We start from the raw sequence: 57,671 nt of genomic DNA, 5'->3' as shown, positions 1-57,671 counted from the left end.
AGGGTCTATTGCAACATTTGCATTATTTGCAAGTGGGCTTTGCCCTATGGTAACTCTTCGATTGTTACCAGACTCAACAATTGATTTAAGTTGAAAATCCGTCGGCAGTAAAATAGCGGAACCAATTGAAGGAAATGATTCTGAACCTCGTCGAAATTTGAAAGAATCAACACCTCTTGTTGACACTCGTTTGAGAGTACCTACTGGATTTAAACTTATTTTTTTCTGTGGGAAAGGTAGATTAACTAGCCCAAAATCATGGATATCCGTTTGTTTAGGATAAGGGGAACGCTCAACAGCAAGCCACTCAATTTGTCCAACCAAGTAACCATTATCACAAGAGACTAAAACATAACTGTTTACCCTTGGAAAATTTCTCGGGGTTCCAGCATTTAGGGCAACAGAATCAGGTGAATCAATATCAAGGACTGCTCTAATTTCATTTGGTGACACAAAATCTACAGTACCAACTCTTAATTGCTCTCCTTGCTCAATGGGTAACGAACTCATTCTTCACCACCAACTGTGCTTTGGATAGCTGCTGGATATAAGCCTCTTGATTTTAAAAGCTCAGCCATACGAATTGATGTACGATCTATTGCTGCTTTTGGAAGGTAGTAATCGACTAGTGTTTTGAGGTCTCCGAAATGGTCACCAAGTAATAAAGATATTTGAGCCTGACGCCCACTATCCGCTATAAAGCTCATGATTCTTCCAAGTGGATCACCATAAGCAATAATCACGATATGCGTTGAGGGTATAGTTAGCATATCTATGAGAACTCGATTTATATGCTCGTCACCAAAACTATACCCGTAGGTTACAAGTGTGCTATTCGGGCGGCATGTCGCTGACGCTAAATCTCTAAATAATTCGACATAGGGATATTCTGATGTTTCACGATCTTTAACAGAATTTGGATAAATCATTAATTGTTGATAATTGGTTGAACCAGCCCCTTCAACTTCTAAAAATGGCTCTACAGTAGCGGCACCAAAAGGGAGACCAAAACGCCTGATAGCTCCCTCATTTGCATACCAATCTAATGAACCATGTAATTTTGTGAAACGAGCCACCCCTTCCAAATATCTAGGCTCGCCACGAATACCAGGAGGATTATAATGATAATCAACCTCTAATCGGGATGACCGGAAGATTGGCGCAATACTGCCAACAAACCGATCGACTAATCTAAGACCGGCTAATTCAGCCCCTGTTTCTAAAATACGATCATAATTGGTTGTAAATATATGCAATCTATCGCGCGTCGCAGTTCGACTTGAAAAGCTCATCAAAAAATTAACTAAATAATTAAATGTTTCAGTTTTTAGCTTCGGCTCTGCATCACGGATTGATTTTTCGCCACTACTCACTGAGTCTGAAAACGATTTCAAACACCGTGATAGTTCATTATTTAGTTCAACCAATTCATTTTTAAAATTACGATATGGTAAGGAACCTGGAGGCGATGGTGGTACAGGTAAATTCTGTGCCGTTAAAATTTCTAATCCCTTAATCAACTCATTAATTGAACGAATCTGATCTTCAATGTTTCCATCCTTTCTTCCTGAAGCTTTCGCAGACGTAGCTACATAACAGTCAATTTCACCTTTACATACTTTTAGATCGGTAATCCATCCCATACCTTGTGGAAGTTGCCCTGTTGCAAACTGTTGAACAGCTGAACTAAGACCTGCACCAACAAGTAAATTGAGGTGCTCTGATTGGAAGAGTGCGGTTAACCAAGGTTCTATTCTCGAACGCAGAAAATCTGGAGTAATTTCATCCTCTGTTTTTGCCCAAGTGCAGTCGTTAACAACTTTAAAGGTACCATTATCACCATTTGAGTCCAATTGGACCGGAGATCGGTCATCGCCTAATTTTAAGTATTGAGTCAAGTTATATACATCCTTATTAAATGGCGACGCCTGAAGTAGGTACTAGCCTTGCTAAGTGGACAAAGAGGTTGGTTAAAATCACAAAATGATAACTAATTACGGGGGCAATTTTTGTTTATTTAATACTACTTACCTTGCATATCAAAACTAACTGAAAATTGATGTTCATACTTTGGTTTACAACACGTTTTGGGGCATGACAGAGTTAGAAATTTTAATCTAATATCGTCAGATAACTTAACGTATAGAAACTGCACTCATAAGATAATTTGCATAAAATGGGGAAGGCTTCCTTACTCTGAGCAACCGGCTCTGGAGCAGTTATAAACTTACAGCTTTAAGGCTGGGCTATACCCATTAAGTGACCCAAAATACTTCTATGGGCTTCTGAGGTCGAAATTATATGGATTTTTTGAGTTAACCACTTGATATTAATTAGCTCCTAATCTAATAGTTCATCTATATGGGTAATCAGAACTAATAGTTTACGGTTTTTTCCTTTACAAAAAACTCAATGTGTAGGAAGAATTCACCACCTACACCTACACCTACACTCATTTTGAGCTTAATTATTTTGTCTATTAAAAGTCACTATACTTATAACCATCAGTTGTCGCTTCGTAAAAGATACATTCAACACCAGCTTCTTCAAGCATAGTTATAGCAAGCCTTCCGATTTCTTCCCAATCTGTAGCATTAGGATCTTTCGGGGGCTCATATTCTCCGATATTCTGTGGTTTGGTTGCAAAAACCCTCTTAATTCCCGATTGAATTATTGGTCCTGCACACCTTGCACATATAGGCTTCCCAACAACATAAAGGTGGCCATCAGCAGCCCTTGAACCTGATGCGATAATAGCGTTAACCTCGGCATGTACAATGATGTTTAACTTCAATTTTTTTTCATCGTAGCGATCCTCATCGTCTTTAACACCAAAAGGAAATCCGTTATATCCTAAAGTAATATCCCCACCTTTTTTTGATACTAATACTGCGCCTACTTTAGATTTATCTCTTGACCACTCTGATACATGCTTGGCTAGCTCTATCATACGGTCGCGCCATTTGGTTTTTGATTCTATTTTATTTTGGTATAGCCCATTTATAACAAGCTCATAATGAGGATGTAACTCTTGATCAAGAATTGTATTATCGCCATTCGCCTCAATGATTTGCTTAATTACATCCAAAGTAACTTTCTCATCCAAACCCTGCTCACGCGCTTTCTCTATAACTAGGAAACTGTTGTCCAGTAACTCACCAAGTACATTTAAGTTCATACATTAACCTCCTCTATCATTATTTGCGTGCCATTAACAATTCAATGCGCAATAAGACGCGCATACTACATAGAAGCAAACACTCAAGTACTTGATGGTAATCACAAAAATAACATTTCCAGATAGAACCTCATCAATAGTCTACATTCAGGTTATATCGGCTTTCCCCTATCCAAACCTTTGATCATCCTCCAAGTTTAAGGAAATTATTTTTCTTTCGCCTCTATACCCAAAGCACATATGAGTTCGATAAAAATGTAATTATCAGTTATTTCGTGACGCTGTACCCACTAAACCATTAGAACAATAATTCAACGCAAATAATTGATATTAAATGACATTTAACACAATACGTTCCGAAGGAGGGCATCCCTCTAAACCAGAGTACATAATCATCACAGACAGCTAATTACACCAACAGAAAGATGTTGATGAATCATTTTCGATAAATTGTTGAAATTGACTGGTGAGCGAAACGAGCCCTTAAAACCTTGATGGATTGTTTAATATGGAGTTGGTGCTGTGATGATTGATTTTGTTGGTGTGTTTAAAGCTTGGATTGCATCTCCTGATAATAGGTTTTATCCAATACTCTTTGCGTTACTAATCGTCTTTGTTGTGTGGCGGTTTGCCTAATCGTAGGATTCATTATGAGCAGTGATTATCCATAACACCCGTTCGATACACCGCAACAAAAAGTCAGCCACTGGCAGGTTTTTTGTTGCACCTCACTAAGGTAGCAGAGACTAGAGAATGTATAACTAATCCCCAATGGGGAATTTATGAGTTACACGAGAACTTATAGCTCGACTCACATTGCAATAGAATCCACATTTTGTTGATTCTATGTCGCTCCATCAACCTTGATTTGATAGACATAAGATCGACAATGTGTCGATTCTACGTCGCTGTTCGATTGATAATGAAACCATATATTGGATATCTACCTTCTCAAATGTTAAATCAAAGCATGACGCGACTAATCCTTTACACGTTGAGGCTTGATTAAGTGCAGACAACTTTCAGAGATACGTTAAGATTAGAAATGATGATATAAATTAGGGAGGGATTTTGATGAATCAAAGGCTAATTACTGGGCTAAAATCCGCCAAGAAATTGTTACTCAAATGGGGAGTCACCCATGAGCAGATACAAATTATCCTACCAACCGAGGAGAATAATATTGAAGTTAGAATCAGCCATTTTTTAAATATCCATGCCGCTTTGAGAACAATATTTAGCAATGAAGACAATGTATATGGCTTCATGAGTCGTATAAACAACAACACCTTCTTCAATGGGCGAAGCCCAATTAGTATCATCGCTTCAGGACGCTTATCTGATTTAGAAGAAGTCAGAGATAAGATTGATAGCTTAGTATTACGCTGCGATAGCCATACTGAGTCATGACAAAGGATGTTCGACACTGATGCTCGACAGATTCATCACCCCATATATTGGGTTCTCCCATCGATTCCCTCGCCATAATACAGAAGAAACACACTCTAAATGTTTCAACTCTTCTAGTATGTCGTTTTGCGCTTCTACAGATAAATCACAGTCAACATTGACACTTAAGTAGACATGGCAAGCCAATTTGGCAGCCTTCATGACATCTGTAAAGACAACTCCAGAGCCCCCACCTTGAGTTAAAATAACGCTCGTAAATGATGACTTTCGTAGAGCCTGAGCTAGTTGATAGTTGCAGTGACGCTCACTCCAATTCCACATAAACGTGCCAGTCCATTCATCCGTATTTTCTAGTTCAGCCAATGAACCAAACTCAGTCCCATATTCGTCATCACGAACACCAAAAACTCTGACAACGAGAGGACGCTCTCCACACTTTATCAATTGTTCTTGCAGAACCCGTACAGTATGACGCTCACCGCTTCCTCCTTTCGATCGTAAAACGGAATAGACTTTTAATTCAGCACAACACTTTAGCCAGAAACCGACATCAATATCTTGCCGTGTAAAATCAGGAGTACTATTGAGGCCACCACCTAAACTGCGCGGTCTAACTTTTTTCTTCATAACAAACTCCTAAAGTTGTGTTGAGTCCCGTCCATCATTTAGAGCAACAAAAGTTGATGTAAGACTTTGGTTCGTTTTACGGAAGGTAATACCCTAGCTAAAGCAAAGGAGCTCTCTATGACCACAAACAATTCAACATCACACCCTATACTCACCGCTTTTAATTTGCCCGATGTACCATTTAAGGTCATTGATCCAAATGAGCTACCGGACATCTACAAAGTGGCTTTCGAACAGTTTTTAGCTGGCTCATCTGCACCACATCCTGTTTATGCCTATCAGCACGATTATGAGCGACTCCTTCTCTTGATAGAGCAAGGCTAAATTACAATCGAGAAATAACATAATGGGGGCTCCAGAAAGCCCCCATTAGACCATAGATTACAAGCACCTCGCCTTCAATAAGGCTTCAACCTCTTCCTGTTGGCCCATGCTTTCAAGCAAAGAGAAACCAACAAACGCAGCATCCGGACGAACAAATAACGCATAAAAACCATCAGCCCCTCCAGGTAAAGCGGAAGCATATCGTTTTTTATATTGCTCAATTTTCGCCATAATCGACTCATGCTCCGATGGGTATAACCTCAAGACTTCAAACTGAAACCATAACGGCACTCGTTTAGCATAGCGCGGGGAAAAACCCTCCACGACCGGTGGAAATCGCCCCACTTGTTTCAATTGATTCAATTCGGCGACGACTTTCTTCAGTTCATCTTCCGACCTCATACGCTCTTGCCAAGCCTCAAACTGTGCCCCTTGTGCCAAAGATAACTCTTCTTCCAAGTTTAGAATTTTACTTTCCAATTCATCGACTCGATTTGGCTTGATTGCATATTTTTTCGATTCAAAACAAAGCCCAAAATCATCGTTCCAATCCGTGATAGCAAACAGCACTTGTTCGTAGAGTTGAGGATATTTTTTAATAGAGGTTCGACTAATATCAAATGTATTGGTAAATAAGCGTAAGGACATCCATTGACGACGCCCTGCTAACACATCCTCTGGCGTTAACAGCTTCAGTGCTTGTAATGCCTCCTGCAATCGTTCATTAAGCCCCTCACTCGGCTGTTTCTGCTGACTCACGAACATCCTCCTTAAGCTGACAGACAAGCTCACGAACTTCATCAATTCCCTGCACAATGCCCTCTTTTTCGCACGCTTCCATAATACTGAGTTGATCTTCCCAAAAAGGTAACTGAGCTGGCGTGATTACACAGTTCTCACAGGAGATACATTGCACCCGATTCAGGCGGCAATTATTAGCGCACGCCCCTTTATCGACTGGACGAACAGAAACCGAGTGAGCATTGAGTTGAACTTCCATGCCAACCCCAATCTTTTTTCGTAAAGTTTTTAAATTCTTGGATGTTTGAAAGTCCCTGCTTGCAAATTCACCCGAGGATACTGCATCACCTAGCCCTCCATGCAAGCTATTATTATTATTAAGCTGTGTTTCAATCACGGCTTGTTGAAAAGAGCTCTGATCCTCTAAAATCCAATTCAAAATCTCTTCGTCACCACCTTGAGTATAATATTCGGTGACATCACCAGTACGGTGAGCAAACTGATCTCGCAAAGCTTCAACACTACCAAGTGGTGAAAGCGCAATGAATCGTGCAAATGTACGCCGGAACATATGCGGAGTAACACGCATCGGGACGGATAACCCTTGTTCATTTGACAGATATTCCATGAAGGTATCGACTCGCCGTTTAATCGTCGACGCTCCCCATCTCATGGATAGCTTGTGATTGGCATTCAAACCAGACGACACGAAAAGGCTTTGATTTGCTCGCGCAGCGTCTCTCCACAACCGTTCATGCTTTCCATTTGACTTATGTCGTTCTAGCATTTCAAAAGTTCGCATACGCCGACATTGATTTAGTCGATTTAATTTCTCGATCACTAATTTCAATTTTGATGGGACAAGCCATCGATGTGATTCCCCTTCGGGCAAATATGCATATTTGAAAGTCATTCCTTGCAAATAACTTGATTTAAACTGAATTACAGCAAAGTCAGAACTTTTCTCCTGATAACACTCTTTTGATAAACTTGATAATTCGCTCTGACGCATACCTGTAAGCCCGAGAATTAAAACAGCAGCCGCAGCTTCAAAAAGAATAATTTCCCGTTCCAGTGCTGCATACGAGTTATATCCATACAGCACAAGGTACTTTTGGATTCGGTTAAATAAAGTACTTTTACTCGGAACATTTCCATCACGAGTGGGCTTATTCTTTAATTTTAATCGTTCACTTTCCCAGTAATTGTTATAAAGCGTAATAGCATCATCTGAGCAACTCACTATCTTCCACGCAGCTTGAATAATCAGAACCCATGAAGACTCCTCAATCACCGGAGTTTGTTTATATTTCTTTTTACTCCCCACCACCGCTGATGCTGAGCACCGACCAAATGGCGGGGAAGCTAAGGAACATTTAAGTAAACTTCGATATTTATAAAGCTGATACAACGGTTGTAACCGAATTTGTTGATGAACATGAGAAATCGTACTTTTGGTCTTGTTCTTGCGAACGTCACATTTAACCCATCGTAAGTACTCGTTCAACCTTAAAGGATCAGATAACCACTCCTCAAAATCCGTACCATCAAAAAATTCCTTCCACCATAAAAAGAATACCTTCCAGGCTCTCAATTCACTTTTAAGTGTCCTAACTGATATACCATCCTGATAACGCAACCACAAACAATCGCGAGCAGCTTCTGAAATGGTATAACCTCCGGAAGTCTCACTGTTATTCCACGCTAGATTTAGCTCTACAAGTTGATCTTTAAAATTTAGATTTCTCTCCGAACGATGTTTATTGGCAGCACCGTTCAATAGGTAAAACAACCACTCGTCATCACCATCCCCCCCTAAAGACAGCCCTTCAAACTCACCAATAGATAATCTACTTTTCTCCTGATAAGTCAGCTTTTTAAGTTGATCTACGGTCAACACCTTTGAACTCGAAAATTCACTTACTTGTTGTAGCGCTAGAGTTCTCACGATACTGCCTCCATATCCTTCAACATGCTTATTAAGTAAGAACTTTCATTTAGAGCCCATAATGGATATGGCGAATCTTCAGCGCGTTTTCGCGCTTTAGATACGACTAAGGGACGGTGCTTGAATGCATCTGGCAGATCTTTCTCCAAAATTTGCAAATAAGCGCCATAACGTTTTATCCAAACATGGGATGGAATTCTTCCGGACTCAAAATCATGTCTTAATGCTTTTTGAAAAGAAAAAAGTCGCCAAAGGTCTGTTTCTAAGATAACCATGTGAGGGCACAACAAGCATTGCATAAAATCCAAACAGCTTGGGCCTTGTGAGTTCATTTGTTCATGATTTTTAGGGTTCTTGCAGCTCCCAACATGTGTTTTAAATCGGTTATCAGATTGAATTAATTGCAACTCATTCTGTTGCTCAGAGGTTAGCCCGTAATCTTTTTCGTATTGAATCCAAGAGCTTATTTTCCCTGTGATCGAGTAATCATGTAACCGCTCCAGTAATAGACTGAATCTAGCCTGTTGTTCAGGCGATGTTTTTAGATAATGTCGATACGTCGTTAACGAAATCCCTTGACCGAAGCGGAGCTTATGACCAAGAATTCGAGAAACACTTGCTATAGAGCCGTACCGGCGCAGAACTTGGACACATGTCGGGCGTAAACGTGATAGCCTAATTCGCAAAGGCTTATCTTCATCGTCCATGAGTTCAAACATATTCGTGATAACATCAAGTGGTGCCGCGCTATTTTGATTGGTATTACGACTGCTATCTAAATAACCAGCTTTTAATGTTGTGACTTTTTCACTGGTCCGCGAAAAAACATTGATTCTATACAACCAAATGGACTGACCATTTTCGAGACCTTCAACGCTCCGATATTGGTCTGAACGCTCTTTAAGATACATAAACAAACTTTTCGCACTGGTATGAAACAGACGAGATTCCGCGATCATTTCACGTGTAGTTTCATCACCAACATCAAAATCCTTAACAATAGTACGATGCTGAGCACGTGGCTTGTAAAACGCAAAACAAACGCGACGCTCAGGATCATGCGGATGTGGATACATCGAATCGACAGTTAGTCGTAAGATGTCTGTTTTATTGGCGAGAGTATAAATTGACATCAACACTGCAGCTGCCGCCAATACAACTGAATCTGCACCACTCCACTTTCCATTTTTATCTTGTTCAATAATTTGTTTGCAGGTCTTTAGAATGCTGCGGAATTCTCTTTTTGAATAGGGCTCTCTTGGCGAGGAAGGAATACCTCGGACACACGGCACGTGCCCAATAAGAACATCTGGATGAACTTGCTCTGGATAGATTTCAGCCAAGCTCAACAAGAGTTTAGGGATCAACCGAGCAATCATTAATGACTTACGAAGCCTTCCTCGACGTTCCCCCTCCTGAATAGGACGAGATTGAAACCATTTCAGGTAGCTATATAAGAAAGCGTACCCACATACGCTAACATCCGTAATCTGCTGATGTTCATTAAGATATAGAAGAAAAACATCAATGCCTCGGCGATACTGACCCAGGGATTTAAGTGAGTATTCCTTCATATGAAGAGAATACACCCCAGTGTTAAGTTGTAAGATAACTTGTTTTAACTGTGGGTACTTAACGATACGAGATTGAACATCAAAGTGCGTGTTCCCATGAACAGGATCAGAAACTACCCACTTCATCGGTGCTTTGATAGCCACTACATTGGTAGTATTTTTTGAAGAGTCGATTACATCATTCGAGTTAAACATTTCGCTCTTCCTCCATCATCTGAGAAATATCTTTTTCATATTGATGAAGTACCTGACGGTCATTCGCATGTAATTCACTCGTCATATTGATATAAATATTGGCCGTTGTGCTTACATGTGCATGCCCTAGTTGTTTTTGTAGCCAAATCAAACAGGCCATTTCAGAAGGAAATCCTGCATCTTTCCAGCTCTCTAAAGTTCTTGTCGCAAACTCATGCCGAAGAATATGCGGAGTAATCGTATGACGTAATTGCGCCTTTAAAGATGCGTGTCGAAAGTTTTTCTGAATCGTAGAAGGGTGCCATGCAGACTTGCTAGAGCTAGCAAAGAACAAACGCGGATTTGAATGATTCGTTCCATTCATCACTTGCTCATATATTTTTAAATATAGAAGGCCCGGAATAAATACCGTTCGAGCCTTGTTATCCTTAATCGTCATCGAGCTTGGTGACAACTGGATATGATGTAGAGTGTTTGGACTTTGTGCAACAGTGCCGTAAGAAGGCAACGCTGATAGCGGTAAAGAAACAATTTCGCTAATTCTCATTCCCGTTCCTAACATTAACCCGACCATGGGAACGAACGGTTTAGAGACATAAGTAACGAATTGATTAATTTCATTCATTGTGGGTAGAGGAGCCCGGGTAAATGCTTCAGTAAGCAATAATCGATTTCGTCTCGTTTTCCGAACACTCTGCTTTTGATTAAAATTCACGCCCCCGCTTGCAGATGAGTTTTCTACTTTTACACCATCAAAATTTGCGCGCACGTAACCATTCTCAGATGCCCATTCAATGAAGCTCATAACAGCTCTCAATCGAATATTGATTGTCTGATTTGATACCGCATTTAGATTCTTCTTTAACTGCAGTTCTCGACGCCATGCAACGAGATGCTTTAGTTGAACATCTAACAGGTTAATTTCTGTGGATTGAATGTAAGCACAAAATTGTTCAAGAGCCTGTTGATTTGAGCGCATTGTGTGCTTCGAGTTCCAAAAACCAGACTCAACACGATCAAGCATATATTGTGTTGGCGCTTGCATAATCCTTCCAGTGCTATCTAAAAACACTGGTAAAGATAACGTCTGCCCATCTGAATCTCTTAAGCTTTGCGTTTGATAAATCACTTTCATTTTCATCTCCTTATCAATAAGTAAGTTTGATGAAAACATGAAACTCAAAACGCGCAACCCACGAAAACAAAGGATAATTGGGGGTTGCGCATTTAAAAAAGAGTGTTAGATGGGGGATAAATTGGCAGTAGCTTCAGGTAGTTTAAATCTTCGAAATCTACCCATTTTGAATAAATGAAATAAATCTATATAAACATCAAAAACCTCTAGGCAGACAACTTGTAAGGCTTGCGGGCTCAACGGTATGTGGTTTAATAAACTTTACTTAATCAAAACGAAGCGTTAATCCGCATTGAGAAAAAACATCCGAGTTCACATAATTGAGAATTAGATAGAAAGTAGCAATTGACCTGATAACTGTGCACTGATGTATCTATCTAAATAGATATGACTACCTAACCCGGAATTGACATTACTTTTTATAATCCGATAATTAATGACCCACTTAGATTTAAAAACTTCATTAACTACTGATTTATAATGACTAATATTAAAGTTCCACTTATTTCGTGATTACTGAAATCATGCTTCAACAGACTCAAGTCGCCACGGTGATTCCATATTACCAGCGCTTCTTAGAACGCTTTCCAACGGTGATTGACCTAGCGAATGCCGAGCAAGATGAAGTGCTGCACTTATGGACTGGGCTTGGCTATTACGCACGAGCTCGTAACTTACACAAGGCCGCCAAGATTGTTACCGAGCAATACGGTGGTGAATTTCCTCTTTCTATCGAAGAGATGAACGCGTTGCCAGGAATTGGACGATCTACTGCCGCTGCAGTTCTGTCTTCTGTTCACAAGCTTCCTCATGCGATTCTTGACGGTAACGTTAAGCGTACACTGGCGAGAAGCTTCGCTGTAGAAGGTTGGCCGGGGCAAAAGAAAGTCGAAAATAAGCTTTGGGAGCACGCTGAGGCGCAGACGCCCGATAAAGATGTCGATAAATACAATCAAGCAATGATGGATATGGGTGCCATGGTTTGTACTCGTAGCAAGCCTAAATGCACGTTGTGCCCGATTGAAAACATGTGTGAAGCTAAGAAGCTCGATAGACAGCTCGATTTCCCTGGCAAAAAACCTAAGAAAGAAAAGCCAGTAAAGGAAACATGGTTTGTAATTCTGTACCACGACAATCAAGTATGGCTCGAACAGCGCCCTCAATCTGGTATCTGGGGAGGGTTATTCTGTTTCCCTCAAAATGAAAACGCAGAGATTGAACATCAATTAGATCTTCGCTCGATCAAAGATAGTGAAATACACTCGCTTAAAACCATGATTGCGTTTAGACATACTTTCAGCCACTACCACTTAGATATCACGCCTGTATTAGTAAAATTAGATAAACAACCGGATTTGATAATGGAAGGGACTAAAGGTCTCTGGTATAACTTATCAAAACCGGAAGAAATTGGCCTAGCCGCTCCTGTAAAGCAGCTTATTGAGAGCCTACCCTTTGAACTAAACGACGACGTTTGAATCAACGAACGCGATAAGAGGAACCACTATGAGCCGCACTGTATTTTGTGCTCGCCTTCAAAAAGATGCTGAAGGCCTAGATTTTCAACTTTACCCAGGTGACTTAGGTAAGCGTATCTTTGACAACGTCTCTAAAGAAGCTTGGGGACAATGGCAGAGCAAGCAAACCATGCTCATCAATGAGAAGAAGCTAAACATGATGGATCCAGACCATCGTAAACTTCTTGAAACTGAGATGGTTAACTTCCTTTTCGAAGGTAAAGATGTCGTTATTGATGGCTATACTCCACCAAGCAAATAAGACATTTATTTAAGCAAAATTTAATGACATCATGGCTCACGCTGCGATGTCATTTTTGTTTGAGGAACTATGAAAAAGCTAAGTTACTTCCTAATAACCATGTTGTTAACTGGGTGCAGTCGTGAATTTGTCGAAGGAATTTATGACGTAAATTATGAGCCCACCAACCGATTTGTAAGTAATTTGGCTGAGTTACCCGGTCAGTTTGAGAAAGACACAGGTGCGTTAGACTCACTAATTAATAGCTTTTCAGGCAACATTAAAAAACGCTGGGGCAGCAATGACGTTAAAATGGCAGGTAAGAGTAACTATGTAAAATACATAGACAATTACTTAAGTCGATCGGAAGTAAACTTCACTCAAGGCTTAATTACGGTAGAAACCGTGTCCTCGACAGATCCGAAAAAACACCTCAAAAATGCAATAATGACGACACTTTTGACGCCGGATGATCCTGCTAATGTCGATCTATTCTCTTCCAAAAGCATCAAGTTAGAAGGCCAACCTTTCCTCTATAACCAAGTCGTTGATCAAGATAAGAAGCCTATCCAATGGACATGGCGCGCTAATAAGTTTGCCGATTACCTGATCGCTAATAACTTAAAAACCAAGGAAGTCGACTTTAAAAAAGCATATTACGTCGAAATTCCAATGGTGGCTGATCACGCTAGCAAACGAAGCTATAAGTATGCAGATATCGTTCGCCGAGCATCACAGCGTTACGATATTCCTGAAGACTTGATTTACGCAATCATCAAAACAGAAAGTAGTTTCAACCCGTATGCAGTGAGTTGGGCGAATGCTTATGGCCTAATGCAGGTTGTGCCGAAAACAGCAGGCCGAGATGTATTTAAGCTCGTCAAAAACAAACCTGGTGAGCCAAGTCCTGAGTACTTATTCAACCCAGAAAACAATATTGATGCTGGTACTGCATACTTTTACATCCTTAAAAATCGCTATTTGAAAGACGTAAAACATCCCACAACGCTTGAGTACAGCATGATATCGGCATACAACGGCGGTACTGGAGGCGTGCTCAATACCTTCAGTAAAGACAGAAAACGAGCAATGCGCGACTTGAATTCATTGCAACCTAGTCAAGCTTACTGGGCACTTACTCAGAAACACCCAAACAAAGAGTCGCGCCGCTACTTAGAAAAAGTAACAAAATTCAAGAAAGATTTTAACCAAGGTAAAACGTAAGCCTCACTTTTGAATAAAAAAACAACGAACGAACGGTTTTTTTAATTATTTTCAAAAAAGGTGTTGACGGTTATGCAGAAAATCCGTTTAATAGCGCTCCGTTGCCCGGATAGCTCAGTCGGTAGAGCAGAGGATTGAAAATCCTCGTGTCGGTGGTTCGATTCCGCCTCCGGGCACCACAATTTGATTTGTTGGTGTCATTACTCTTTAACAGGGAGTAGCAACACGAACAAAAGCATAAAGAATTTAGTGTGCCGACTTAGCTCAGTAGGTAGAGCAACTGACTTGTAATCAGTAGGTCACCAGTTCGACTCCGGTAGTCGGCACCATTCTTTTGCCTCGATAGCTCAGTCGGTAGAGCAGCGGATTGAAAATCCGCGTGTCGGTGGTTCGATTCCGCCTCGAGGCACCATTATTTGGTACTTAACAAATAATGGTCTTTATAGACCTGATGTTGAGACAAGTAATTCCCCTTTAGTTCAGTTGGTAGAACGGCGGACTGTTAATCCGTATGTCGCAAGTTCAAGTCTTGCAAGGGGAGCCATTTTAAAGAACTTCATTTTATATGAGGTTTTAATTAGAGAGTTTACTCTCTAAAGCAAAGAATTTAGTGTGCCGACTTAGCTCAGTAGGTAGAGCAACTGACTTGTAATCAGTAGGTCACCAGTTCGACTCCGGTAGTCGGCACCATTCTTTTGCCTCGATAGCTCAGTCGGTAGAGCAGCGGATTGAAAATCCGCGTGTCGGTGGTTCGATTCCGCCTCGAGGCACCATTATTTGGTGCTTAACAAATAATGGTCTTTATAGATTATTTTTATCTTAAAGAACATTGTTAAACACAAATAATTCCCCTTTAGTTCAGTTGGTAGAACGGCGGACTGTTAATCCGTATGTCGCAAGTTCAAGTCTTGCAAGGGGAGCCACATTCAAGAAAGCCAAGTCGAAAGACTTGGCTTTTTTTCGTTTGAGCAAAAGCTAACTCTTTCCAGACTGCCGCCAGCTCAACATTAAGCCCTAGTCATTCCCATAAAATTAAAGATATCCCCTTTCCTATCTCGACAGTACCAACCCCCTTGATTCATTCAAACTCTTCCGATACAAACTAAGCCACCTCTGAAATTAAGCACCTTTAGCCGATTATCGTTACATAAAAATAAACAACATGATGATCTATTACTTTTTTTTCTTCGAGAATTTAATCTCTATCATATTTTGATATCTTTCTGATATCTGCCCTACACGACATAGATTAAGATTCGGTAAATAATATGCAAAACTAATTATTGAATTGCAGCTCGGGGAAACATGAAATTAAAAACGCAAGCTTACTTATTATCGGGCATCATTTTGATCGCTCTGCTAGCACTTACAGCAACAGGTTTATGGACCTTGAAAGTCGCGAGTAACATGGACAACAAAGCTCGTGTAACTGAACTATTTAAGAGTGCATACAGCATTCTAACTGAAGTCGAAAAGATGGCTATCGAGGGTACTTTGGAAGAGCAGCAAGCCAAACAACTTGCGACTCGCCTGCTACGTAATAACATTTATAAAGACAATGAATATGTATATGTTGCTGATGAAAACATGACGTTTATTGCGACGCCTTTAGATCCGCAACTACACGGAACCAGCTTTAACGATTTTAAAGACGGTGACGGAAATAGCGTTGGCCAACTCATTCAACGAGTATTGGGAAACCGAACAGGACAGATCATCGAGTACACCTGGACGCAAAAACTTCCAGATGGAGCGATTGAAGAAAAACTGTCTATTGCAGAAAAAACACCACATTGGGGTTGGGTTGTTGGCACCGGCATTGGCTTCAATGAAGTCAATGCACGTTTCTGGTCGACAGCTCAATGGCAATTACTTCTATGTGTGATGATTGCGGGACTCATTCTATCGAGCTTAATCGTATCAATTAAACGAATGCTAGCACTTCTTGGTGGTGAACCTAGAGATGTAAGAGAAGCAGTACAAGCAGTCGCAGAAGGTAGAATTCAGACCTCTTTCGAAACTCAGGCAATAAACGGCAGTATTTATCATGCAGTGCAACAAATGAGTCAGTCGTTAGCCGAGCTAGTATCAAATCTTAATGTTTCTATGCTGGCATTAAGAGGCGAGTTACAACGTGTGGAAGATCGTGCAGGGTCTATCGCTCAACTAACTGAAACCCAACAACAATCCACTGAGATGATCGCGACAGCGATGACCGAGATGGCTTCTTCAGCCAACAATGTGGCTGATTCTGCAGGTGATACAGCGCGTAATACCGATGAGGCCGACAAACAGAGCCAGCATACTCAACATTTAATTCACAACACAGTAGACAGTATTCAAGGCCTAGCTGGCCAATTGGGTACAGCAAGTGAAGCTGTAGCCAACCTAGATAGCGATGTACACAACATAGTTAAAGTATTAGATGTCATCGGTGATATTGCAGAGCAAACTAACCTTCTAGCGCTAAATGCAGCAATTGAAGCTGCGCGCGCTGGTGAACAAGGCCGCGGATTTGCCGTTGTAGCAGATGAGGTTCGTAACCTTGCAGGTCGAACACAATCAAGCACTAAAGAGATCCAACTCATGATCAATAACCTTCAAGAAGGTTCTCGTAACGCGATAAAAACTATGAATGTGTGTGCGAGTACCAGTGAAAGCACCGTAATAGAGTCCCAGAATGCCTCTGAAGCACTACAGCAGATTGTGATCGCATTAGAGTCTATTTCATCAATGAGTCATCAAATCGCAACAGCAGCCGCTGAGCAGACTCAAGTGAGTGGTGATATCTCGAAGCGTATTAACATGATCGAGGAAAGTGGGAATCAACTTAGTCACGTAGTGACAGAAAGTCACAACAGTACCCAAACACTCGCCTCTCTCTCTAACGAATTAGAAACTTGGGTTAATAGGTTTGAAGTAAAACACTAAACTCTCAAAAAATCCTTAAATATAAAAGCACGTTTTCATACGTGCTTCTTTTATTTCGGCGCCCATTCAGTGTAGTTAAACGTAGTTTCACGATCTTTTAGAGCATGCTAGACCTAGGCTTTTTGAGTCAAATGAACAAAAACAACCCACTAAGTATAGAAAAACATCAAACGATACTTTTTTTGCAATTTAATGTTGACCCAGAACACGAAAACACGTTTAATACACCTCGTCGCCCGGATAGCTCAGTCGGTAGAGCAGAGGATTGAAAATCCTCGTGTCGGTGGTTCGATTCCGCCTCCGGGCACCACAATTTATTTGTTGGTGTCCTAGACAACAACAGTAAAGCACAAAGAAATATTATGTGCCGACTTAGCTCAGTAGGTAGAGCAACTGACTTGTAATCAGTAGGTCACCAGTTCGACTCCGGTAGTCGGCACCATTTCTTTAAAGCTTTAAGAATAATTCCCCTTTAGTTCAGTTGGTAGAACGGCGGACTGTTAATCCGTATGTCGCAAGTTCAAGTCTTGCAAGGGGAGCCAAGTTAATCATCAAGCATAAGCTTTTTGATTCATGATGCCGACTTAGCTCAGTAGGTAGAGCAACTGACTTGTAATCAGTAGGTCACCAGTTCGATTCCGGTAGTCGGCACCATTCTCTTGATTAGAGACTAAACAATCAATTCCCCTTTAGTTCAGTTGGTAGAACGGCGGACTGTTAATCCGTATGTCGCAAGTTCAAGTCTTGCAAGGGGAGCCAATTAGAAAAAGCCGCATCATTGATGCGGCTTTTTTACATCTGAAGATCCTACTTTATCCCACACTTCCTATTACCTCCTATCATTCAAAACTAGCAATTTTAACGCTCTTTTACCTTTATCAGATCTTACTCTTTAGTTTCCTTTGAATTCTTGAAACCTCAAACTGAACATCTGTGTAGCGAACTTACTTATAACGTTATCTATGAAGTGTTCTCCAGAACAATTCAAATCATGTGTATAAGGATAAGAAATCTATCGGACTAGTCGAATAAGCTATCTAAAGGTTCTGTTAGCTACTTTAATTCAAGTGCTATGGGTAATTCACTCTTTATCAAAACTATCTACCACAATCGCTCCCATCGACGCTGGCATTGAAATAACAATAACCCTTTTGATCGATACAATAGGATCACTCAATAAAGGCAGTTTATCCAAACAAGTCAACACCAAAGCAACGACCATTGCAGTCATAACATAAGCAATCACTATTCTGAAAATAAACACCGGTAACCGAGCAACAACGTCTTTTTGAAAGACACTCTCATACGTATAAAAGCCAAGGAAAACAGCAGACAGCAGAAATAGCAACAGTAAGTTAGCGGTAGGTAAAGTCTCCCCTAACTTCCACGCCTCTTCAGAAAAAGAAATCGGGACAGCCAAAGCAAAAGATCCTACAAAGATCTGGCTCGCATCTTCAAAGTTAAAGCTTAATTTCATCTAGTTACCTTTAAGGCTTTGGGGCTTAATCAATTTATCAAAGTAATCCCAAAACTATCAGTTCATGGCTACAAAAGTTTGAGGTTTACCAATTAACAAAGATAACCTTATGTAGCTTTATATTAGTCACATTAACCAAAACATAGCTTGAGCTAGTAGGCACTAAACTAACTTATATACAAAGATATTTGATAATCAAGTCACTCATGGAATTTCGATAACTGATATCGGGTAAATAAATACGATTCAGTCAAAGAGAATCTTTAACGCAACTAAGGAAAGTATCGATACTCTCTCTAGGCAAGGTCACCAGGGATCTTCTATTTATTTGGTTAATCGCACTTTGTAATTTCAAACCTAAGCTAATCACATCATTAACATCAGCCTAATACATGGCTAGTTACTTAAATAATACAGTTTGAGTTGGTAACCTTTAAGTCTATTAAATAAACGCTCTTGACGCATGCTAAGAGGCGTAAAGGGATAGTAGACTAGCATATGCCCAATGCTGGATTAACAATACTCATAGCCTAAACGAAGTCATGGCAGCACAAACCAAACAGAATTGGACTATCCCTCAATTTCATATAGCGGCAGGCCGTTAGAGTAACTGTAGGCTAATCGCCCGACTTTGTTTACCAAGGGGGAAAATACCAATAAAGATCTAGCTATGTGGCATCACAACCTATTGATTTCGTAAGTCGAATAACAAAATTACATCTAAGAAATGGGAAAGGCTAGGTGTTCTGAGAAGGACTAAAATGGTAAAAATTGACACGATAGACCAATGAGCAGAGCTCCCGGTCGATAGGCAAACATCTTATAGGACTAAGTTGGTTGAAGATCAATATATGATGCCAGAAACGACGAAAGCCTAGTCGTAAGACTAGGCTTTCTAATAAGTGGCGGAGTGGACGGGACTCGAACCCGCGACCCCCGGCGTGACAGGCCGGTATTCTAACCAACTGAACTACCACTCCGCAGTGTCTATTCAGCATAATGCAATTTAAGCCTGACGATGTCCTACTCTCACATGGGGAAACCCCACACTACCATCGGCGCTATTGTGTTTCACTTCTGAGTTCGGCATGGAATCAGGTGGGTCCACAATGCTATGGTCGTCAAACAAATTCTATTGTTAACTTGATGAATCAAATCAACTAAATAGTGGTGCTGATACCCAGACTCGAACTGGGGACCTCACCCTTACCAAGGGTGCGCTCTACCGGGCTGAGCTATATCAGCAATTCAGGAATCGTTTAAAGACGATTCTGAAAACTTTTTGTTTTCACTTTAAAAAAGTGAAAATAAATTTAAAGCCTGGCGATGTCCTACTCTCACATGGGGAAACCCCACACTACCATCGGCGCTATTGTGTTTCACTTCTGAGTTCGGCATGGAATCAGGTGGGTCCACAATGCTATGGTCGCCAAGCAAATTTTAAAATTCGGAAAGCTAATCTAAAAGTATGTCTCTTCAAACGCATTCAAGGTCTGGTACATCTGAGTCCACAAAACCCCTTGGGTGTTGTATGGTTAAGCCTCACGGGCAATTAGTACAGGTTAGCTCAATGCCTCGCAGCACTTACACACCCTGCCTATCAACGTCGTAGTCTACGACAACCCTTTAGGACACTTATAGTGCCAGGGAAAACTCATCTCAAGGCTCGCTTCCCGCTTAGATGCTTTCAGCGGTTATCGATTCCGAACTTAGCTACCGGGCAATGCCATTGGCATGACAACCCGAACACCAGAGGTTCGTCCACTCCGGTCCTCTCGTACTAGGAGCAGCCCCTTTCAATTTTCCAACGCCCACGGCAGATAGGGACCGAACTGTCTCACGACGTTCTAAACCCAGCTCGCGTACCACTTTAAATGGCGAACAGCCATACCCTTGGGACCGACTTCAGCCCCAGGATGTGATGAGCCGACATCGAGGTGCCAAACACCGCCGTCGATATGAACTCTTGGGCGGTATCAGCCTGTTATCCCCGGAGTACCTTTTATCCGTTGAGCGATGGCCCTTCCATTCAGAACCACCGGATCACTATGACCTGCTTTCGCACCTGCTCGAATTGTCATTCTCGCAGTCAAGCGGGCTTATGCCATTGCACTAACCACACGATGTCCAACCGTGTTTAGCCCACCTTCGTGCTCCTCCGTTACTCTTTGGGAGGAGACCGCCCCAGTCAAACTACCCACCAGGCACTGTCCGTAATCCCGATTCAGGGACCAACGTTAGAACATCAAAACTACAAGGGTGGTATTTCAAGGACGACTCCATCACATCTAGCGACGCAATTTCATAGTCTCCCACCTATCCTACACATGTAGGTTCAATGTTCAGTGCCAAGCTGTAGTAAAGGTTCACGGGGTCTTTCCGTCTAGCCGCGGGTACACTGCATCTTCACAGCGATTTCAATTTCACTGAGTCTCGGGTGGAGACAGCGTGGCCATCATTACGCCATTCGTGCAGGTCGGAACTTACCCGACAAGGAATTTCGCTACCTTAGGACCGTTATAGTTACGGCCGCCGTTTACCGGGGCTTCGATCAAGAGCTTCGTCCGAAGACTAACCCCATCAATTAACCTTCCGGCACCGGGCAGGCGTCACACCGTATACGTCATCTTACGATTTTGCACAGTGCTGTGTTTTTAATAAACAGTTGCAGCCACCTGGTATCTGCGACTCTCGTCTGCTCCATCCGCAAGGGACTTCACTGATAAGAGCGTACCTTCTCCCGAAGTTACGGTACCATTTTGCCTAGTTCCTTCACCCGAGTTCTCTCAAGCGCCTTGGTATTCTCTACCCGACCACCTGTGTCGGTTTGGGGTACGATTCCTTACAATCTGAAGCTTAGAGGCTTTTCCTGGAAGCATGGCATCAATGACTTCACTACCGTAGTAGCTCGACATCGTATCTCAGCGTTAGTAGTGGTCCGGATTTACCTAAACCACCCGCCTACATACTTGAACCTGGACAACCGTCGCCAGGCCCACCTAGCCTTCTCCGTCCCCCCATCGCAATTGTAAGAAGTACGGGAATATTAACCCGTTTCCCATCGACTACGCCTTTCGGCCTCGCCTTAGGAGTCGACTTACCCTGCCCCGATTAACGTTGGACAGGAACCCTTGGTCTTCCGGCGAGGGAGTTTTTCACTCCCTTTATCGTTACTCATGTCAGCATTCGCACTTCTGATACCTCCAGCAGCCCTTACAGACCACCTTCAACGGCTTACAGAACGCTCCCCTACCCCACATACCCTAAGGTACGTAGCCGCAGCTTCGGTGTATAGCTTAGCCCCGTTACATCTTCCGCGCAGGCCGACTCGACCAGTGAGCTATTACGCTTTCTTTAAATGATGGCTGCTTCTAAGCCAACATCCTGGCTGTCTGAGCCTTCCCACATCGTTTCCCACTTAGCTATACTTTGGGACCTTAGCTGGCGGTCTGGGTTGTTTCCCTCTCCACGACGGACGTTAGCACCCGCCGTGTGTCTCCCGGATAGTACTTACTGGTATTCGGAGTTTGCAAAGGGTTGGTAAGTCGGGATGACCCCCTAGCCTTAACAGTGCTCTACCCCCAGTAGTATTCGTCCGAGGCGCTACCTAAATAGCTTTCGGGGAGAACCAGCTATCTCCAGGTTTGATTGGCCTTTCACCCCTAGCCACAAGTCATCCGCTAATTTTTCAACATTAGTCGGTTCGGTCCTCCAGTTGATGTTACTCAACCTTCAACCTGCCCATGGCTAGATCACCTGGTTTCGGGTCTAATCCTAGCAACTGTACGCCCAGTTAAGACTCGGTTTCCCTACGGCTCCCCTAAACGGTTAACCTTGCTACTAAAATTAAGTCGCTGACCCATTATACAAAAGGTACGCAGTCACACCACGAAGGTGCTCCTACTGCTTGTACGTACACGGTTTCAGGTTCTATTTCACTCCCCTCACAGGGGTTCTTTTCGCCTTTCCCTCACGGTACTGGTTCACTATCGGTCAGTCAGTAGTATTTAGCCTTGGAGGATGGTCCCCCCATATTCAGACAGGATATCACGTGTCCCGCCCTACTCGTTTTCACTGATTATGATGTGTCGGTTACGGGGCTATCACCCTTTACTGCGAGACTTTCCAGACTCTTCACCTGCATCATTAAAAGCTTAAGGGCTAATCCAATTTCGCTCGCCGCTACTTTCGGAATCTCGGTTGATTTCTCTTCCTCGGGGTACTTAGATGTTTCAGTTCCCCCGGTTTGCCTCCTGTTGCTATGTATTCACAACAGGATACGTGCTTATGCACGTGGGTTTCCCCATTCGGAAATCCCAGACTCAAAAGGTTATTACTACCTAATCTGGGCTTATCGCAAGTTATTACGTCCTTCATCGCCTCTGACTGCCAAGGCATCCACCGTGTACGCTTAGTCACTTAACCATACAACCCGAAAGGGTCTTAGTGTATGGCAACTAACCAAGGTTTTTGGTTGTCATCAAGAAGGGTTAATTCTCAATGACTGTTTGCCGGACTCAATTGTGAATCAATGTAAACATTGATTCGAATACAAGACACTTGAATGTGTTTGTTGTGTTTATCTAATGAAAGATAAACATTGAGAACTTTTAAATTTGATTTGAATTACTCGTAAGTAATCAAATCAGTCAGCTTTCCAAATTGTTAAAGAGCTTGATTCAAACTAATGAACCATTTCTAAATATTTTCAAATAAAAACACTTAAAGATGGTGGAGCTATGCGGGATCGAACCGCAGACCTCCTGCGTGCAAGGCAGGCGCTCTCCCAGCTGAGCTATAGCCCCATCTTTGTATCTAGTCGATATTGGTGGGTCTGAGTGGACTCGAACCACCGACCTCCCGCTTATCAGGCGAGCGCTCTAACCAGCTGAGCTACAGACCCAATATCGTCTCTTTTACTTTCTAAACCTAATCAATCTGTGTGGACACTCATCGTGACTATCTTCGTATAAGGAGGTGATCCAGCCCCAGGTTCCCCTAGGGCTACCTTGTTACGACTTCACCCCAGTCATGAACCACAAAGTGGTGAGCGTCCTCCCCGAAAGGTTAAACTACCCACTTCTTTTGCAGCCCACTCCCATGGTGTGACGGGCGGTGTGTACAAGGCCCGGGAACGTATTCACCGTGACATTCTGATTCACGATTACTAGCGATTCCGACTTCATGGAGTCGAGTTGCAGACTCCAATCCGGACTACGACGCACTTTTTGGGATTCGCTCACTATCGCTAGCTTGCTGCCCTCTGTATGCGCCATTGTAGCACGTGTGTAGCCCTACTCGTAAGGGCCATGATGACTTGACGTCGTCCCCACCTTCCTCCGGTTTATCACCGGCAGTCTCCCTGGAGTTCCCGACATTACTCGCTGGCAAACAAGGATAAGGGTTGCGCTCGTTGCGGGACTTAACCCAACATTTCACAACACGAGCTGACGACAGCCATGCAGCACCTGTCTCAGAGCTCCCGAAGGCACACCTGCGTCTCCGCTGGCTTCTCTGGATGTCAAGAGTAGGTAAGGTTCTTCGCGTTGCATCGAATTAAACCACATGCTCCACCGCTTGTGCGGGCCCCCGTCAATTCATTTGAGTTTTAATCTTGCGACCGTACTCCCCAGGCGGTCTACTTAACGCGTTAGCTCCGAAAGCCACGGCTCAAGGCCACAACCTCCAAGTAGACATCGTTTACGGCGTGGACTACCAGGGTATCTAATCCTGTTTGCTCCCCACGCTTTCGCATCTGAGTGTCAGTGTCTGTCCAGGGGGCCGCCTTCGCCACTGGTATTCCTTCAGATCTCTACGCATTTCACCGCTACACCTGAAATTCTACCCCCCTCTACAGCACTCTAGTTCACCAGTTTCAAATGCAGTTCCGAGGTTGAGCCCCGGGCTTTCACATCTGACTTAATGAACCACCTGCATGCGCTTTACGCCCAGTAATTCCGATTAACGCTCGCACCCTCCGTATTACCGCGGCTGCTGGCACGGAGTTAGCCGGTGCTTCTTCTGTTGCTAACGTCAAGATGCGCAGCTATTAACTACACACCCTTCCTCACAACTGAAAGTACTTTACAACCCGAAGGCCTTCTTCATACACGCGGCATGGCTGCATCAGGCTTTCGCCCATTGTGCAATATTCCCCACTGCTGCCTCCCGTAGGAGTCTGGACCGTGTCTCAGTTCCAGTGTGGCTGATCATCCTCTCAGACCAGCTAGGGATCGTCGCCTTGGTGAGCCATTACCTCACCAACTAGCTAATCCCACCTAGGCATATCTTGACGCGAGAGGTCCGAAGATCCCCCTCTTTGGCCCGTAGGCATTATGCGGTATTAGCCATCGTTTCCAATGGTTATCCCCCACATCAAGGCAATTTCCTAGGCATTACTCACCCGTCCGCCGCTCGACGCCCATTAACGCACCCGAAGGATTGTTAGTGTCGTTTCCGCTCGACTTGCATGTGTTAGGCCTGCCGCCAGCGTTCAATCTGAGCCATGATCAAACTCTTCAATTTAAGATTTTGTGACTCAACGAATACTGACTTCAAAACTAATATTCATTCGAAAATGAACATGTAATTCTAAAGCTATTACCATTCCAACAGAATGGTAATGAATTGACTGTGCCAAAATTAAGTAAACTTAACTTTGTATTGGTCACTCAGTTCATTGAAATCATTTTGTTACCGAAGTAACTGTTATTACGCTCTTTCGAAAAAGAACCAATAACGTTTTGATATTCATCAACGAGTGCCCACACAGATTGATAGGTTTAAATTGTTAAAGAGCGTGTTCTCTAAAAAGAGAACGCTTTCAGTGCCTTAGCACTTAAGCAGGACGCGTATAATACGCTTTCCACTTTGAAAGTCAACATAAAACACTAAGAAAACTTAGAACTCTATGGTGACTTGTCTATTAAATAGACAAAGTCGAAATTAAAGCCTGGCGATGTCCTACTCTCACATGGGGAAACCCCACACTACCATCGGCGCTATTGTGTTTCACTTCTGAGTTCGGCATGGAATCAGGTGGGTCCACAATGCTATGGTCGCCAAGCAAATTTTAAAATTCGGAAAGCTTATCTAAAAGTATTTCTCTTCAAACTCATTCAAGGTCTGATACATCTGAGTCCACAAAACCCCTTGGGTGTTGTATGGTTAAGCCTCACGGGCAATTAGTACAGGTTAGCTCAATGCCTCGCAGCACTTACACACCCTGCCTATCAACGTCGTAGTCTACGACAACCCTTTAGGACACTTATAGTGCCAGGGAAAACTCATCTCAAGGCTCGCTTCCCGCTTAGATGCTTTCAGCGGTTATCGATTCCGAACTTAGCTACCGGGCAATGCCATTGGCATGACAACCCGAACACCAGAGGTTCGTCCACTCCGGTCCTCTCGTACTAGGAGCAGCCCCTTTCAATTTTCCAACGCCCACGGCAGATAGGGACCGAACTGTCTCACGACGTTCTAAACCCAGCTCGCGTACCACTTTAAATGGCGAACAGCCATACCCTTGGGACCGACTTCAGCCCCAGGATGTGATGAGCCGACATCGAGGTGCCAAACACCGCCGTCGATATGAACTCTTGGGCGGTATCAGCCTGTTATCCCCGGAGTACCTTTTATCCGTTGAGCGATGGCCCTTCCATTCAGAACCACCGGATCACTATGACCTGCTTTCGCACCTGCTCGAATTGTCATTCTCGCAGTCAAGCGGGCTTATGCCATTGCACTAACCACACGATGTCCAACCGTGTTTAGCCCACCTTCGTGCTCCTCCGTTACTCTTTGGGAGGAGACCGCCCCAGTCAAACTACCCACCAGGCACTGTCCGTAATCCCGATTCAGGGACCAACGTTAGAACATCAAAACTACAAGGGTGGTATTTCAAGGACGACTCCATCACATCTAGCGACGCAATTTCATAGTCTCCCACCTATCCTACACATGTAGGTTCAATGTTCAGTGCCAAGCTGTAGTAAAGGTTCACGGGGTCTTTCCGTCTAGCCGCGGGTACACTGCATCTTCACAGCGATTTCAATTTCACTGAGTCTCGGGTGGAGACAGCGTGGCCATCATTACGCCATTCGTGCAGGTCGGAACTTACCCGACAAGGAATTTCGCTACCTTAGGACCGTTATAGTTACGGCCGCCGTTTACCGGGGCTTCGATCAAGAGCTTCGTCCGAAGACTAACCCCATCAATTAACCTTCCGGCACCGGGCAGGCGTCACACCGTATACGTCATCTTACGATTTTGCACAGTGCTGTGTTTTTAATAAACAGTTGCAGCCACCTGGTATCTGCGACTCTCGTCTGCTCCATCCGCAAGGGACTTCACTGATAAGAGCGTACCTTCTCCCGAAGTTACGGTACCATTTTGCCTAGTTCCTTCACCCGAGTTCTCTCAAGCGCCTTGGTATTCTCTACCCGACCACCTGTGTCGGTTTGGGGTACGATTCCTTACAATCTGAAGCTTAGAGGCTTTTCCTGGAAGCATGGCATCAATGACTTCACTACCGTAGTAGCTCGACATCGTATCTCAGCGTTAGTAGTGGTCCGGATTTACCTAAACCACCCGCCTACATACTTGAACCTGGACAACCGTCGCCAGGCCCACCTAGCCTTCTCCGTCCCCCCATCGCAATTGTAAGAAGTACGGGAATATTAACCCGTTTCCCATCGACTACGCCTTTCGGCCTCGCCTTAGGAGTCGACTTACCCTGCCCCGATTAACGTTGGACAGGAACCCTTGGTCTTCCGGCGAGGGAGTTTTTCACTCCCTTTATCGTTACTCATGTCAGCATTCGCACTTCTGATACCTCCAGCAGCCCTTACAGACCACCTTCAACGGCTTACAGAACGCTCCCCTACCCCACATACCCTAAGGTACGTAGCCGCAGCTTCGGTGTATAGCTTAGCCCCGTTACATCTTCCGCGCAGGCCGACTCGACCAGTGAGCTATTACGCTTTCTTTAAATGATGGCTGCTTCTAAGCCAACATCCTGGCTGTCTGAGCCTTCCCACATCGTTTCCCACTTAGCTATACTTTGGGACCTTAGCTGGCGGTCTGGGTTGTTTCCCTCTCCACGACGGACGTTAGCACCCGCCGTGTGTCTCCCGGATAGTACTTACTGGTATTCGGAGTTTGCAAAGGGTTGGTAAGTCGGGATGACCCCCTAGCCTTAACAGTGCTCTACCCCCAGTAGTATTCGTCCGAGGCGCTACCTAAATAGCTTTCGGGGAGAACCAGCTATCTCCAGGTTTGATTGGCCTTTCACCCCTAGCCACAAGTCATCCGCTAATTTTTCAACATTAGTCGGTTCGGTCCTCCAGTTGATGTTACTCAACCTTCAACCTGCCCATGGCTAGATCACCTGGTTTCGGGTCTAATCCTAGCAACTGTACGCCCAGTTAAGACTCGGTTTCCCTACGGCTCCCCTAAACGGTTAACCTTGCTACTAAAATTAAGTCGCTGACCCATTATACAAAAGGTACGCAGTCACACCACGAAGGTGCTCCTACTGCTTGTACGTACACGGTTTCAGGTTCTATTTCACTCCCCTCACAGGGGTTCTTTTCGCCTTTCCCTCACGGTACTGGTTCACTATCGGTCAGTCAGTAGTATTTAGCCTTGGAGGATGGTCCCCCCATATTCAGACAGGATATCACGTGTCCCGCCCTACTCGTTTTCACTGATTATGAGATGTCGACTACGGGGCTATCACCCTTTACTGCGGCACTTTCCAGAGCCTTCGTCTGTCTCATTAAAAGCTTAAGGGCTAATCCAATTTCGCTCGCCGCTACTTTCGGAATCTCGGTTGATTTCTCTTCCTCGGGGTACTTAGATGTTTCAGTTCCCCCGGTTTGCCTCCTGTTGCTATGTATTCACAACAGGATACGTGCTTGTGCACGTGGGTTTCCCCATTCGGAAATCCCAGACTCAAAAGGTTATTACTACCTAATCTGGGCTTATCGCAAGTTATTACGTCCTTCATCGCCTCTGACTGCCAAGGCATCCACCGTGTACGCTTAGTCACTTAACCATACAACCCGAAAGGGTCTTAGTGTATGGCAACTAACCAAGGTTTTTGGTTGTCATTAAGAAGGGTTAATTCTCAATGACTGTTTGCCGGACTCAATTGTGAATCAAACTAAGTTTGATTCGAATACAAGACACTTGAATGTGTTTGTTGTGTTTATCTAATGAAAGATAAACATTGAGAACTTTTAAATTTGATTGAATTACTCGTAAGTAATCAATCAGTCAGCTTTCCAAATTGTTAAAGAGCATAAAGCAAAAAGCTTTAATCAATAACTTACGTTATTAATTAAAGCTCTGGCTTTAACTAAATCTAAACCATCAATCTGTGTGGACACTCATCGTGACTATCTTCGTATAAGGAGGTGATCCAGCCCCAGGTTCCCCTAGGGCTACCTTGTTACGACTTCACCCCAGTCATGAACCACAAAGTGGTGAGCGTCCTCCCCGAAAGGTTAAACTACCCACTTCTTTTGCAGCCCACTCCCATGGTGTGACGGGCGGTGTGTACAAGGCCCGGGAACGTATTCACCGTGACATTCTGATTCACGATTACTAGCGATTCCGACTTCATGGAGTCGAGTTGCAGACTCCAATCCGGACTACGACGCACTTTTTGGGATTCGCTCACTATCGCTAGCTTGCTGCCCTCTGTATGCGCCATTGTAGCACGTGTGTAGCCCTACTCGTAAGGGCCATGATGACTTGACGTCGTCCCCACCTTCCTCCGGTTTATCACCGGCAGTCTCCCTGGAGTTCCCGACATTACTCGCTGGCAAACAAGGATAAGGGTTGCGCTCGTTGCGGGACTTAACCCAACATTTCACAACACGAGCTGACGACAGCCATGCAGCACCTGTCTCAGAGCTCCCGAAGGCACACCTGCGTCTCCGCTGGCTTCTCTGGATGTCAAGAGTAGGTAAGGTTCTTCGCGTTGCATCGAATTAAACCACATGCTCCACCGCTTGTGCGGGCCCCCGTCAATTCATTTGAGTTTTAATCTTGCGACCGTACTCCCCAGGCGGTCTACTTAACGCGTTAGCTCCGAAAGCCACGGCTCAAGGCCACAACCTCCAAGTAGACATCGTTTACGGCGTGGACTACCAGGGTATCTAATCCTGTTTGCTCCCCACGCTTTCGCATCTGAGTGTCAGTGTCTGTCCAGGGGGCCGCCTTCGCCACTGGTATTCCTTCAGATCTCTACGCATTTCACCGCTACACCTGAAATTCTACCCCCCTCTACAGCACTCTAGTTCACCAGTTTCAAATGCAGTTCCGAGGTTGAGCCCCGGGCTTTCACATCTGACTTAATGAACCACCTGCATGCGCTTTACGCCCAGTAATTCCGATTAACGCTCGCACCCTCCGTATTACCGCGGCTGCTGGCACGGAGTTAGCCGGTGCTTCTTCTGTTGCTAACGTCAAGATGCGCAGCTATTAACTACACACCCTTCCTCACAACTGAAAGTACTTTACAACCCGAAGGCCTTCTTCATACACGCGGCATGGCTGCATCAGGCTTTCGCCCATTGTGCAATATTCCCCACTGCTGCCTCCCGTAGGAGTCTGGACCGTGTCTCAGTTCCAGTGTGGCTGATCATCCTCTCAGACCAGCTAGGGATCGTCGCCTTGGTGAGCCATTACCTCACCAACTAGCTAATCCCACCTAGGCATATCTTGACGCGAGAGGCCCGAAGGTCCCCCTCTTTGGCCCGTAGGCATTATGCGGTATTAGCCATCGTTTCCAATGGTTATCCCCCACATCAAGGCAATTTCCTAGGCATTACTCACCCGTCCGCCGCTCGACGCCCATTAACGCACCCGAAGGATTGTTAGTGTCGTTTCCGCTCGACTTGCATGTGTTAGGCCTGCCGCCAGCGTTCAATCTGAGCCATGATCAAACTCTTCAATTTAAGATTTTGTGACTCAACGAATACTGACTTCAAAACTAATATTCATTCGAAAATGAACATGTAATTCTAAAGCTATTACCATTCCAACAGAATGGTAATGAATTGACTGTGCCAAATAACCCCTCTCTATATAGAAAGTAATTATTCGTATTGGTCACTCAGTTCATTGAAATCAAGTTTGTTACCGAAGTAACTGTTTTACCCAAAAGATAAAACGTTTTGATATTCATCAACGAGTGCCCACACAGATTGATAGGTTTAAATTGTTAAAGAGCTTCTCTTCGTTGTGACTTACATCACTTCGGAAGAGGCGGCCATTCTAGCTAATTAATCCTCGGTGTCAAACACTTATTTGGAATTAATTTCTACTTTTAAAAAGTAGATGCGAATAATCGCTTTTAGCTAGTTGCCTTACTAACATTCTTCGCTGAAGCCTTGTGGCGTCTACCGTGTCAGTGAGGCGGCATTATAGAGATGCTGCGTTTATTGGCAAGCAATAAATACGTTTTTTATTGAAAAAATGGGTTAAGCGAAGATATTTCAACCAAGAGCTTATTTATACCTATTTCACCCCAACTTTTAAACAAAATACCCACAAACACCTGTGGATAACTACTCGTTATTATCAAAAAAGTAAGATAATCGAGCCCTTGGGTTTAAATACTCTCTCACTTGTTCAGGTAGTTTGCTTGGATGGACTGCATTAACGATTTTTATCTCTTTAGTAAGCAGGTCAATAATCGGAGCTTGAGTTCTTGGCACACTAGGATCATAAATCAATACATTCGGATAAAGCATATGTTTCGCATTAACTGAAATTACGATCCCAATAGAATCATTAGAAAGCTGAACTACAGTTCCTGGAGGGTACACTCCCATAAACTTTACCAGCAAACTCAAATTGTCCTGACTATATAGATGTTTGCAATTCTTATATAAGTGGGACAGTGCTAGATAAGGGATCTTCTGTTGAGGTTGCCCTTTACCATGGCAAAGATTATCGAATGCATTGGCCACTGCGACTATCTTAGCAAACTCATCAATGTCATCTTCTGTTAAGCCTTCTGGATAACCTGAACCATCATTCATTTCATGATGTTGCGCTATCACCTTCTTAGCACTTTCGGGGAAGTCGTCAATTCCTGCAGCTATATCTACTCCATACTTAGTATGAAGCTTTAAGTAGTTTTCTTCAGGAACCGTTAGCGCCGTCTGCTTTCTTAGTATTGCTACTGGTATTTTGATTTTTCCAATATCATGAAACAACGCAGCAAAAGAAAGGTCTTTCAATTGTTGTGTATTGTAACCTTTAGCTTTACCTATCATCAGGGCAACAACTGAAACGTTTAATGTGTGAAAGTAAAGATCTTCAAAATCAGCTTTGCCGTTCATTAAATGTAAGGTGATGTTGTCGTCGCTTAATAGTGTTTCGACAATATCATCAACAAGAGACTTAACTTCCCCTACCGCGTCTAAAGGCCTATTACGAATCTTTGTCATGATAGAACGCATTCGAGCAAGAGAGCGTTCGAACTCTTTCTCACAATGACTGACCTTACGTCGATAAGAGCTTAGCGTCTCGATACGTTCATGCTTATCTTTCCACATCCTTTCTGTTTCAAGACGAACTTGTAGATCACTATCGCTTTCCAACTCCCCTTCATGATTTGGAGGTAATGGCGATGTATCGCTTTGATTAAGGTTTATGTAGACGTGTTTAATCCCAAGATGTCGGATTACCTTTACTTGATCGTCATCTTTGATTTTAAAACTGTTAAACAAAAATGGGTGTTCATTCCATTTTCCAGGGAGTCGTATATGTAAACCGGGCTGAATGCGGTCTACGGTAATCTTTATGCTGCCCATTTCTATATAATATTGATTAATAATCTCTATTTATAATTCTAATAAAACCGAGCAGCAATTTCACTATCCAATTTCACAGGTTTAACTTAAAGAATCACAGTGTACCATCCAACGTATACCGAACTTGTCTTCTACTTTACCAAACCTAGCTCCCCAAAAAGTATCAGCTAACGGTGTCATAATACGCCCACCCTGCTTTAGCTTTTCAAAGATCTGCTCTTGCGTCGCGGTATCCTCAGTAACAAGAGAGAGTGCAAGATTGTTTCCTTCTAATTCTTTGGCTTTGACGCCATCTGACATCATAAGCTTCATACCGAATGCTTCAAACTCTGCGTGCATAACCCAATCAGGCTGAGCACCCTCTATTACCTGTGGTGCGTCACTAAACAGTTGTTTCGATAAAACCACACCACCAAAACATTTGTGATAAAACTCCAACGCTTCATTACAACGACCATCAAAAAATAAGTAAGGGGTTACTGTCAGCATATCTCTCTCCTTTATGACTTATCTTAAACATAGACAATAGAAGTAAAAATTAAAGGTAACAGTTTGATTTTAGGTAATTAGTTTAATAACAGATCAAATTACGTTGGAAAATGATGACATTAGGGAATAAAGCATCAAGACCTGACTGGTACAGAGAAGAAAACGAACATCTTTCAGTTGGTCACATTTATGAGCAATGGCTCAACTACCAAAAGTAATTTCGATGCTGTAGATACAACAAAGCCCCGACTTGAGTCGAGGCTTTGTCATTTAAATATGGTACCGGTAGGCGACTGACTGGGCTTGCATCCAAGCCGACACGCTGGATTAGGAATTCACAAACGCCCAAAACGACGAAAGGTCGCTATAAAAGCGACCTTTCTATGTTTGGTACCGGTAGGCGGACTTGAACCGCCACGCCCGAAGGCAACGGATTTTGAAAACCTTTCATGGGCTTTTGACCAGTTGGATTTACTAGGATATTTTTGAATATTAAAGACCATAAAGAGGGATTTTGTAGGATCTACATTACATACTTTGAGCACAGAATCGAAAAGCCACATCCAAACTCATTTGTGGACAAAACTGTGTCAGTGCTTTCCCTAAATTAGCAATTCATGGATAACTACAAGTATGGAAAGTCGCCTAATTTAGAATCCAGCATTGACGGTGCAGGTCAAAGACATTGTGCTCTTGGGTACCTAGACCGATTAGCTTTTAGAAACAAAATGTCGCTTAGCAAATCGTCCAGCCTGAATGAAGCAGATCATGCTCCCCATAGACACGGCTCTGTAACTCATTCGACTGCCACCGTGCATTGAGCCCTATATAGTATTTACTGAGAACGTCATCTATAGATGATAAACCCGAAAATGTATTACCCTTTAAATACAACAGCTAAATCTTGAGTTATATAACGGCTTCTTGCCCTTAAACTCAGCTCTTCCTTTTAACTTTATTTCTTGCACTGCTCACGTACAAAGTTTCCCGATATTCGCTTTCTAATTCCCAATATTGCTATTGTTAAGCCAACGATTAGATGAGAATGAGTCCTATTAAGGAGTCATCTATGTATCTATCTGACAAGATGAGCGTCACTCAAGCCCTCATTGCACTATTAAAAACGGAAAAAAAGCGTATCACTTATACCAGTGTTAGCGCCGTGTTGTGCGTGTTCGCAGAACTCGCCACTTGGATTTGCTTATACGTCGCATTGAGCAATTATCTGAACACCCAAAGTCTGAATTTCTACTTAGCTCTTATGACCATCGCAGTCTGTGTGCGCTATTTTTTCTATGCAATTTCGGTATGGCAGGCGCATCTTGCTGCTTATCAAATTATTCAGACCATTAGGCAGAAGCTTGTTCGTGCTCTGTCTGAAATGCCGACCGTTAAACTGATGCAATACCATCGTGGAGATTTAGAAAAACGACTCAATGATGATTGTCAGAGCCTTGAGCCTCTTATTGCTCATCATACTACCGATATTATTACTGGAACTTTACTTCCGTTTGTTTTGCTTGGTTTTATGGTTAGCATCGACTGGCAGCTAGGCTTAATCGCATTAAGTCCTCTCCCCCTCGCTGTGATTGCCCAAACAGTCATGATGCGTGGCTTTTCAGATAGACAAAAAAAGTACAATCAAGTCGTTGCGAATATGCATAAGGCGCAACTGGAATTTTTACGCAGCATCGGCGTGATGAAACTTTTCGGCGTTGATGCTGACTCTTACCGCCAGTTAAGCCATAACATGACTAAGCACCACAAGCTGGTTAACGCTTATACCAATCAAATGGTTGGAGCATGGGTCACCTTTACCACCTTAGCTCAAGCGTCTTTGGTTCTTGTTATTCCATTCGCCATCGTAAAATTGACCCAAGGTTCATTAAGTCCAGTCGAGCTCGCAATGATCGTGATTCTTTGTGCCGGCATCCTTAAACCATGGTTGGATCTAACACAGATATTTGGGCAAGTGCAGCAGTCCTTCTCTTCTTTAGAGCGAATACTACCTCTGTTCTCCGCAACGTCGGATCAATATTTCAAATCCGTTGCAACGCCTTATGTCGAGCTTTGTTGTGAAAATTTAGCGGTCAAACGTGGCTCACTCGACATCGTCAGTGGGCTGAACCTTCAGTTATCTCATGGCGAATGCATCGTAATTCAAGGAGCGTCAGGCTCAGGGAAAAGTAGTGTATTGGCAACACTCTATGGAGAACTAGCAACATATGAAGGCGATTGGTTTATTAACCAAAAAACCGTGTCTTCGATGTCCGATAGAGAGCGAAGCCAATTTATCTCAGTTGTAGACCAACAGCCGGTTTTCTTCAGCGCATCAATACGTGAAAACTTGGTCTTAGGAGATCGATTGATACACGACTCCGTGATTCTCAAGCTCCTCGATATGCTTGGACTTTCTGCACTTATCGAACAACTTCCTAATGGTTTGTATTGCAGTATGGATGAAACCGAACGCAATTTTAGTGGAGGGGAACTACAACGGTTAGCCATCGCTCGTGCCATGCTGGTATGCCCTGTCATTCTGGTTTTAGACGAAGCGACTTCCCATCTAGATAAAGTAACGGAAAATCGTGTTCTAGAAGCAATACGTAAATATGCACCGCAGCAAATCCAATTGGTCATCAGTCATGGTCCAGAAGCACTAACCATCGCTAACCGAGCGTTTTCATTATCACACGGTCAACTTAAAGAAATTGACCTTGAGGAGGCCGTCTGTGCGTAACACGCTCAAGCTACTCGATCACGCTGATATCAATCCAAAAACGTTTTTGGTTGGTATTGCAGGTAAGGTACTCAGTGAGATCCTGCCATTAATTTGTTGGCTACTGGTATTCGGAGCCCTTACCCAAACATTGTTACTTCCTCTTGAAGCCCTATTCGCAATTTCACTTATCACGGTTGTCGTTCAGTGGCGGTTAGGGCAATCCACCAAACAGAGCTTCTTAGGCGCTTATGACATTACCCACCAACTGAGAAAAGTACTACTACATGACATTCGCAGCCAACCGTTTTCCAAGATAGTAGGTCAAGGTCTGGGAGAGCGCATTAAGCTAATCACTCGTGACTTAAAAGCATTCGAAGACATTTTTAGCCACTTAATTGCTGACTTGGTCTCGGCTCTAGTGGTTCCGTTCGCGATGCTTTGTGTAATGCTATTTTGCTCACCTTACCTTGCTTCACTTATGCTGATTGTTATGGTGAATGCGAGCCTATTATTGTGGAAATTCGAAGATGATTTTTCCAAAAAAGCACAGCGCCATGTCGATAAAAACGCTTCTTGCACCAACAAGTTGCTCGAATACATTGCTTGTTTACCCACGCTAAAACGCTTTGGTCGTAGTGAAGTATTAGCGACGCCACTTAGTCAAGAATTAGCTGACTTGCGCAAAACAGGGTTAGGGGTTGAATGGGCTGGAGGAATAGGCGTTATTTTAGCAAGCTTGTTGCTTGAGCTTTCTATTCCAATGGTCGCAGGTCTTGGTGCTTACCTAAATAGTATTGGCAACCTTACTATCGGGGAGTGGTTAGTTTCGATCATTTCTGCGGTTGCTTGTATCCGACCATTTGTGCGAATGGCCATTTTCTCTACGTTGTTGAGATACATGGCAAAATCTGCAGATCGCTTGTATTTCTTGAGTCAAGAGCCACAACAACCTGTGCATGGTGTTCAAGCGCATCATCACGATATCGAATTCAAAGCGGTTGAGTTAACTCTGGATGGCAACACCATTCTTAAAGACATCAATTTGCAGGTTCCATATGGTCAACATATTGCGCTTGTTGGTACTAGTGGAGCAGGAAAAACCACGCTGTTGGACTTGCTCGCGGCATTCCATATTCCAACTCACGGGACAGTAAAAATTGGAGGCAGTACGGTAGAAGCTACTGGGACAATGTACTGGTATCAGCAGATCTCCTACGTAACCCAAAATGTGCAATTGTTCGCAGGGACGTTAAAAGACAACTTGCTCATCGCCAAAACAGACGCAAGCCTTCAAGAATTGGAGACAGCAATCACAACCGCAGGACTTGATGAGCTGCTCGCCCGCTTGCCACAAGGGCTAAACACCGAAATAAATGAGAATGGCAAGGATTTATCGGGTGGAGAACGTCAACGCTTGTCCCTCGCAAGAGCGTTACTCCATGATGCGCCAATTGTGTTGCTCGATGAGTTTACATCTGCTCTCGACCACCCTAAGCAACAGGAAATACTGCAAAGCATTACCGAGAGTTTTGCATCTAAAACCATGATCACGATAGCGCATCGTTTGGACACCATTGCTGATGCCGATTGCATCTATTTGATGAGCCAAGGTCGCATTGATGATTTTGGCTCGCACGAGCAATTAATCACAACCTCTTCGCACTACCAGTCTCTGTGGGAAGCTCAACATAATAATTAAAACGCCAGCGCTGTGAGTAGTGCTAACTTATTCAGATTCAAGGAAAACAGTATGTACAATATATCTTCGCCGCGCACCGTTATTGCTAGCGCTATTCTGACTATTATGGGCTCTTCATATTCTTATGCTGAAGAAATTCTGCCAGTAATGGAAGTGGTTGTTGTTGAGGCGACTAAATTCGATACTCCCTTAACACAAGTGAATAACTCTGTTGTAGTCAAAACAGGAGAGGAGCTCGAAAAAGCAGGTATCTATCAAGTAAAAGATCTGGAGATGGTGTTTCCTGGGTTACTCATACAAACTCGCGGGAATCGAACTTACGCCAACACCACCGTGCGTGGGATTAGTTCACCAGACTATTACTCTCCTGCCGTAAGTATTTATGTGGATGGTATCCTTCAGGATAATGCTTTTGTTACTCAGCCGCTTATTAACGTAGAAAAAGTTGAATTGCTGCGCGGCCCGCAAGGGACACTTTATGGTGGTAACGCGCAAGGCGGTGTAATTAACATCGTAACTCGTCGTGAAGTTGATTCCACAGAAGTTAAGACTTCAGCTTTATATTCTAATTTAAGCCAGCAAATTGATACTGTCGTATCTACCCGTTTATCAGACTCTCTTTCTGCGGATATTGCCGCCAGATACGTCTACGATGAAGGTGATATTAAGCATGCCGCTAGTGAAAAAAAAGACGCAAACGATGCGGATGAAAAATCGGTAAAAGTTCGACTTCATTACTTACCAAACGACTCCAAACTTAGCGCAACCCTATCTATTTCGACTGATAAACTTGATAGTCATGAAGAATGGTACCTCACTGAACGTGAACATGATTCTGGCGTAAAAGATGCGCCTATTCCTAAACTGAAGCGAGACGTAAATACTTTTGCTTTAAATCTTGGTTACGATTTAGGTTCATCACAAATCACGAGTATCACAGCTTATCAAACACGCGAAATAGATCGGAAATATGTATATGGCAACTACCAAGAAGATCAAAATAAGTTCAGCCAAGAATTGCGGTTAAATCAACAATACAATGATCGTTTTAGCTATGTACTCGGTGGCTACTTGGAATCTCGCCGTTTAGACGTTTCGGCAAACAGTGCACGAAACAAGTTGGATTATGACACTTACGCGTTGTTTGGGCAGGCAAACTACCAATTTGTACCACAGTGGGACTTAACGCTTGGAGCTCGAGCTTCATACCTAAAAGTAAATTCTAATTTTAACGGAAACCCAGCATGGGGGATTAACCCTTTTAACAAAGAGCAGACAGAATCGACTGTCTCGCCAAAAGCCGCAATTGGTTGGCAAGCGAATGAGCAAACTCGAATTTATGCATCGGTAACAAGTGGTTACCGCCCAGGGGGATACAACGTCGTCCCGTTAAGTAATGCAGATGCAAATGGTTATGATGCTGAAAATTCACTTAATGGTGAACTGGGGTGGCGCACCAGTTTTGCGAATCAAAAAGTCGATTTTAGTGGTGCATTGTACTGGATCAAAACGGAAGATATTCAGCTATATACTGGTACACCTGGCAATCAGACTCTCAAAAATATGGGGGAGGCTGTGAGCAAAGGTATTGAAACCGAGCTGGCATTTTACCTAACCGACGATCTCACGATAACCGCAGCGGGGACTTATGGACGTTCAACATTTGAATCAAACAATAGTACATTTGAAGGCAATCGACTGCCATATGCACCGGACACGACAGCAACATTTGGCTTCAACTATTACTTGCCAGTAACGGGAGTCCAAGGGGATATTTCGATCAATTCTCAAGCTCGCTATAATTCCAAGATTCACTTTAACGAAGCCAATTCACTATCGCAAAGCGCGTACACTTTGGTCGATTTATCAATTAACTATGACTATAACCAAGACCTGTCTATTTCGCTCTTTAGCAACAATATCACAGACAAAGAATACACCACCTACGCGTTCTCTTACGGACAAACCTACAGTAATTACGGTACTGGTAGAGAGATCGGTGTGAAAGCGAAATATGAGTGGTAGTGAAGCACATGGTTAGTACTCAAAGAATCAAACTCAAACCGTTGCTCGCCGTGTTGGCGAGCGTTTACACCATTCAAAGCCTGGTGAGTATGTTTACGCTACAAGGTTTACCCGCTGTCATGAAATATGAGGGATTAAATACCTCCCAAATAGGCTTGTTCTACCTTGCGATGCTTCCTTGGGTTGCTAAATTTTTGTGGTCACCTTGGATTGAACGACAACGAAAAAAGGAGGGGAGCTTAAAAAATCACGCCGTTATTATCTTTGGTTCTCAACTGGTCTTGATTGCCATACTCGCCGCCCTTTGCATTATGGGGACTATAGAGAGTCAAATGACGCTCTTTGTTGGTGTATTTGTTATCAGCCTCTTTTCTAGCTTCGCCGATATCGCTACCGATGGTCTCGCGATTGATCAGTTGGAAGCAAAGAAAAGGTATTTAGGTAACGTAATGCAAGTTGGGGGATCGTATCTTGGTGCGGTTTTTGGTGGAGGGCTATTTATCTATGTTACTGCGCTGTTCGATTGGCAAACAGCACTGTTTGGTCTGGCTTTGCTGACTTTATTATTCAGCATACCAACGCTTTCTTTGTTTTTTAATAGCCATAATCAACAGTACGTAACAGCAATACAGCCTTCTCTAAAAGCCTCATTTTCTAATCCTAAAGTTAGGCTTGGATTGATATTTATTACCTTGTCACAACTTGGTACTCGAGGGGGGCTATCAATGATGATGCCCTTCTTGGTTGATAGTGGTATACAGCTAGAAAACTTGGGGCTTTTGGTTATCGGCGGCGGTGTTATTACTGGTTTGATTGGTGTTGTTTTAGGTGGGTGGCTGATCAAAAAAAGTGATGCACTCAAAGTCCTACTGCTGATGACCAGTTTTGAGGTCATAGCTTTTAGCTTTTATCTAGCATACGATCTAAATATCACTGGATTGGGGGGGGTAATCGCAGGCGTTTACGTAGTAAATGGTATCATTACTTCAGCGAAATTTGTCGCGCTTTACACTTTGATGATGGATTTTGCCGCAGGTAATCAGTCAGGTGTGAACTTCTCACTTTTTCAATCTATGGATATGTTTATAGCAATAGTGATGGCAATCGCGTGTGGCGTGTTAATTGACTCCTTGGGATATTCGGCACACTTTGAATTGATGCTCACCTTTAGCCTACTCGCAATATGCTTAATCCCTGTATTAAAACCAACCGGGAAGACAAACCTTGCTTCGCAAACCTAATCAAAGCTTTATCGTCAAAGGAGTTCCAATTTTGAAAAGGGCTCTTTTCTCTGGCTGATCTACTTAGTTTAAAAATTAATATAAATGATACCTATTATCATTTATATTAATTGCTCTGGGGAGATGCTCACAAGAGACGACGAGGCTGTAAGAATGAGTAATATCGTGAAGAGCTTAAGCTTAGTTAGCGGCTTAGAGGGAACACTTGATGTTGTAGCTCTCGATGATGGTGTGAATGCCTACATAGTTAACTGTAAAGCGACAATGGACATTCAATTCAACGACCCAGCAGATGCTGGGTTCTATATAAGCTTTGCTGGCACCAACTATGCCTACAGTCCCAAATATCCAGATTACCCAGCGGCATCTTTTGCTTCTCGATGCATTGCATCGCTTTTGCTTGATCCTGAACCAGTCAACCCAATTGAATTAGCAGAAGGAGGTCGAATTGAGAACATTCGAATCCACTTCCCGTTACACCATAGCTTGACTAAAAACTTACTTCCCCAAAGTGGAAAATCATCATTCAAACCTTTCGATCTTTATGAGACGGGTTGGCAGATGCCACTAACAGGGGAGGTCCTCAATGTTGCTAAATCAGTTTGGAGCAATAATTTTCAAGGTATTGCCCGGACGGTGTGGTTAAGAGGTAAAATATTAGAGTTATTAGCACTACTCATGGTGCATAAAGAACCTAAATCTCTAGCAGAGCAAGCCTGTGACCTTATCGCAACGCAACCTCATATCGATTGGAATATACCATGCTTATCTAAGGAGCTTGCAACTAATGAGTGTTATTTAAAACAATCATTTAGAGAACAGTTCAACATGGGTGTTGCAAGTTGGATACAGGCTTATCGCATCAATCTTGCTAAAGAGCGTTTAACCAATTCTAATGAATCAATTACCAATATCGCCCTAGATTTGGGCTATCAAAGTGGCAGTTATTTTTCGAAGGTCTTCAAACAGCACTCCGGGCTTACGCCAAAAGCATTTCGAAGCCGTCTGTTAGGAGAGTAACCAGTGCTTAAAAAAACGGTTGCTGAAGCATTAATAGAGCAGTTTCAAATAATAATCATGGTTTCTTGAAGCTTCAGCACTTTACTCAAATAACCACTCTATAGAGGATCTAAACTGTAGAGTGGCATCGTTCTGTAATTCGGACTTTCTGGATGTCTCGACACAACAACCAACCGTTGAACTGACCATTATTCAAACGCAGGTTTCGATGATGATAAATCATATGGTAAATATTCACACTTGAGATAAACCGTGTAACTATCTGGAACTCATTTTTGGACATAAATGAGCTACAGCTTCCCCTAAATTAGCAATTTATGGATAACTAAAGGTATAGAAAGTCGCTTAACGTAGCGTCCAGTATTTATGGTGCAGATCACTCTTGGTTAAACCGTAAGCGTGTCATGAACACCGCATTCTAATCTTTCAGCACGAAGAATAAGATCATCTCTCCAACCCAAAGGAGAGTTGAAATGGCAAAACGACGCACCAACCTAGAATGGCAATCACTGTTTGAACAATATGAAAGTAGCAGTGTTACTCAACGCGCTTTTTGTGAAGAGCATGGACTGAGTTTATCCACGTTCTTCGCCAAACGGCGTCAACTCCAAACAGCAAACCAATCGGAATCTGTCGGATTTGTTAGAGCCGAAATCGTTGAAAAGACAACCAAGTATCAGGCCCAGATAGCTACGGCGAACATGACACTTCTCATCAATGATGTGGAGCTGAGCATTCCTCAAGGCACGCCAGCCACCTATCTTGCTGAACTCATTGGAGCGTTGTCATGAAAGGTATGCTCAGCGCTCCAGACATTTACCTTTATCGTGAAAGCGTCGATTTTAGAAAGTCCATCAACGGCCTTACAGCGATTATCGAAAATGATACTGACTTGCCTCTTGGCAGCGGTGCGCTGTTCCTGTTTACCAATAAACAGCGCGATAAGATTAAAGTGTTGTACTGGGATAAAACAGGCTTCGCCCTCTGGTATAAACGCCTTGAAAAAGCCAAGTATAAGTGGCCTTCAAAAGAGAAAAATCAGGTGTTTACCCTCACTCAATTTGAGCTTGATAGACTGCTTTCAGGCTTCACAATTATCGGCCACGAACCCATCAAAATAAACGATTTTACAATGAGTTAATCGAGAATAAAGCCTTATTCTCCAAGCGTTAACGGCACGATTTTAGTATAATCAATGCTATGAAAAAGACGCCAAATATCAACCCAGAAAGCCAAGATGTTGCCGAGCTACAAGCGATGGTAGCTGCTCTGATGTCGGAGAAAAATGAGTGGAAACAAGAGCGCCAATCGCTGCTTGAACAACTCAAACTCGCCTTCGACCGTCAGTTCGCGAAACGCTCGGAGGTATTAAAGCCTTACGATGAATCACAAGGTGACCTCTTCAACGAAGCGGAGTGTGAAGCCGTTAAAGAAGACGAGGTTGAGGTGACAACCACGACCACAACGAAAAAGCGCGGTAAACGTAAACCTCTGCCTAAGACCTTGCCTCGTGAGGTTATCGAACTTGATGTAGACGACCATGAAAAGCAGTGCGCTTGCTGCAATCATAGCCTGCATAAAATCGGTGAAGACCGCAGCGAGAAGCTAGAGTTCACGCCAGCGGTACTCAAAGTGTTGGAATATGTTCGTCCTAAGTACGCTTGCCGCCAGTGCGAGAAAACAGGTGACAGCAGCCGTATCGTTCAGAAGCCATCCCCTCAGAGTCTCATCCCTAAAAGCTTCGCCACAGAAAGCTTGCTGACCAACATCATTCTTGGCAAATACCAATACGCGATGCCACTTTATCGCCAAGAATCGCTGTTTACCCAGTCGGGTATCGAGCTATCACGCACCACCATGGCAAGGTGGGTTATCCAAGTCAGTGAGAAGTTCGCCCCGCTGTATGCGGCCTTGAAGGATAACCTGCTTCAACAAGTGGTGGTTCAGGCGGATGAAACGCCGCTCAATGTGCTCAAAGAAGAGAAGAAGTGTTATATGTGGCTCTACTGCTCAGGCGCTGACTCACCCGAATCGGCACTGCCGAATGTGAAAAATATTGCCTTGTACGACTATCAAAACAGTCGCGCGAGGGCGTGTCCCGTGGACTTTTTAGGTGACTACAACGGTTATCTACAAACCGATGGCTACGCGGCTTATGATGGTCTGCATCACGTCACCAATGTAGGGTGCTTAGCGCATGCTCGTCGCAAGTTCATGGATGCGAAGAAGCTTCAAGGGAAAGGTAAATCAGGCAAGGCTGATAAGGCGCTGGCTAAAATCCAAAAACTCTACGGGATAGAATCACGCTTAAAAGGTGCGCCTGCCCAAGAGCGAAAAGCAGAGCGTCAAGCGCTTGCCAAGCCGATACTGGATGAGCTTTACCAATGGATGACGACCCAGAAGGTGATTGGCTCTAGCCCACTAGGCAAAGCGATAAAATATACGCTTGGGCAGTGGTCAAAGCTTATTCGTTATATCGACGATGGTCACTTATCTATTGATAATAATCGCGCTGAACGCGCAATTAAACCACTGGTCATTGGCAGGAAGAACTGGCTGTTCTCTAACACACCAAACGGTGCTGATGCGAGCGCGATGCTTTACAGCATCATCGAGACCGCGAAAGCCAACGGTCTTATCCTCTACGACTACATGGTCAAGTGCATGAAAGAGCTGGCGAAAGCTGAGCCTGATATCGACGCACTCCTGCCTTGGAACTTCAAACACTGACAAGTCGCCCCGTGGGTTCATGGGGCGGATACGTTAAACCAAGCAAAAGTATCAAGTACATTCCATTCAAAATTACTAACCTAGATCCACTTTACAAATACCTTGGTAGTAGTGACTGTTCTTATTCGGTGTATGTGATTAAAAACCATAATCAACTAACACTCGAACTCGTTATTAGTGACAAAAGCCGAATAAAATATAAAGCCACTATCGAGCAAGACTTTCAGCAAGAAGTATCTAACCCGTTTACAGGTAAGAAATTATTCAATACGTTCAACTTTTGGGATCCATCGTTACCTAACAAAAAATACACAATTGTTAGACAACGAAAGATTCGCACATGTAACGTTAAGCTAACCTCATCGGAGGGGCATATCGGCAAACGTAGCATCAGGTATACTCTGCAACGCATGCATCAGTCGCTCTCACTGACAGAATTTCACGATGTCACCACGCCTAAAATGTTCATTGAAAGACCTCAAGCATATAAAACAAAACCTATCTTACTCACATGGCAGTGTGAAGTTCACAATGTTATTAATTCCCCAACGGTCTAAGAGTGCATAGGGAATAAAGCCCAATGAGATAAGGGAAAACGAAAAACACAAATTACGATAAAGAAAAAAGTAGAGGAAAAACCACCTCTACTTTTTTCATTAGAGAACGTCTAGCTCATCCAGAACACCACCGATTAATGCTCCACTGACAAATCCGATTGCACCACCGAGGATAACGCCTTGAGGACCAAACCTAGCACCTAGAGCAGTCCCGTAATGTGCTCCCTTCAATCCAGTTGAAACGCTAGGCTTAAACCATCGTTGTTGAGGCATGATTCGATCATATACTTTCATCATGATTCTCCTTTCCTATAGATATGAAAAAGGGACGTACTCAATTAAGAATACGCCCCCTTAGATTTTTACCAATACAGCTTTAGTGAGAGTGACCACACACCTGACAGCTACCATCATCATATGCACGCTCACCACATGCAGGACAGGTTGTAACTAATGTTGTTATTGATTTAATTGCCATGTAAAGGCTCCTTCTTGTTGGTTGATTGAGTGTTGCGGAGCTCATTGATATCTCAGCCTAGAGAGTTCCAATTTCGAAACTGAGGTATCGTGAGCCAAGCTCCGCAACAAAACTTATTGTGCTTTACCTTTCGGGCTATCTGGGCCGCATTTCGTCGTATCAGTGACATGACCATTCATTGTTCCGCAGACATCGGCTTTCCATTGCACGATAACTCCGTAAGACGCCGTGTTCTGAATACCAGCCTTACCATTCCATTGTGGCTCTAGTAGCTCTTTCATTTTCGAGATATCGCCCGGATTACCACCGAACGTGCCACCTGCGAATACTGAAGATGCGAAAAGCGAAGTTAGACCTAGCAGGATGATTGATGTTTTCATTTTTTGCTTTCCTTAAATACGTAATGACGCCGCTTATAAGAGACGGCGTTAACGTGATTGATGATTAGTTTAAAGAGGGTGAACGACAGGGTGTGTCGCTCAGATGAAGAAATATAGAAATGATTGATGAATGCCTTGTAAGGCATACCTTGAGATAACTAATGAAAGCTATAGCAATATCAGTAACCTTATGAAAATTAGCTAGAAATAATCAGGTTCTTTCCGACCACGACACCACCTGACGAGTGACCTATCTACAATGCGTAGAATGAAAGAGCATGACAAACTAGCGAAACGACTTGGCATCATCCTTACCCGTTTGAATACGGGTGAGAAGTTACATCTAGATGATTTAAGTCGTGAATTTGGAGTTGCAAGAAGAACGTTAAACCGTGACTTCAATGAACGGTTAAACTACTTACCGATACAACGTGACGGTGCTTGTTACTCGTTAGACCCTAAGTTCTTAGGCAGACAGACAAATAATGAGCTATCTCTCCTGCTGTTAAACATGGGATTCGATACTTTGTTTTCAGGTAAGCACTATCTAAGTAATGGCGTATTGAACAACAAAACCACACCGCCCTTTCTCTTCAAGAACCCAAAAGTCGAGGACATCAGTGAATGTGCTTCAGTGTTCGAGAAACTTATCGAATCGATACAGCGACGAAACGTGATCAGCTTTAGCCATGAAGGGAAAACCTACGATGAGTTCCACAGCTACAAACTGTTAAATGAACGAGGATTGTGGTTCATTGTCGGGACACACAGAAACCGCCTAGAGTCACTCAGAGTGGCTAAGATTCGTGAGTTAGTGCGTTACGAGGATAAATACTCTCCTGACCCTAGCGTTGAGCAGAAGCTGACTGGTTGCGGATATGAGGATGAACTACTCAATCCCGTTGAAGTGGTTATACAAATTAGCAGAAGAGTCAGCGAAACCTTCTTCAAGGAAAATAATCCCAATGACTTTCGAGCATTAAAAGAACTGGGGTACGGTGATGTATTGGCAAGCTATACGACTAGCAACATTCAAACATTACTACGACTACTTAAAGCGTGGCTTCCTGATGTCGAAGTGCTTTCACCTGATTGGGTTAGGTACAAGTTGAAGCAAGAGTTACAAACCTATCTGGACGTAGCCAAATAAAAACCACACTGATGGCTGAAAGATGATGTGTTGCAAATTTCTGGTTGAGTCGCTCTCAGTATCAGCGCCTGACATAATGAAGCCACCCGACAATCACAAACCAAGCCCTAAGCTTAAACTGACCACTATGTACCTAAATCAAACCTGTCGATGCGTAACAAGCACAGTGGTTGATTTGATGAAATGACCAACCGATACAGAGTAAGGAAAAGTGTTAAATGCACAATTTTTACTCCGCGAAAGCTAACACTTTAATAGATTAGAACAGTGCTTTTCGCTGAGTTAATTATATTAATATTATTAACTTAATTATAAGGACTTTCAGCTCAGGTTAGGCAAGGAAGCCATACCAGTTCTAGGTTTTAGTCTATAAAAACGCTCCCATTGCTTCCACATATCAATGGGAGCCTTTAATAACAAAACACCAGTGAGAACCAAGCAAACTCGCTAAAATCGAGTCTCCCTTCCTTGGTGTTTCCACCGTCCATTGCAGTCCAGCGACTTAACCCTCTCTGAACCCCGACGGCAACGTTTAAGTAATCCGTTGTAGAAACTTGATCCAATGAAAAAGGCTTCCCATCACACCATGAGTTACATGGAACAATAGGAAGCCTTAGTGTCACTAGGAAGTGAGAGGCGGATTTTATGGTGCATACATGGTGCTTTCAACTTGATTCGTTAGTGATGGACTAATCCACCGTGACTTTTATCTCATCAAAGCAGTCCATTCCGATATAGCCTAGAAAGTTGGTTTCCCACATCGAATAGAACTCAGCGACACTGGATTCAGTAATGGGAACTTCACCCATGTAACGGATGTAAGCCACACCATGACCAAAATCAAAGTCGATTTCTTTCTCAAGCTCAGGCATCAATCCACAGTAACTAAAGTCAGTGATGTAATCGAAAATCCATTGGTCATTAAGCCTACTGGTAGAAATTTCAATAGGGTGGTATCCACCGTTCTCAGAGTTATAGCTCGAATCTCGGAGGCTAATCACGACCGATTGGATCATGGGTGTCAATTTGCCTGATTCGCTGATCACTCGGTTTAAAGTATCTTGAAGATCGACACTTACTGGCAGCAGTAAGCGCTCAACGTCAAAAGTTAAGTTCATAATAAAATCTCGTTTAGTTTGCTAAGGAAGCACTCTTGTTAAATGCTCGGTATGAAAAGTCAGAGTTGGCTTAGTGGATAAGGATTGATGTGAGTTTCGAGGTTATTTAGCTTCGGTTTCACCGTCCACTAATGACATGAGTTCATCACGACGTTGCTCGTAGTCAGGCGCAAGAACGTGGAGAAACACCGATTTCTCTGACGGCAGGATAAGTAATAACCCACGCAGTGCCGCCGCCATAAATCCAGCATTATTAGCAGACCCACCTTTGAACACAGATTTAAGTACAGTGCTTTTAAACGGCTTGTCGTCTTGCTCATTTAGCACCGCGACAATATCTTCAAAGGCTATCCATTCTTTACTATGAAGACCGCCACCTTCATTGCCCGAAAGCCTAAGGAATAGAGTATTTAGATCATCATGTACCGAAAGCTCATAGAACACATGATTCTGAGTTTTCGGTGATAGCTTTTTCGCTTTACCATCGAGCGCGACATTGGTGAAATGGTCTACTGGTACATCTTTAACAACCGTAGCAAGTTCATTACTCTCTAATACTTCAGGTTGAACGACTTCTTCTTTTTGATTGGTTTTACGTGCCATGGGTCACCTCCATACTATTAGTGACTATTAAGATTAAATTCGAGATTAAGCTTCAGCTTGTTCAGCAAGCTTGACGACAGGGAATGTTGGACTGTTCATTGGAGCGCAGCAATACACTCCACTACCTGCCGTAGTGACAATGGCAACAGCAAGTAGCCAAGGGCATTCATCGTCGTTTAGTAATAAAACCCATTCTGGGTAGTTAGTAACAAAGCGTAGAAAGCTTTGATCACCTTCCGATTCTTTACTCAAGGTTTGATCGGTATCGGACTCCTCAATCAAATACAAAGTCGTACCGACTTCATCCCAGAACGCTTTCGTACTTTCTTCATCACCGAATGGTTCTATTAGATGCTCTAGCAGTTTTGCTTTCACACCATCAGGCATTGGCAATGATTGAATATCTTCAAACTTGTTTACTGTTTTCATCGTGAATTTCCTTCTAATAATGAAAAAGCCCCTGTTTAGCTCATCGCTAAACAGGGGCTTTTCTAATGTCATTTCTAAATCAATTGGTTAAACCTAACTTATTCATTCCCAACGTATCTCTGGTTTCGCAGTCACCATATCCGACAAGCGAGAACCAATTTCTCGCCGACGCCCCACAGTCAATTTCGAGTAGCGCCTTGTGGATGAAAGGTCAGCGTGATTCAACTGCTTGGCTATGTCGTGTAACGAGACTCCTTGGCTAGCTAATAAACTTCCAACAGTATGCCGAGCTGAATGTAGGGTTAGATTCGCTTTATCACCAGGTATGTCAGGCAGTCCCATCTTGGCTTTGATAACCTTGAAAGCATGCCTAGGTTGCCCTACGGGTTTACCTCTTTTACGTCCAGGAAAGAGATAAGGGTTATTCGTCACATGAGGCACCGACCTCAAAATATCAAGCATGTAATCACTCAAGTAAATAACATGGCTACTACCGTTTTTCGTTTGCGGAATAGTGAGTGTTTTATCCTCCCATGAGATGTCACTTCGCAAGCGGAGTCGAAGCTCCTTATCGCGTAACCCAGTCAAAAACAGAATAATTAGGTACGCACCAATACTTTTATCTTCATGATTGAGAGCGTGACCTATGAATTCCTTTAACTGGGCCTCGGTAAAGTAACCAGTGCGGACGTTGTCTTCTTTCAACAAGCTGACCTTATCAGCAACCAATGGCGCGTCCATCAACTTGTAAGCTTGACGGTTTACCGTTTTCAAAAGCGCTAATACACGATTAATCGTAGCTACAGCATAAGGTTTCCCTGTTGTCTTACTTATAGCTCCCTGCATTTCCATTTGGATCTTAACGATATGTGCCGCCGATAATTTATTAATGGGAACATGAAATATCGACTTAGCATGACGGAACCTCGCTTGATCATCTTTCCAGCTTCGCTTTTGCTGAGCCAGTGGTAAATAGACTTCATTAAAGAACCGTTCAAGGGTCATAGAAGAATCAGTCTTTTCAGTATCACGCTCGATTTTCGGATCAACACCCTCAAGTATCTGCTGACGATACTCTTTAGCTTTCTTGCGTAAGGTGATTAGGTCAGTGTCATTGAGTCGCCCTAGACCGATCGACGCCTTGCGACCAGTTACTGGACTGGTATATCGGAGAAGATAGCGAACTGAACCCTGTCGTTTACCAACAAGACAACGCACGCCCACGGGCAAACCACTGTCTTTCATAGCTGACAAGTTAACTTCGTAATCAGCGGATTTAGCGTTGGCAGGATTGGGCTTAAGATTGTTGAGGAAAGTGGTGGTGAGTCGTTGTGATTTGCTCATTCAAACCTCCATTAACTAGATATTCAATTAGTTAATATGTGTTTGAATAGTTGTTTGTTACGGCGACGCGATACGGTTAGAGATATCACAAAAGTTACCCAAAACTTCCGTAAAAATAAACCAAAACCAAAACATACAAAGAAAACAGAGAGATTTATTTATGTAAAATTTACGCACAAAGACATTCAAATCCAAAAATTCCCCTCTCATGTAAAAAATCTCCCAAAAGTAACGAATAGCAAGGTATATCTCAGTCCAAAACACCTTTAAAACACCCAAAATTTCTTTATTAATTTCTTAACAATAAAAATTACTTTTTAAATTTCAATAAATTAAAAAGACAGGTTTCCGTAATTTTTCCTTTCCATTGATAATCACATGCACTTATAGTCATTTCAAACTTAATCCAAACAGAGGTGTCTATGTCAGAATCAATAACCCACAATCAAAAGCTTGATAAGAACTGCGCAAAAAGCATTGTCGAGCAACTTGAATCGTTAAATATAGCCCCATCAGAAATCGCTCGCAGATGTGGCGTAAAACAGTCCAGAATCAACGGATGGAAAGACGGTCAGAAAGCTAGCAATGAATATCTTCAAAAACTAAGAGCATTGTTAAACCTCCGCTTACCGAACCATAAAGCAGAAACATTCCAAGTTTCAAAATGCGTGCGTTTAGCTTTATCTAAAGAAGACCTAGACCTATTTCTAGTAAAGCAAATGAAAGCCTTTATAGGAGAGCTCAAGTCACTTCCTTTCGAGTTGCGTGAGAAGTTCGATAGTGCTGATTCATTAGAGTCATTAAATGAGGTTATCGCGGCTCAGTATCACTTGTATGTATGCCAAGAGGTTGACTCAAACCTAAAGAGAACTATGAACCCATTTTATGACAACCCTAACGTAAGAAACCCAGAGCATTACATCAATCTAACATTTACAAATCGAAAACCGCTACGCGTACTGCCATCAAGTGACCAAGGCACTATGCAATCTGCACTAGAAAAATTAAAAAAAGCGATCCAAGAAACCGAAGGACAAATAGATCAGAAGAACCAAAGTGAGCTTAAAAATAAAGAGTATTTTAAAAGTACTATTGAATACGCAATTTCAACTAACTTACAGAGAAACTTAAGATTCGACCACGACCAAAATGAAAGTTATGAAAACGTAAAACGAGAACTTCTTAGTAGTGTAGAAAAAGCCATACAAGACTTTAGCTACACTGGCTCGTACTTTTCTCATCCACTTGCAGAATTAGTTCGTAGTATGGAATCAGTTGCTAAATTAATAGGTCATAGTGAACTTGGTGATAAATACGATGTGCTCTTTCAAGAGGAACAACCACGTTATTACCCGGAATCTATTGAAAAACCGGACGGTTTCATCGAATTCGACGATATCGAATTCGCAATTGATTCCGCTAAAAAACTTCAAGACACCTTTGAAAAATTTATAGAGGAACAGCAAGATCGCTACTCAGAACTCTTTAACTTTAAGGAGAAAGAACTAGGACTATGTTCCAAGCTAGATAGCGATAAAGTATTCCACCAAAAAGCTTGTGAAGCTCTCACATCAGGTAAAGAGCTTGAGGTTCAAGACCCTCGCCTGAAAGATCTATCTATTATTACCGATAGCATTTTGAAATCAGGCCAGCTAAAAATTGCTTTGGACGGAAATAAACATGAGTTAGAACTATTAAACGGACTCAAAGGCATGTTGACTGCACAAGCACCCGAACCAGTCATTCATACAGTTCAAATTGGTGGTAAATTGGCTTTCTCTACAGAAGGAGAAAACCAAGGGAAGACTTTAATATATTCTTTAGACAACAATGATCTAATTCTTCTTCAAGAAGCTAGCATCTGCGACCAAAAAATCTTAACAATACAGCCAAAACTAGCAGCAGAAGAACTACTAGATCATATCGATATCAGTCTCAGAGAGTCAGTTAAGCAATCACTGCTAGAACACGGCTACATGTTTAGTGATGTCGAGGTTTTGGGGTAACTGACACGCAAAAAGCTCTTCTAGAAAAAGAGGTTTTCTAAGGGCTTAGTGTCTGATTTTCGTCAGCAGAACCACTAACATAGTATTAATAATAACCAGTACAACAGCGGCCTACGGCAAGCTGTTGTACTGGTTATTATATATTTAATATCAAGACTCTATCCAAAACCTAGCTCCCAGTTCATCTCACCACATTCACGCAATCAACTAGCCACCGATACCACCACCTCAATCAAAGCTCATAACTTACATAGCAACCGCATCAGCAATATAGATTTATTCTCCCTGCAACACCTGACTCAGTAATCTCACCCACTTCCCCACAGAAACACCCCTGACAATCTCTCAGTGAGCTTACAACCGTGATTTTCACACATCGAACGTGAGTAATAACGATACTGAATCATCGCGTTAGAATCGTTTCTGGTCCGTGGTGAGATTAGCTGACAGGTTTCTAAAGAGAATATCGAGACATTTACATGTAAAAATACATGGCTAACAAGATACCCACTTTTTCTTCGACTGAGGGGAACGCTTGATCTGTTTGTTTTTCGATAGTTCAGTAATTGCTTTGCTAAAATCCGATTGTGACAACCCCACTTTCTTCTGGAAATTAGGGTTGAGAGATTGAGGGGAAGTCAGTGCATTAAGTACTCTTTCTTCAGGTGTGAGTTTCTTTGACTTTTTAGGCTTAGATTCAATGAGAGATACAACGGTCTGCTCCCTCGTTCGAATACTCTGACAGCTAGATCCAAGTAAATCACATTGAAATTCAAAAGCTGTTATCAAGCTCTCATCGTTACTATATAGCTCAAAATGTGTTGAACCTAGTTGCTTCTTATCCAGAGCCAGTAGCACTCTCGATAGGTAAGCAATAATGTAGAAGTCGGCTTGATTCGGTCCAGTAGGGTAATCACCCAAGAAGTGGTATAACGATTTTTGGCAAACCAACTTAACAGCATCTGATTTCGAAAATACAAATACCTTGTCGACAATCGTAGCGTTGATCTTCTCAAGCTCCTTTAAACCTACATTTTCCGCATCAACAAATATCGCTTTCATTCAAATTAATTCCATTCACTTAAAGCCAGTTAAATATAATGCATATCATTACGACAAATGCAACTGCGCACTTATTTCATGTGATTAGTTATTAATGTATATCCCCAGCGCGCTAGTGACACACTACCCAACAACGCCCATAATAAAAGACTTAACAACAACCCCATAAAAACGATCTTTTCGCAACCAAAGGCCACATTAAAAATTCATAGCACCGTAAAGCCACCATGGTCGTACCATGGTTCTCTGACTCTACAGCCCTTGGAGATACTGGCCTGCAAGATTGCAGAAGTTTACATTTGTTGGATTTACTAGGATTCCCTTGAGCACAGAATCGACATGTGATGAACCATAGATGCACCATGGAAGAAAATTCAAGGCTGATAAAGTGAGTCTATTGAGGGAGAAAAGTGTAGATAACAGAAAAGGAAAACTGAGCTAAGCTTTTGATTAGCCTAGATACAACAAAGCCCCGACCATTTCTGATCAGGGCTTTATCTAAATATGGTACCGGTAGGCGGACTTGAACCGCCACGCCCGAAGGCAACGGATTTTGAATCCGTCGTGTATACCAATTTCACCATACCGGCATCTTTCAGGCTATGCCCTTTCGATGTTTGGCATTATACGTATGCGAACTGATGTGGCAAGTATAAAAACTTGAATTCATGTGTGTTTGCCGATAATTTCGCCACTAAGTCATAAGCTGTGCGTCATGTCTCTTTTCACGCCAAGCCTTAGACTATATTCTGACGCCTAAATTTTTGAAGAAGTAATAACACCATGACATCAACAAACACAATGCCACCAGCAGGAGTAATGCGCCGATTTGGTGCCTTGTTCTATGACGCCCTTATCGTAATCGCTATTGAGATGCTGGAGATGCTACCGCAGAGCTGGCGACGGAATTGATAAACCATATATAGCCCTTCAAACAGTCCTCCAATCGCTTCAACACACTACCTCTTCAAAATCCCGTTGCTTCGGGCGTGGCGGTTCAAACCCAAATAACATCAAAGTTAAACATTTTCAGATAACCATGCCCACTCGTCAGCGGTCAACCAACCAGAATACTCATTAACACGTGAAACGAACATTTTGTCACTCTCATCTAGGTAAGGCGAAATCATGTCGCGAATCTGTATTGCATTATAGTGAGTAGAAATAAGCCATGTAGAGTCCATGATGTGATACCACTTAGAAAAATTCTTCAAAACTTCATGTACTTTTTCGTATTTCTGCCCCGGAGAATTCAAATCATAACTAACGCAATATACTGCCATGCAAAACACCCTCACTAACAAATAAGACACCGCATGATAAATACAAAACAAGTTGAATATCGAGATTCACATCCCAAAAATACAAGAGCCAAGCAGTAAAGAATAATCAAAAGCAACACACAAAATATCACTTACAACTGATCGTTCTAAAATGCTCTACGATCCCTCATTAAGCCCTTTCATTTAAAAGGTTCATTAAAGTTGTTCAACCTTACCAAACCTTTTTTCAATTCGCTTCGTTGTTAGTTCTTGATGAACAGAGTTTAAAGCTTCTAGATACTCACTCTGATTTCTTACGATGTCTTTCACATTAGTGGCAAGTGCCCAATTACGAACATCATTTATTTCACCAGCTAGGTGACAAACTAAGGTGTTTCTAATTTTTTCACATCGACGCAACTGTACGTATAACTCATTTATGGAATCGTAAAGTGTCTGGTCTAGTAAAGCGACATCTTGAATATGATTCTCGTATTGTTTCGTTACGATGTGAGCAAGCGGCATTGCCACCAAAGAGTAGTTTTCATTGTCTTCAGGTTCACCAATATGGACATATATGTAGTCATTCCCATATCGGTCTGTATTTACTAGTTTTTGAACTGGATGATCAGTCTCAAAAGTCAGTAATACTTGTTCGGCAACGCGGAAAAGGGACTCCAAATTACTATAATTTTCTCGTAATTCTTCCGATAACAATATCTTGAGTGTATTAAGCTTTTTTCTACTCTCATTTCTACCTTTGATGAAATCTCTAACCTCTCGGATACAAAAAAGCACCAGAGCAACAAATACCGATAAGGGTATAATATCCAAGATCAACCACTGCACTCCTCAAAAATATGCTTGCACTAGCAAATACGATAAAAATAGTAGCCTAACCCAGACCAAGCGCTCAAAAAAGCACGTCATTCCTGTTTGAACCAAATACAACAGTGTTAGTAATCATGCTCAAGAACTTTTCTTAATATAGGCGAGGGGAGTGAGCAACCTGCTCATTAAGAATTATGATCTGCTCCAGTAAGACTGGACACCGCATTAAGCGACATATTGTTTTTCAAAGTTAACTGGGCTTAGATACCCAAGAGCACTGTGCCTTCTTGTTCGATTATAATCAACTTCGATGTATTCAAAGAGTGCTTGACGCATCTCTTCTCGGGTCATTATCGACTCGTATTGGACGGCTTCTACTTTCATTGAGTGGAAAAAGCTTTCAACACAAGCGTTGTCCCAGCAATTTCCCTTCCTACTCATACTTTGCTTTAGATTATGAGCTGCGATTAAGTCGCGGTAGTCTTTTGAACAATATTGGCTACCTCTATCACTATGGATAATCACTTCTTCTGGCATGCCTCTGCGGAACAATGCCATTGATAGCGCATCACAGACCAGAGTTGCGGTCATTCTGGTACTCATTGACCAACCAACTACTTGCCGTGAGTACAAGTCGATAACAACGGCTAAATACATCCAGCCTTCGCTTGTCGCTAGATAAGTGATATCTCCAGCCCATTTTTGGTTTGGTGCTGTCGCATTAAAGTCTTGCTCAAGCAAATTCGGGGCTACAGGAAGTCTATGCTTACTGTCTGTCGTACATTTGAATTTACGGGCGGCCTTCGCAACTAACCCCTGACGCCTCATGCTCGCGGCGATGGTTTTTACATCGTGTTTATTACCATTTTCTTCAAGTTCTTTTTGAATGCGCCTTGCACCATCACGCTCCTTTTTATCATCAAAGACTTCACGAACTTTGCTATCAAGCTGCTTTCGGTGTTCGTTGCGTTGGGTGACTTTATGCCGATTATCAATCCAATAATAAAACCCACTTCGAGAAACCCCAAACACCTTAGCCATACGGACAACCTTATACTGCATCAGGTGTTCGAGCATAAACTCATAGCAATCTACTTTAGATTTTTCGCGAAGTAGGTGGCGGCCTTTTTTACGATATCTAGCTCTTCAGCTTGCTCTGCCAATAATCGTTTGAGTTTGGCATTTTCAGTGGCTAGTTCCTTTTCTCTATCGCTGATTTTCGCATCTTTTTTGACGGCTTTACGCCACCCATAAATTTGAGATTCATATAGCGAAAGCTGTCGTGCGGCGGCAGCGACACCGACTTTCTCTGCTAACTTAAGCGCTTCGGCTTTAAATTCAGGAGCATGTTTAATTCGTGTTTTCTTAGTTGTCATTGTTCACCTCGTTAGTGATTGTACTCACTTAACTCAGTGTCCAAAACTTCTGGTGCGGATCAATCCGCAGTAACACTTGGTCACTGCGCATTTTGCCTTTGACTAAACATTCCTTAGATAGGAGCGATATCACATGAATAAAAATCCGATTGAAGATATGATCAATTTGATTCCAGAGCTAACAGACTTTGGTATTGGCATCTATCCCAATCACCAAGGCGACATGCAAAACGAAGATATATTTCGTGAAAGTCAGTTGCAATTATTAGGTAGCTTTAAGGATTTTGACAAAGCGGTAAACTGGCTTAAGAAAGTAGAAAAAATCAGCAACTTTAATACCAAGCGTAGCAGTAATAATTTGAAGCTATTAGCCGAAAGAGATATTGGTTATATATCAAATGGGATTTTTATTGCAGCTGCTATTCACTCAGGTTTCAGATTCAAGCTCGAACCTGAGAGCCCCAACGTTCAATTCAATATGTCTGAAAGGTCATTAAAAAAGCTGGAAGATTATTAACGATAACATAAATGATACAAGGAATTTCAAGGGGTCCCACTAGTATGTATTCTCCACCTCACGACAGTAGCATGACAGTACCTTTTCGGTTTTGCTGTCTTGAACATCTAGCCATCGAGCCTTGAAGATATTCCAACTTGAAAACACAGTAACGCTTTTCGGTTTGCTGCTTTGACCGTAGTGACTAGTAAAACTTAGGTTCTGGTTTTGTTGTTCTATGTTTAAATTGGACAGGAAATTGTCAGTAGAAGAAAAATAAAAGAAATTAAGAAGGGATA

Annotated in this window: 37 protein-coding genes, 17 tRNA genes, 7 rRNA genes and 2 pseudogenes (1 of these 63 cut by a window edge); 30 read left to right on the top strand and 33 right to left on the bottom strand. The window is 42.8% G+C overall.

Annotated features, from left to right (window positions below; genetic code table 11):
* From OCV36_RS02240 to OCV36_RS02230, 3 genes are all read right to left on the bottom strand, one after another.
* Window positions 1–510, bottom strand: the 5' end (the start) of a protein-coding gene (locus OCV36_RS02240; RefSeq protein WP_135457250.1) for an ATP-binding protein. Its footprint begins 1,554 nt before the window's first position; 510 of the gene's 2,064 nt are visible here — the first part of the coding sequence; its start codon is at window positions 508–510; its stop codon lies off the left edge, out of view.
* Window positions 507–1,898: an SIR2 family protein gene (locus OCV36_RS02235; RefSeq protein ID WP_135457252.1), complete on the bottom strand. Its 1,392-nt coding sequence runs from the start codon at window positions 1,896–1,898 to the stop codon at window positions 507–509. Before OCV36_RS02235 ends, OCV36_RS02240 begins: the two co-directional genes overlap by 4 nt.
* Before the next feature lie 581 nt (window positions 1,899–2,479).
* Window positions 2,480–3,178 carry a deoxycytidylate deaminase gene (locus OCV36_RS02230; protein WP_210114725.1) on the bottom strand — a complete coding sequence of 233 codons (699 nt, stop codon included), beginning with the start codon at window positions 3,176–3,178 and terminating at the stop codon, window positions 2,480–2,482.
* A 1,074-nt stretch (window positions 3,179–4,252) separates the two neighbouring features.
* Here OCV36_RS02230 and OCV36_RS02225 point away from each other — a divergent pair.
* Window positions 4,253–4,588 carry a DUF2384 domain-containing protein gene (locus OCV36_RS02225; protein WP_135457254.1) on the top strand — a complete coding sequence of 112 codons (336 nt, stop codon included), beginning with the start codon at window positions 4,253–4,255 and terminating at the stop codon, window positions 4,586–4,588.
* Here OCV36_RS02225 and OCV36_RS02220 read toward each other — a convergent pair.
* Window positions 4,583–5,215: a hypothetical protein gene (locus OCV36_RS02220; protein ID WP_135457256.1), complete on the bottom strand. Its 633-nt coding sequence runs from the start codon at window positions 5,213–5,215 to the stop codon at window positions 4,583–4,585. The two genes, OCV36_RS02225 and OCV36_RS02220, sit on opposite strands and share 6 nt — an antisense overlap.
* 117 nt (window positions 5,216–5,332) lie before the next feature.
* Between OCV36_RS02220 and OCV36_RS02215 the strand changes: the two genes are divergently transcribed.
* The gene (locus tag OCV36_RS02215; RefSeq protein WP_135457258.1) at window positions 5,333–5,539 is read left to right on the top strand and encodes a hypothetical protein; all 207 of its coding nucleotides are present in this window, start codon (window positions 5,333–5,335) and stop codon (window positions 5,537–5,539) included.
* Window positions 5,540–5,596: 57 nt separating this feature from the next.
* On the opposite strand, the gene OCV36_RS02210 is transcribed toward OCV36_RS02215, so the two are convergent.
* Genes OCV36_RS02210 through OCV36_RS02195 form a run of 4 tightly spaced genes read right to left on the bottom strand, consistent with a single transcriptional unit; the run spans window position 5,597 to window position 11,132 of the window.
* Window positions 5,597–6,304 (bottom strand): hypothetical protein, encoded by a 708-nt coding sequence (locus tag OCV36_RS02210; RefSeq protein WP_237297589.1) that lies wholly within the window; start codon window positions 6,302–6,304, stop codon window positions 5,597–5,599.
* The gene (locus OCV36_RS02205; protein WP_135457262.1) at window positions 6,273–8,228 is read right to left on the bottom strand and encodes a site-specific integrase; all 1,956 of its coding nucleotides are present in this window, start codon (window positions 8,226–8,228) and stop codon (window positions 6,273–6,275) included. Before OCV36_RS02205 ends, OCV36_RS02210 begins: the two co-directional genes overlap by 32 nt.
* Entirely contained in the window at window positions 8,225–9,997 is a 1,773-nt protein-coding gene (locus OCV36_RS02200) for a hypothetical protein (protein ID WP_135457264.1), read from the bottom strand. Before OCV36_RS02200 ends, OCV36_RS02205 begins: the two co-directional genes overlap by 4 nt.
* Complete coding sequence (locus OCV36_RS02195) at window positions 9,990–11,132, bottom strand: tyrosine-type recombinase/integrase (RefSeq protein ID WP_135457266.1); 1,143 nt, start codon at window positions 11,130–11,132, stop codon at window positions 9,990–9,992. The genes OCV36_RS02200 and OCV36_RS02195 overlap by 8 nt, the downstream gene beginning before the upstream one ends.
* 512 nt (window positions 11,133–11,644) lie before the next feature.
* On the opposite strand from OCV36_RS02195, the pseudogene mutY reads away from it, so the two are divergent.
* The 16 genes and pseudogenes from mutY to OCV36_RS02115 form a co-directional block, all read left to right on the top strand.
* Window positions 11,645–12,610: pseudogene (mutY, locus tag OCV36_RS02190) on the top strand (A/G-specific adenine glycosylase); the annotation flags it as partial.
* Window positions 12,611–12,638: 28 nt separating this feature from the next.
* Window positions 12,639–12,911 (top strand): oxidative damage protection protein, encoded by a 273-nt coding sequence (locus OCV36_RS02185; protein ID WP_017075434.1) that lies wholly within the window; start codon window positions 12,639–12,641, stop codon window positions 12,909–12,911.
* Window positions 12,912–12,980: 69 nt separating this feature from the next.
* Window positions 12,981–14,114 carry a membrane-bound lytic murein transglycosylase MltC gene (gene mltC, locus OCV36_RS02180; RefSeq protein ID WP_102553306.1) on the top strand — a complete coding sequence of 378 codons (1,134 nt, stop codon included), beginning with the start codon at window positions 12,981–12,983 and terminating at the stop codon, window positions 14,112–14,114.
* 103 nt (window positions 14,115–14,217) lie between these two features.
* Window positions 14,218–14,293, top strand: a tRNA-Phe gene (locus tag OCV36_RS02175).
* 74 nt (window positions 14,294–14,367) lie between these two features.
* A tRNA-Thr gene (locus tag OCV36_RS02170) sits at window positions 14,368–14,443 on the top strand.
* Between the two features lie 7 nt (window positions 14,444–14,450).
* A tRNA-Phe gene (locus OCV36_RS02165) sits at window positions 14,451–14,526 on the top strand.
* A gap of 56 nt (window positions 14,527–14,582) precedes the next feature.
* Window positions 14,583–14,658: transfer RNA gene (locus tag OCV36_RS02160), tRNA-Asn, on the top strand.
* 70 nt (window positions 14,659–14,728) lie between these two features.
* Window positions 14,729–14,804, top strand: a tRNA-Thr gene (locus tag OCV36_RS02155).
* A gap of 7 nt (window positions 14,805–14,811) precedes the next feature.
* Window positions 14,812–14,887: transfer RNA gene (locus tag OCV36_RS02150), tRNA-Phe, on the top strand.
* 74 nt (window positions 14,888–14,961) lie between these two features.
* A tRNA-Asn gene (locus OCV36_RS02145) sits at window positions 14,962–15,037 on the top strand.
* Between the two features lie 382 nt (window positions 15,038–15,419).
* On the top strand, window positions 15,420–17,045 hold the full coding sequence (locus OCV36_RS02140) for a methyl-accepting chemotaxis protein (protein ID WP_135457270.1): 1,626 nt from the start codon (window positions 15,420–15,422) through the stop codon (window positions 17,043–17,045).
* Between the two features lie 234 nt (window positions 17,046–17,279).
* Window positions 17,280–17,355: transfer RNA gene (locus tag OCV36_RS02135), tRNA-Phe, on the top strand.
* Window positions 17,356–17,411: 56 nt separating this feature from the next.
* A tRNA-Thr gene (locus OCV36_RS02130) sits at window positions 17,412–17,487 on the top strand.
* Between the two features lie 24 nt (window positions 17,488–17,511).
* A tRNA-Asn gene (locus tag OCV36_RS02125) sits at window positions 17,512–17,587 on the top strand.
* Between the two features lie 36 nt (window positions 17,588–17,623).
* A tRNA-Thr gene (locus OCV36_RS02120) sits at window positions 17,624–17,699 on the top strand.
* 29 nt (window positions 17,700–17,728) lie between these two features.
* Window positions 17,729–17,804: transfer RNA gene (locus tag OCV36_RS02115), tRNA-Asn, on the top strand.
* 322 nt (window positions 17,805–18,126) lie between these two features.
* On the opposite strand, the gene OCV36_RS02110 is transcribed toward OCV36_RS02115, so the two are convergent.
* The 14 genes from OCV36_RS02110 to OCV36_RS02045 all read right to left on the bottom strand — a co-directional run bounded on the left by OCV36_RS02110 (window position 18,127) and on the right by OCV36_RS02045 (window position 32,843).
* Window positions 18,127–18,522 carry a DUF2391 family protein gene (locus OCV36_RS02110; RefSeq protein ID WP_076654782.1) on the bottom strand — a complete coding sequence of 132 codons (396 nt, stop codon included), beginning with the start codon at window positions 18,520–18,522 and terminating at the stop codon, window positions 18,127–18,129.
* A gap of 903 nt (window positions 18,523–19,425) precedes the next feature.
* A tRNA-Asp gene (locus OCV36_RS02105) sits at window positions 19,426–19,502 on the bottom strand.
* Window positions 19,503–19,532: 30 nt separating this feature from the next.
* Window positions 19,533–19,648: ribosomal RNA gene (gene rrf, locus OCV36_RS02100) — 5S ribosomal RNA — on the bottom strand.
* A gap of 42 nt (window positions 19,649–19,690) precedes the next feature.
* A tRNA-Thr gene (locus tag OCV36_RS02095) sits at window positions 19,691–19,767 on the bottom strand.
* A 73-nt stretch (window positions 19,768–19,840) separates the two neighbouring features.
* Window positions 19,841–19,956, bottom strand: a 5S ribosomal RNA gene (rrf, locus tag OCV36_RS02090).
* Window positions 19,957–20,053: 97 nt separating this feature from the next.
* Window positions 20,054–22,947 (bottom strand): 23S ribosomal RNA (locus tag OCV36_RS02085).
* A 304-nt stretch (window positions 22,948–23,251) separates the two neighbouring features.
* Window positions 23,252–23,327 (bottom strand) — tRNA-Ala (locus OCV36_RS02080).
* Between the two features lie 21 nt (window positions 23,328–23,348).
* A tRNA-Ile gene (locus OCV36_RS02075) sits at window positions 23,349–23,425 on the bottom strand.
* A 67-nt stretch (window positions 23,426–23,492) separates the two neighbouring features.
* A 16S ribosomal RNA gene (locus OCV36_RS02070) occupies window positions 23,493–25,047 on the bottom strand.
* Between the two features lie 425 nt (window positions 25,048–25,472).
* Window positions 25,473–25,588, bottom strand: a 5S ribosomal RNA gene (gene rrf / locus OCV36_RS02065).
* A 97-nt stretch (window positions 25,589–25,685) separates the two neighbouring features.
* Window positions 25,686–28,579, bottom strand: a 23S ribosomal RNA gene (locus OCV36_RS02060).
* A 354-nt stretch (window positions 28,580–28,933) separates the two neighbouring features.
* Window positions 28,934–30,488, bottom strand: a 16S ribosomal RNA gene (locus tag OCV36_RS02055).
* Together the 16S, 23S and 5S rRNA genes with 4 tRNA genes alongside form the textbook arrangement of a ribosomal RNA operon.
* Before the next feature lie 612 nt (window positions 30,489–31,100).
* A complete protein-coding gene (locus OCV36_RS02050; protein ID WP_135459289.1) occupies window positions 31,101–32,354 on the bottom strand; it encodes an HD-GYP domain-containing protein in 1,254 nt (417 codons plus the stop codon).
* A gap of 81 nt (window positions 32,355–32,435) precedes the next feature.
* Window positions 32,436–32,843: a VOC family protein gene (locus OCV36_RS02045; RefSeq protein WP_017073415.1), complete on the bottom strand. Its 408-nt coding sequence runs from the start codon at window positions 32,841–32,843 to the stop codon at window positions 32,436–32,438.
* A gap of 1,069 nt (window positions 32,844–33,912) precedes the next feature.
* Between OCV36_RS02045 and OCV36_RS02040 the strand changes: the two genes are divergently transcribed.
* The 8 genes from OCV36_RS02040 to tnpC all read left to right on the top strand — a co-directional run bounded on the left by OCV36_RS02040 (window position 33,913) and on the right by tnpC (window position 44,280).
* Window positions 33,913–35,583: an ATP-binding cassette domain-containing protein gene (locus OCV36_RS02040; RefSeq protein WP_135459290.1), complete on the top strand. Its 1,671-nt coding sequence runs from the start codon at window positions 33,913–33,915 to the stop codon at window positions 35,581–35,583.
* The gene (locus OCV36_RS02035; protein ID WP_102504447.1) at window positions 35,576–37,264 is read left to right on the top strand and encodes an ABC transporter ATP-binding protein; all 1,689 of its coding nucleotides are present in this window, start codon (window positions 35,576–35,578) and stop codon (window positions 37,262–37,264) included. The genes OCV36_RS02040 and OCV36_RS02035 overlap by 8 nt, the downstream gene beginning before the upstream one ends.
* A 51-nt stretch (window positions 37,265–37,315) precedes the next feature.
* Complete coding sequence (locus OCV36_RS02030) at window positions 37,316–39,289, top strand: TonB-dependent receptor (RefSeq protein ID WP_065679247.1); 1,974 nt, start codon at window positions 37,316–37,318, stop codon at window positions 39,287–39,289.
* A gap of 89 nt (window positions 39,290–39,378) precedes the next feature.
* Window positions 39,379–40,530, top strand: coding sequence for an MFS transporter (locus OCV36_RS02025; protein WP_245300949.1), 1,152 nt, complete (start codon window positions 39,379–39,381; stop codon window positions 40,528–40,530).
* Window positions 40,531–40,683: 153 nt separating this feature from the next.
* Entirely contained in the window at window positions 40,684–41,550 is an 867-nt protein-coding gene (locus OCV36_RS02020) for a helix-turn-helix transcriptional regulator (RefSeq protein WP_065679248.1), read from the top strand.
* A gap of 473 nt (window positions 41,551–42,023) precedes the next feature.
* On the top strand, window positions 42,024–42,341 hold the full coding sequence (gene tnpA / locus OCV36_RS02015) for an IS66 family insertion sequence element accessory protein TnpA (protein ID WP_017037717.1): 318 nt from the start codon (window positions 42,024–42,026) through the stop codon (window positions 42,339–42,341).
* Window positions 42,338–42,691 carry an IS66 family insertion sequence element accessory protein TnpB gene (gene tnpB, locus OCV36_RS02010; protein WP_076645428.1) on the top strand — a complete coding sequence of 118 codons (354 nt, stop codon included), beginning with the start codon at window positions 42,338–42,340 and terminating at the stop codon, window positions 42,689–42,691. The genes tnpA and tnpB overlap by 4 nt, the downstream gene beginning before the upstream one ends.
* Window positions 42,692–42,750: 59 nt before the next feature.
* Window positions 42,751–44,280: an IS66 family transposase gene (gene tnpC / locus OCV36_RS02005; RefSeq protein WP_135459318.1), complete on the top strand. Its 1,530-nt coding sequence runs from the start codon at window positions 42,751–42,753 to the stop codon at window positions 44,278–44,280.
* Window positions 44,281–44,936: 656 nt separating this feature from the next.
* On the opposite strand, the gene OCV36_RS02000 is transcribed toward tnpC, so the two are convergent.
* Together OCV36_RS02000 and OCV36_RS01995 are read right to left on the bottom strand one after the other, a co-directional pair.
* Complete coding sequence (locus OCV36_RS02000; protein WP_390903437.1) at window positions 44,937–45,134, bottom strand: hypothetical protein; 198 nt, start codon at window positions 45,132–45,134, stop codon at window positions 44,937–44,939.
* 294 nt (window positions 45,135–45,428) lie between these two features.
* Complete coding sequence (locus tag OCV36_RS01995; protein ID WP_135459292.1) at window positions 45,429–45,695, bottom strand: hypothetical protein; 267 nt, start codon at window positions 45,693–45,695, stop codon at window positions 45,429–45,431.
* A 268-nt stretch (window positions 45,696–45,963) separates the two neighbouring features.
* Between OCV36_RS01995 and OCV36_RS01990 the strand changes: the two genes are divergently transcribed.
* Window positions 45,964–46,845, top strand: a complete 882-nt coding sequence (locus tag OCV36_RS01990) for a WYL domain-containing protein (protein ID WP_135459304.1) — start codon at window positions 45,964–45,966, stop codon at window positions 46,843–46,845.
* Window positions 46,846–47,534: 689 nt separating this feature from the next.
* Here OCV36_RS01990 and OCV36_RS01985 read toward each other — a convergent pair.
* The 4 genes from OCV36_RS01985 to OCV36_RS01970 all read right to left on the bottom strand — a co-directional run bounded on the left by OCV36_RS01985 (window position 47,535) and on the right by OCV36_RS01970 (window position 50,339).
* The gene (locus OCV36_RS01985) at window positions 47,535–47,963 is read right to left on the bottom strand and encodes a DUF2787 family protein (RefSeq protein WP_102504226.1); all 429 of its coding nucleotides are present in this window, start codon (window positions 47,961–47,963) and stop codon (window positions 47,535–47,537) included.
* Window positions 47,964–48,065: 102 nt separating this feature from the next.
* Window positions 48,066–48,566 (bottom strand): hypothetical protein, encoded by a 501-nt coding sequence (locus tag OCV36_RS01980; protein WP_135459294.1) that lies wholly within the window; start codon window positions 48,564–48,566, stop codon window positions 48,066–48,068.
* Window positions 48,567–48,611: 45 nt separating this feature from the next.
* Complete coding sequence (locus OCV36_RS01975) at window positions 48,612–48,995, bottom strand: hypothetical protein (RefSeq protein WP_135459296.1); 384 nt, start codon at window positions 48,993–48,995, stop codon at window positions 48,612–48,614.
* A 102-nt stretch (window positions 48,996–49,097) separates the two neighbouring features.
* Window positions 49,098–50,339, bottom strand: a complete 1,242-nt coding sequence (locus OCV36_RS01970; protein WP_135459297.1) for a tyrosine-type recombinase/integrase — start codon at window positions 50,337–50,339, stop codon at window positions 49,098–49,100.
* Between the two features lie 422 nt (window positions 50,340–50,761).
* Between OCV36_RS01970 and OCV36_RS01965 the strand changes: the two genes are divergently transcribed.
* A complete protein-coding gene (locus tag OCV36_RS01965) occupies window positions 50,762–52,345 on the top strand; it encodes a hypothetical protein (protein WP_261887527.1) in 1,584 nt (527 codons plus the stop codon).
* 495 nt (window positions 52,346–52,840) lie between these two features.
* Here OCV36_RS01965 and OCV36_RS01960 read toward each other — a convergent pair whose 3' ends face one another.
* Both OCV36_RS01960 and OCV36_RS01955 read right to left on the bottom strand, forming a co-directional pair.
* Window positions 52,841–53,407, bottom strand: coding sequence for a hypothetical protein (locus tag OCV36_RS01960; protein ID WP_102473329.1), 567 nt, complete (start codon window positions 53,405–53,407; stop codon window positions 52,841–52,843).
* Between the two features lie 505 nt (window positions 53,408–53,912).
* A tRNA-Leu gene (locus OCV36_RS01955) sits at window positions 53,913–53,997 on the bottom strand.
* 193 nt (window positions 53,998–54,190) lie between these two features.
* Here OCV36_RS01955 and OCV36_RS01950 point away from each other — a divergent pair.
* Window positions 54,191–54,286, top strand: a pseudogene (locus OCV36_RS01950) (RDD family protein); the annotation flags it as partial.
* Between the two features lie 140 nt (window positions 54,287–54,426).
* On the opposite strand, the gene OCV36_RS01945 reads toward OCV36_RS01950, so the two are convergent.
* The 3 genes from OCV36_RS01945 to OCV36_RS01935 all read right to left on the bottom strand — a co-directional run bounded on the left by OCV36_RS01945 (window position 54,427) and on the right by OCV36_RS01935 (window position 56,876).
* Window positions 54,427–54,690 carry a hypothetical protein gene (locus tag OCV36_RS01945; RefSeq protein WP_076646336.1) on the bottom strand — a complete coding sequence of 88 codons (264 nt, stop codon included), beginning with the start codon at window positions 54,688–54,690 and terminating at the stop codon, window positions 54,427–54,429.
* Between the two features lie 195 nt (window positions 54,691–54,885).
* Complete coding sequence (locus OCV36_RS01940; RefSeq protein WP_131825225.1) at window positions 54,886–55,503, bottom strand: hypothetical protein; 618 nt, start codon at window positions 55,501–55,503, stop codon at window positions 54,886–54,888.
* 222 nt (window positions 55,504–55,725) lie between these two features.
* A protein-coding gene (locus tag OCV36_RS01935) for an IS3 family transposase (RefSeq protein WP_226980827.1) occupies window positions 55,726–56,876 on the bottom strand; the annotation gives its coding sequence in 2 pieces (ribosomal slippage) (window positions 55,726–56,633 and window positions 56,633–56,876; 1,152 coding nt in all).
* Window positions 56,877–57,009: 133 nt separating this feature from the next.
* Here OCV36_RS01935 and OCV36_RS01930 point away from each other — a divergent pair.
* Window positions 57,010–57,393: a hypothetical protein gene (locus OCV36_RS01930; protein WP_132940813.1), complete on the top strand. Its 384-nt coding sequence runs from the start codon at window positions 57,010–57,012 to the stop codon at window positions 57,391–57,393.
* Window positions 57,394–57,671 lie beyond the last annotated feature (278 nt).

This window comes from Vibrio echinoideorum (genome assembly GCF_024347455.1).
GTDB lineage: Bacteria > Pseudomonadota > Gammaproteobacteria > Enterobacterales > Vibrionaceae > Vibrio > Vibrio echinoideorum.
The sequence above is the reverse complement of the archived record's forward strand: the minus strand, read 5'-3'. Positions and strand labels throughout refer to the sequence as shown.

Excerpts from the sequence above, each read along its gene's own strand:
- OCV36_RS02230 (WP_210114725.1), bottom strand. The coding sequence starts at position 3,178 with ATGAACTTAAATGTACTTGGTGAGTTACTGGACAACAGTTTCCTAGTT.
- OCV36_RS02225 (WP_135457254.1), top strand. The coding sequence starts at position 4,253 with ATGAATCAAAGGCTAATTACTGGGCTAAAATCCGCCAAGAAATTGTTA.
- OCV36_RS02220 (WP_135457256.1), bottom strand. The coding sequence starts at position 5,215 with ATGAAGAAAAAAGTTAGACCGCGCAGTTTAGGTGGTGGCCTCAATAGT.
- OCV36_RS02215 (WP_135457258.1), top strand. The coding sequence starts at position 5,333 with ATGACCACAAACAATTCAACATCACACCCTATACTCACCGCTTTTAAT.
- OCV36_RS02210 (WP_237297589.1), bottom strand. The coding sequence starts at position 6,304 with ATGTTCGTGAGTCAGCAGAAACAGCCGAGTGAGGGGCTTAATGAACGA.
- OCV36_RS02200 (WP_135457264.1), bottom strand. The coding sequence starts at position 9,997 with ATGTTTAACTCGAATGATGTAATCGACTCTTCAAAAAATACTACCAAT.
- OCV36_RS02195 (WP_135457266.1), bottom strand. The coding sequence starts at position 11,132 with ATGAAAGTGATTTATCAAACGCAAAGCTTAAGAGATTCAGATGGGCAG.
- OCV36_RS02185 (WP_017075434.1), top strand. The coding sequence starts at position 12,639 with ATGAGCCGCACTGTATTTTGTGCTCGCCTTCAAAAAGATGCTGAAGGC.
- mltC (WP_102553306.1), top strand. The coding sequence starts at position 12,981 with ATGAAAAAGCTAAGTTACTTCCTAATAACCATGTTGTTAACTGGGTGC.
- OCV36_RS02140 (WP_135457270.1), top strand. The coding sequence starts at position 15,420 with ATGAAATTAAAAACGCAAGCTTACTTATTATCGGGCATCATTTTGATC.
- OCV36_RS02110 (WP_076654782.1), bottom strand. The coding sequence starts at position 18,522 with ATGAAATTAAGCTTTAACTTTGAAGATGCGAGCCAGATCTTTGTAGGA.
- OCV36_RS02050 (WP_135459289.1), bottom strand. The coding sequence starts at position 32,354 with ATGGGCAGCATAAAGATTACCGTAGACCGCATTCAGCCCGGTTTACAT.
- OCV36_RS02045 (WP_017073415.1), bottom strand. The coding sequence starts at position 32,843 with ATGCTGACAGTAACCCCTTACTTATTTTTTGATGGTCGTTGTAATGAA.
- OCV36_RS02040 (WP_135459290.1), top strand. The coding sequence starts at position 33,913 with ATGTATCTATCTGACAAGATGAGCGTCACTCAAGCCCTCATTGCACTA.
- OCV36_RS02030 (WP_065679247.1), top strand. The coding sequence starts at position 37,316 with ATGTACAATATATCTTCGCCGCGCACCGTTATTGCTAGCGCTATTCTG.
- OCV36_RS02025 (WP_245300949.1), top strand. The coding sequence starts at position 39,379 with ATGTTTACGCTACAAGGTTTACCCGCTGTCATGAAATATGAGGGATTA.
- OCV36_RS02020 (WP_065679248.1), top strand. The coding sequence starts at position 40,684 with ATGAGTAATATCGTGAAGAGCTTAAGCTTAGTTAGCGGCTTAGAGGGA.
- tnpA (WP_017037717.1), top strand. The coding sequence starts at position 42,024 with ATGGCAAAACGACGCACCAACCTAGAATGGCAATCACTGTTTGAACAA.
- tnpB (WP_076645428.1), top strand. The coding sequence starts at position 42,338 with ATGAAAGGTATGCTCAGCGCTCCAGACATTTACCTTTATCGTGAAAGC.
- tnpC (WP_135459318.1), top strand. The coding sequence starts at position 42,751 with ATGAAAAAGACGCCAAATATCAACCCAGAAAGCCAAGATGTTGCCGAG.
- OCV36_RS02000 (WP_390903437.1), bottom strand. The coding sequence starts at position 45,134 with ATGATGAAAGTATATGATCGAATCATGCCTCAACAACGATGGTTTAAG.
- OCV36_RS01995 (WP_135459292.1), bottom strand. The coding sequence starts at position 45,695 with ATGAAAACATCAATCATCCTGCTAGGTCTAACTTCGCTTTTCGCATCT.
- OCV36_RS01990 (WP_135459304.1), top strand. The coding sequence starts at position 45,964 with ATGAAAGAGCATGACAAACTAGCGAAACGACTTGGCATCATCCTTACC.
- OCV36_RS01985 (WP_102504226.1), bottom strand. The coding sequence starts at position 47,963 with ATGAACTTAACTTTTGACGTTGAGCGCTTACTGCTGCCAGTAAGTGTC.
- OCV36_RS01980 (WP_135459294.1), bottom strand. The coding sequence starts at position 48,566 with ATGGCACGTAAAACCAATCAAAAAGAAGAAGTCGTTCAACCTGAAGTA.
- OCV36_RS01975 (WP_135459296.1), bottom strand. The coding sequence starts at position 48,995 with ATGAAAACAGTAAACAAGTTTGAAGATATTCAATCATTGCCAATGCCT.
- OCV36_RS01970 (WP_135459297.1), bottom strand. The coding sequence starts at position 50,339 with ATGAGCAAATCACAACGACTCACCACCACTTTCCTCAACAATCTTAAG.
- OCV36_RS01965 (WP_261887527.1), top strand. The coding sequence starts at position 50,762 with ATGTCAGAATCAATAACCCACAATCAAAAGCTTGATAAGAACTGCGCA.
- OCV36_RS01960 (WP_102473329.1), bottom strand. The coding sequence starts at position 53,407 with ATGAAAGCGATATTTGTTGATGCGGAAAATGTAGGTTTAAAGGAGCTT.
- OCV36_RS01945 (WP_076646336.1), bottom strand. The coding sequence starts at position 54,690 with ATGGCAGTATATTGCGTTAGTTATGATTTGAATTCTCCGGGGCAGAAA.
- OCV36_RS01930 (WP_132940813.1), top strand. The coding sequence starts at position 57,010 with ATGAATAAAAATCCGATTGAAGATATGATCAATTTGATTCCAGAGCTA.